General features: G+C 51.8%; 60 protein-coding genes (2 of these 60 cut by a window edge). 36 read left to right on the top strand and 24 right to left on the bottom strand.

The genetic code is table 11. From position 1 onward, the window contains the following. The 3 genes from FE845_RS12190 to FE845_RS12180 form a co-directional block, all read left to right on the top strand. Window positions 1-358, top strand: partial view of a pilin gene (locus tag FE845_RS12190; RefSeq protein ID WP_200364984.1) — the 3' portion only. The gene continues 77 nt to the left of window position 1, outside the view; the window shows 358 of its 435 coding nt (coding positions 78-435); the start codon falls outside the window, past its left edge; the stop codon is at window positions 356-358. A gap of 365 nt (window positions 359-723) precedes the next feature. Further along, window positions 724-987 (top strand): BrnT family toxin, encoded by a 264-nt coding sequence (locus FE845_RS12185; protein ID WP_200364982.1) that lies wholly within the window; start codon window positions 724-726, stop codon window positions 985-987. Next, on the top strand, window positions 971-1,216 hold the full coding sequence (locus tag FE845_RS12180; protein WP_200364980.1) for a BrnA antitoxin family protein: 246 nt from the start codon (window positions 971-973) through the stop codon (window positions 1,214-1,216). The genes FE845_RS12185 and FE845_RS12180 overlap by 17 nt, the downstream gene beginning before the upstream one ends. Before the next feature lie 152 nt (window positions 1,217-1,368). Here FE845_RS12180 and FE845_RS12175 read toward each other — a convergent pair whose 3' ends face one another. Both FE845_RS12175 and FE845_RS12170 read right to left on the bottom strand, forming a co-directional pair. Then, window positions 1,369-1,644 carry a type II toxin-antitoxin system RelE/ParE family toxin gene (locus FE845_RS12175; protein WP_200364978.1) on the bottom strand — a complete coding sequence of 92 codons (276 nt, stop codon included), beginning with the start codon at window positions 1,642-1,644 and terminating at the stop codon, window positions 1,369-1,371. After that, window positions 1,631-1,822, bottom strand: coding sequence for a stability determinant (locus FE845_RS12170; RefSeq protein ID WP_200364976.1), 192 nt, complete (start codon window positions 1,820-1,822; stop codon window positions 1,631-1,633). Before FE845_RS12170 ends, FE845_RS12175 begins: the two co-directional genes overlap by 14 nt. 332 nt (window positions 1,823-2,154) lie before the next feature. On the opposite strand from FE845_RS12170, the gene FE845_RS12165 reads away from it, so the two are divergent. From FE845_RS12165 to FE845_RS12135, 7 genes are all read left to right on the top strand, one after another. Continuing rightward, the gene (locus tag FE845_RS12165) at window positions 2,155-2,454 is read left to right on the top strand and encodes an Rpn family recombination-promoting nuclease/putative transposase (RefSeq protein ID WP_200364974.1); all 300 of its coding nucleotides are present in this window, start codon (window positions 2,155-2,157) and stop codon (window positions 2,452-2,454) included. A gap of 527 nt (window positions 2,455-2,981) precedes the next feature. After that, window positions 2,982-3,221, top strand: coding sequence for a type II toxin-antitoxin system Phd/YefM family antitoxin (locus FE845_RS12160; protein ID WP_200364972.1), 240 nt, complete (start codon window positions 2,982-2,984; stop codon window positions 3,219-3,221). A 1-nt stretch (window position 3,222) separates the two neighbouring features. Continuing rightward, window positions 3,223-3,609: a type II toxin-antitoxin system VapC family toxin gene (locus FE845_RS12155; RefSeq protein ID WP_200364970.1), complete on the top strand. Its 387-nt coding sequence runs from the start codon at window positions 3,223-3,225 to the stop codon at window positions 3,607-3,609. A gap of 401 nt (window positions 3,610-4,010) precedes the next feature. Further along, on the top strand, window positions 4,011-4,154 hold the full coding sequence (locus tag FE845_RS19005; protein WP_200364968.1) for an Rpn family recombination-promoting nuclease/putative transposase: 144 nt from the start codon (window positions 4,011-4,013) through the stop codon (window positions 4,152-4,154). A gap of 10 nt (window positions 4,155-4,164) precedes the next feature. Then, window positions 4,165-4,587 (top strand): hypothetical protein, encoded by a 423-nt coding sequence (locus FE845_RS12145; RefSeq protein ID WP_200364966.1) that lies wholly within the window; start codon window positions 4,165-4,167, stop codon window positions 4,585-4,587. Window positions 4,588-4,604: 17 nt separating this feature from the next. Beyond that, entirely contained in the window at window positions 4,605-5,027 is a 423-nt protein-coding gene (locus FE845_RS12140; protein ID WP_200364964.1) for a hypothetical protein, read from the top strand. Window positions 5,028-5,299: 272 nt separating this feature from the next. Then, window positions 5,300-5,770, top strand: coding sequence for a hypothetical protein (locus tag FE845_RS12135; protein WP_200364962.1), 471 nt, complete (start codon window positions 5,300-5,302; stop codon window positions 5,768-5,770). Window positions 5,771-5,922: 152 nt separating this feature from the next. On the opposite strand, the gene FE845_RS18835 is transcribed toward FE845_RS12135, so the two are convergent. Further along, window positions 5,923-6,057 carry a hypothetical protein gene (locus tag FE845_RS18835; RefSeq protein WP_265092034.1) on the bottom strand — a complete coding sequence of 45 codons (135 nt, stop codon included), beginning with the start codon at window positions 6,055-6,057 and terminating at the stop codon, window positions 5,923-5,925. Between FE845_RS18835 and FE845_RS19000 the strand changes: the two genes are divergently transcribed. The 4 genes from FE845_RS19000 (at window position 6,005) to FE845_RS12115 (ending at window position 7,825) form a co-directional block, all read left to right on the top strand. Next, window positions 6,005-6,415 carry a type II toxin-antitoxin system HicA family toxin gene (locus FE845_RS19000; RefSeq protein ID WP_413785083.1) on the top strand — a complete coding sequence of 137 codons (411 nt, stop codon included), beginning with the start codon at window positions 6,005-6,007 and terminating at the stop codon, window positions 6,413-6,415. The genes FE845_RS18835 and FE845_RS19000 overlap by 53 nt on opposite strands. A gap of 40 nt (window positions 6,416-6,455) precedes the next feature. Beyond that, entirely contained in the window at window positions 6,456-6,881 is a 426-nt protein-coding gene (locus FE845_RS12125; RefSeq protein WP_200364960.1) for a type II toxin-antitoxin system HicB family antitoxin, read from the top strand. Window positions 6,882-7,401: 520 nt separating this feature from the next. Continuing rightward, on the top strand, window positions 7,402-7,545 hold the full coding sequence (locus FE845_RS18995; RefSeq protein WP_200364958.1) for an Rpn family recombination-promoting nuclease/putative transposase: 144 nt from the start codon (window positions 7,402-7,404) through the stop codon (window positions 7,543-7,545). Window positions 7,546-7,555: 10 nt separating this feature from the next. Beyond that, on the top strand, window positions 7,556-7,825 hold the full coding sequence (locus FE845_RS12115; protein ID WP_200364956.1) for a hypothetical protein: 270 nt from the start codon (window positions 7,556-7,558) through the stop codon (window positions 7,823-7,825). A 206-nt stretch (window positions 7,826-8,031) separates the two neighbouring features. On the opposite strand, the gene tviB is transcribed toward FE845_RS12115, so the two are convergent. The 8 genes from tviB to FE845_RS12075 form a co-directional block, all read right to left on the bottom strand. Next, the gene (gene tviB, locus FE845_RS12110) at window positions 8,032-9,294 is read right to left on the bottom strand and encodes a Vi polysaccharide biosynthesis UDP-N-acetylglucosamine C-6 dehydrogenase TviB (protein WP_200364954.1); all 1,263 of its coding nucleotides are present in this window, start codon (window positions 9,292-9,294) and stop codon (window positions 8,032-8,034) included. A gap of 158 nt (window positions 9,295-9,452) precedes the next feature. Beyond that, window positions 9,453-9,794 carry a type II toxin-antitoxin system HicB family antitoxin gene (locus FE845_RS12105; protein ID WP_200364952.1) on the bottom strand — a complete coding sequence of 114 codons (342 nt, stop codon included), beginning with the start codon at window positions 9,792-9,794 and terminating at the stop codon, window positions 9,453-9,455. Window positions 9,795-9,990: 196 nt separating this feature from the next. Next, window positions 9,991-10,233, bottom strand: a complete 243-nt coding sequence (locus FE845_RS12100) for a helix-turn-helix domain-containing protein (protein WP_200364950.1) — start codon at window positions 10,231-10,233, stop codon at window positions 9,991-9,993. Window positions 10,234-10,396: 163 nt separating this feature from the next. Then, entirely contained in the window at window positions 10,397-10,876 is a 480-nt protein-coding gene (locus FE845_RS12095; RefSeq protein ID WP_200364947.1) for a hypothetical protein, read from the bottom strand. A 47-nt stretch (window positions 10,877-10,923) separates the two neighbouring features. Further along, window positions 10,924-11,505, bottom strand: coding sequence for a hypothetical protein (locus FE845_RS12090; protein WP_200364945.1), 582 nt, complete (start codon window positions 11,503-11,505; stop codon window positions 10,924-10,926). Between the two features lie 47 nt (window positions 11,506-11,552). After that, on the bottom strand, window positions 11,553-11,879 hold the full coding sequence (locus FE845_RS12085) for a hypothetical protein (protein WP_200364943.1): 327 nt from the start codon (window positions 11,877-11,879) through the stop codon (window positions 11,553-11,555). Between the two features lie 60 nt (window positions 11,880-11,939). Further along, complete coding sequence (locus FE845_RS12080; RefSeq protein WP_200364941.1) at window positions 11,940-12,635, bottom strand: PspA/IM30 family protein; 696 nt, start codon at window positions 12,633-12,635, stop codon at window positions 11,940-11,942. A gap of 14 nt (window positions 12,636-12,649) precedes the next feature. Next, complete coding sequence (locus FE845_RS12075; protein ID WP_200364939.1) at window positions 12,650-13,054, bottom strand: YjfI family protein; 405 nt, start codon at window positions 13,052-13,054, stop codon at window positions 12,650-12,652. A 205-nt stretch (window positions 13,055-13,259) separates the two neighbouring features. Here FE845_RS12075 and FE845_RS12070 point away from each other — a divergent pair, with 205 nt between their 5' ends. From FE845_RS12070 to FE845_RS11995, 16 genes are all read left to right on the top strand, one after another. Beyond that, a complete protein-coding gene (locus FE845_RS12070; protein ID WP_200364937.1) occupies window positions 13,260-13,886 on the top strand; it encodes a hypothetical protein in 627 nt (208 codons plus the stop codon). A gap of 43 nt (window positions 13,887-13,929) precedes the next feature. Next, window positions 13,930-15,933 (top strand): hypothetical protein, encoded by a 2,004-nt coding sequence (locus FE845_RS12065; RefSeq protein ID WP_200364935.1) that lies wholly within the window; start codon window positions 13,930-13,932, stop codon window positions 15,931-15,933. An 89-nt stretch (window positions 15,934-16,022) separates the two neighbouring features. Then, on the top strand, window positions 16,023-21,299 hold the full coding sequence (locus tag FE845_RS12060) for a DNA repair ATPase (RefSeq protein ID WP_200364933.1): 5,277 nt from the start codon (window positions 16,023-16,025) through the stop codon (window positions 21,297-21,299). Window positions 21,300-21,361: 62 nt separating this feature from the next. After that, window positions 21,362-21,805 (top strand): DUF4124 domain-containing protein, encoded by a 444-nt coding sequence (locus tag FE845_RS12055; RefSeq protein ID WP_200364931.1) that lies wholly within the window; start codon window positions 21,362-21,364, stop codon window positions 21,803-21,805. A gap of 115 nt (window positions 21,806-21,920) precedes the next feature. Continuing rightward, window positions 21,921-23,033, top strand: a complete 1,113-nt coding sequence (locus FE845_RS12050) for an AI-2E family transporter (protein ID WP_200364929.1) — start codon at window positions 21,921-21,923, stop codon at window positions 23,031-23,033. Window positions 23,034-23,186: 153 nt separating this feature from the next. Next, entirely contained in the window at window positions 23,187-24,332 is a 1,146-nt protein-coding gene (locus FE845_RS12045; RefSeq protein ID WP_200364927.1) for a zinc-binding dehydrogenase, read from the top strand. Next, on the top strand, window positions 24,329-25,372 hold the full coding sequence (locus FE845_RS12040; RefSeq protein WP_200364925.1) for a proline racemase family protein: 1,044 nt from the start codon (window positions 24,329-24,331) through the stop codon (window positions 25,370-25,372). The genes FE845_RS12045 and FE845_RS12040 overlap by 4 nt, the downstream gene beginning before the upstream one ends. A 93-nt stretch (window positions 25,373-25,465) precedes the next feature. After that, window positions 25,466-27,115 carry an AMP-binding protein gene (locus tag FE845_RS12035; protein ID WP_200364923.1) on the top strand — a complete coding sequence of 550 codons (1,650 nt, stop codon included), beginning with the start codon at window positions 25,466-25,468 and terminating at the stop codon, window positions 27,113-27,115. Further along, a complete protein-coding gene (locus FE845_RS12030) occupies window positions 27,112-27,537 on the top strand; it encodes a PaaI family thioesterase (protein ID WP_200364921.1) in 426 nt (141 codons plus the stop codon). Before FE845_RS12035 ends, FE845_RS12030 begins: the two co-directional genes overlap by 4 nt. A 78-nt stretch (window positions 27,538-27,615) precedes the next feature. Further along, complete coding sequence (locus FE845_RS12025) at window positions 27,616-28,410, top strand: ABC transporter ATP-binding protein (RefSeq protein WP_200364919.1); 795 nt, start codon at window positions 27,616-27,618, stop codon at window positions 28,408-28,410. Continuing rightward, complete coding sequence (locus tag FE845_RS12020; protein ID WP_200364917.1) at window positions 28,407-29,129, top strand: ABC transporter ATP-binding protein; 723 nt, start codon at window positions 28,407-28,409, stop codon at window positions 29,127-29,129. Before FE845_RS12025 ends, FE845_RS12020 begins: the two co-directional genes overlap by 4 nt. A gap of 81 nt (window positions 29,130-29,210) precedes the next feature. Continuing rightward, window positions 29,211-30,422 carry an ABC transporter substrate-binding protein gene (locus tag FE845_RS12015; protein ID WP_200364915.1) on the top strand — a complete coding sequence of 404 codons (1,212 nt, stop codon included), beginning with the start codon at window positions 29,211-29,213 and terminating at the stop codon, window positions 30,420-30,422. A 100-nt stretch (window positions 30,423-30,522) separates the two neighbouring features. Beyond that, window positions 30,523-31,410, top strand: coding sequence for a branched-chain amino acid ABC transporter permease (locus tag FE845_RS12010; RefSeq protein WP_200364913.1), 888 nt, complete (start codon window positions 30,523-30,525; stop codon window positions 31,408-31,410). A 2-nt stretch (window positions 31,411-31,412) separates the two neighbouring features. Continuing rightward, entirely contained in the window at window positions 31,413-32,408 is a 996-nt protein-coding gene (locus tag FE845_RS12005; RefSeq protein ID WP_200364911.1) for a branched-chain amino acid ABC transporter permease, read from the top strand. Window positions 32,409-32,664: 256 nt separating this feature from the next. Further along, entirely contained in the window at window positions 32,665-32,856 is a 192-nt protein-coding gene (locus FE845_RS12000; RefSeq protein WP_200364909.1) for a CsbD family protein, read from the top strand. A gap of 204 nt (window positions 32,857-33,060) precedes the next feature. Continuing rightward, window positions 33,061-33,582, top strand: a complete 522-nt coding sequence (locus FE845_RS11995) for a hypothetical protein (RefSeq protein WP_200364907.1) — start codon at window positions 33,061-33,063, stop codon at window positions 33,580-33,582. A gap of 61 nt (window positions 33,583-33,643) precedes the next feature. Here FE845_RS11995 and FE845_RS11990 read toward each other — a convergent pair whose 3' ends face one another. Next, complete coding sequence (locus FE845_RS11990) at window positions 33,644-33,922, bottom strand: hypothetical protein (RefSeq protein WP_200364905.1); 279 nt, start codon at window positions 33,920-33,922, stop codon at window positions 33,644-33,646. A 363-nt stretch (window positions 33,923-34,285) separates the two neighbouring features. Here FE845_RS11990 and thpD point away from each other — a divergent pair, with 363 nt between their 5' ends. From thpD to FE845_RS11965, 5 genes are all read left to right on the top strand, one after another. After that, complete coding sequence (thpD, locus tag FE845_RS11985; RefSeq protein ID WP_200364903.1) at window positions 34,286-35,263, top strand: ectoine hydroxylase; 978 nt, start codon at window positions 34,286-34,288, stop codon at window positions 35,261-35,263. Window positions 35,264-35,276: 13 nt separating this feature from the next. Next, a complete protein-coding gene (locus FE845_RS11980) occupies window positions 35,277-35,963 on the top strand; it encodes a hypothetical protein (protein WP_200364901.1) in 687 nt (228 codons plus the stop codon). A 63-nt stretch (window positions 35,964-36,026) separates the two neighbouring features. Beyond that, on the top strand, window positions 36,027-37,058 hold the full coding sequence (locus FE845_RS11975; RefSeq protein ID WP_200364899.1) for a potassium channel family protein: 1,032 nt from the start codon (window positions 36,027-36,029) through the stop codon (window positions 37,056-37,058). A gap of 347 nt (window positions 37,059-37,405) precedes the next feature. Beyond that, the gene (locus FE845_RS11970; RefSeq protein ID WP_320159690.1) at window positions 37,406-38,473 is read left to right on the top strand and encodes an efflux RND transporter periplasmic adaptor subunit; all 1,068 of its coding nucleotides are present in this window, start codon (window positions 37,406-37,408) and stop codon (window positions 38,471-38,473) included. After that, window positions 38,470-41,568, top strand: coding sequence for an efflux RND transporter permease subunit (locus FE845_RS11965; protein ID WP_200364895.1), 3,099 nt, complete (start codon window positions 38,470-38,472; stop codon window positions 41,566-41,568). Before FE845_RS11970 ends, FE845_RS11965 begins: the two co-directional genes overlap by 4 nt. A 9-nt stretch (window positions 41,569-41,577) precedes the next feature. Here FE845_RS11965 and FE845_RS11960 read toward each other — a convergent pair whose 3' ends face one another. The 8 genes from FE845_RS11960 to FE845_RS11925 form a co-directional block, all read right to left on the bottom strand. After that, entirely contained in the window at window positions 41,578-42,405 is an 828-nt protein-coding gene (locus FE845_RS11960) for an ABC transporter permease subunit (protein ID WP_200364893.1), read from the bottom strand. Then, window positions 42,398-43,327 (bottom strand): ABC transporter permease subunit, encoded by a 930-nt coding sequence (locus FE845_RS11955; protein ID WP_200201793.1) that lies wholly within the window; start codon window positions 43,325-43,327, stop codon window positions 42,398-42,400. Before FE845_RS11955 ends, FE845_RS11960 begins: the two co-directional genes overlap by 8 nt. A gap of 4 nt (window positions 43,328-43,331) precedes the next feature. Beyond that, window positions 43,332-44,450 (bottom strand): polyamine ABC transporter ATP-binding protein, encoded by a 1,119-nt coding sequence (gene potA / locus FE845_RS11950; protein ID WP_200364891.1) that lies wholly within the window; start codon window positions 44,448-44,450, stop codon window positions 43,332-43,334. A gap of 4 nt (window positions 44,451-44,454) precedes the next feature. Next, window positions 44,455-45,561: a polyamine ABC transporter substrate-binding protein gene (locus FE845_RS11945; protein ID WP_200364889.1), complete on the bottom strand. Its 1,107-nt coding sequence runs from the start codon at window positions 45,559-45,561 to the stop codon at window positions 44,455-44,457. A gap of 137 nt (window positions 45,562-45,698) precedes the next feature. Further along, window positions 45,699-45,995 carry a hexameric tyrosine-coordinated heme protein gene (locus FE845_RS18990; protein WP_227714304.1) on the bottom strand — a complete coding sequence of 99 codons (297 nt, stop codon included), beginning with the start codon at window positions 45,993-45,995 and terminating at the stop codon, window positions 45,699-45,701. A gap of 57 nt (window positions 45,996-46,052) precedes the next feature. Further along, window positions 46,053-47,678, bottom strand: a complete 1,626-nt coding sequence (locus tag FE845_RS11935; RefSeq protein ID WP_200364884.1) for a phytoene desaturase family protein — start codon at window positions 47,676-47,678, stop codon at window positions 46,053-46,055. 4 nt (window positions 47,679-47,682) lie between these two features. Then, a complete protein-coding gene (locus tag FE845_RS11930) occupies window positions 47,683-48,297 on the bottom strand; it encodes a TetR/AcrR family transcriptional regulator (protein ID WP_200364882.1) in 615 nt (204 codons plus the stop codon). Window positions 48,298-48,479: 182 nt separating this feature from the next. Beyond that, window positions 48,480-50,465 (bottom strand): TonB-dependent receptor plug domain-containing protein, encoded by a 1,986-nt coding sequence (locus tag FE845_RS11925; protein WP_200364880.1) that lies wholly within the window; start codon window positions 50,463-50,465, stop codon window positions 48,480-48,482. Between the two features lie 117 nt (window positions 50,466-50,582). Here FE845_RS11925 and FE845_RS11920 point away from each other — a divergent pair, with 117 nt between their 5' ends. Further along, complete coding sequence (locus tag FE845_RS11920) at window positions 50,583-51,881, top strand: PepSY-associated TM helix domain-containing protein (protein WP_200364878.1); 1,299 nt, start codon at window positions 50,583-50,585, stop codon at window positions 51,879-51,881. A gap of 6 nt (window positions 51,882-51,887) precedes the next feature. On the opposite strand, the gene FE845_RS11915 is transcribed toward FE845_RS11920, so the two are convergent. The 4 genes in view from FE845_RS11915 to FE845_RS11900 are tightly spaced (at most 50 nt apart) and all read right to left on the bottom strand, a layout consistent with a single transcriptional unit that may run on beyond the window. Then, on the bottom strand, window positions 51,888-53,573 hold the full coding sequence (locus tag FE845_RS11915; protein WP_200364876.1) for an AMP-binding protein: 1,686 nt from the start codon (window positions 53,571-53,573) through the stop codon (window positions 51,888-51,890). Between the two features lie 50 nt (window positions 53,574-53,623). Beyond that, window positions 53,624-54,202: a peroxidase-related enzyme gene (locus FE845_RS11910; protein ID WP_200364874.1), complete on the bottom strand. Its 579-nt coding sequence runs from the start codon at window positions 54,200-54,202 to the stop codon at window positions 53,624-53,626. Between the two features lie 9 nt (window positions 54,203-54,211). Further along, complete coding sequence (locus FE845_RS11905) at window positions 54,212-55,111, bottom strand: hydroxymethylglutaryl-CoA lyase (protein ID WP_200364872.1); 900 nt, start codon at window positions 55,109-55,111, stop codon at window positions 54,212-54,214. Continuing rightward, window positions 55,111-56,708, bottom strand: the 3' portion of a protein-coding gene (locus FE845_RS11900; protein WP_200364870.1) for an acetyl/propionyl/methylcrotonyl-CoA carboxylase subunit alpha. It continues 418 nt past the right edge of the window; the window shows 1,598 of its 2,016 coding nt (coding positions 419-2,016); the start codon falls outside the window, past its right edge — the gene reads right to left on this strand; it ends in the stop codon at window positions 55,111-55,113. The genes FE845_RS11905 and FE845_RS11900 overlap by 1 nt, the downstream gene beginning before the upstream one ends.

Genomic DNA, 56,708 nt, shown 5'->3' with positions numbered 1-56,708 from the left:
AATTCCTAGCTACCAAGGCTATGTAGTCAAAACCCAAATAAGCCGTGCAGTTGGTGAGTTGGCTGCATACAAAGCTCCTTTTGAGGAGCGAGCGGGTTCCGACGGAAGTGTGGCAAATAGTGATATCGGTTATACCCCCTCCAACCTCACCACAGGTAGCCAGGCTGTTGATATTGGGGTGCTAAACGCTGACGGTTCCGGTCAGCTTCAGGTGACCATGGGCGGCAAAGCGCACCCAAATTTGACAGGCGTGATTGTGGGCTTAGAACGCAGCCCTGCAGGAGCTTGGGAGTGTGTACTCGATACGAGTGCGGCGACCAACTGGAAAGCTTCTTATTTGCCTTCTGGTTGCAGGTGACAGAGCAGGTCTGGACGCAGTAGGCACGGACAAACATTCTTGGTCCGCAATTCACGGAACAGCGTGTTCAAATCGACATCCACACAGCACTGTATAGCATATTAGAGCCGCAAATCCGCCTCACCCAACGAACAAGCATGGACAGGCACAGCTTAGCCTGACTTGATTCCCTAAGGTCCGATGGTCTTTCTGCTCCGGGCCTTTATGCTTTTAATGCGCCTATTCCAGTGCTGTGGCAGTTCGAGTAGATGATGGCTGAATAGCAGGAGTCTTGATGGACAGGCACGTCTTAGTCTTGGGCACGTCTCAGTCTTGGACGCGTCTTAGTCTTGTGATAAATAGTTTTTGTTACTACAGTATTTCCCATGAAAATCGAATTTGATAACGCCAAGAACGAGCGCAACATAAAATTGAGGGGACTCAGCTTCGAGTTGGCAGCAAAGTTCGATTTCGACGGAGCGATTGAAGTAGAGCAGGTGGTAAGTGGCGAGCAACGCTACTTTGCGCTCGGTCACATAAGCCCCCGCCTTTACGCTCTGGTTTATACGCTACGCACGGACTTTGTTCGTGTAATCAGCCTGCGCAAAGCCAATAAACGCGAGGTGCGACGCTATGAGCAATTCAACTGATCCAGAAATGACAGATAGAGACAATCCAGAGTGGTCTGATGCTATGTTTGCCAAAGCAAAGCGAGGCACGGCAGCCCGACGGGCAGGGCGACCAAAGTCGAAATCCCCCAAACAGTCCACCACGCTGCGAATTGATGAAGACGTTATCGAATTTTTCAAAAGTGGCGGCAGTGGCTGGCAGACCAGAATGAACGAAGCTTTGCGGCAATATGTGTCGGAGCACAGTTGAATAACGATCATGGACAAGAACAACGATCAGAACAACGATCATGGACAGGCACAGCTTTAGCCTGACCTGAAGTAAGCTGGGACAGGCGTTAGTCTGTTAGCTTCTCCCTCGACTGATCCGATGATGCCAGGAGGTATTCTAAGCGGCTGATGTCAGGGATATTCCCGGCGCGCGTGGAGCACGTCCAGGATGGCGATATGATCAGAAGTGATGCGATACACCAGTAGGTAGTTAGGGTGAACCGCAGCCTCTCGCGTACCAAGGACACGTCCGTGGCGGTAGAGAGAGGGGTGCTCAGGTAGCGTTTCAGCGGTCTCCTCGATAGCGTTGACGAGGGCTTCGGCAGCGTAAGGGTTGTGCTCGCTCAGGTAAGTGGCGATTTCCTCAAGCGCATCCAGTGCGTGAGCTCGCCACTCAACCGGTAGCATGTCGGCGCTTTTTGGACTCGATTGTGGCCCGGACACGAGCCATCACTTCGTCATGGGGAACATTGGGGCGTGGATCGTCGAGGCTCTGCTGGATGCGCTCGCGAAACCAGTGGTCGTAGCTGTCGGCTTGCTCCTGTGTTTCAAACTCCGAAACGATAGGATCTAATGGGGTGCTCATTATCATTTCTCCTCAAGTACCCCTAGTTTACTCTGGCAGTGAAGAACGGGCAATCATGGACAGACATAGCATACCTGACCTTGGTTTTCAAAGGCCCGGAGGTTTCTGACCAACGGGCCTTTGGCGTTTCTAAGCGTCTATTCGGCGTTACGTCAGAACAGTACCGACATTCCACCGAGATTTCTGGCAATTAGTAGATTTCAGACGAGCGCAACTGTCGGCGGGAGCGCCAATAAGCTGAGGAGTAGAGAGAAGGGTTGGCAGTTAGGCCGTTCGTCGCTGCCGTTCAGGGTTTCGATAATCCTGATAACTGTCCTGTTAAGCAAGAATGGGTGAGGCAACTCGATTTCTCCACTCTGGAAAAAGTCAGCGGTTCTTATGTCACCGACGAACTTCGTGACAGGGAAGGCGATGTTATCTGGTGTGTGCGCTGGGGAGAGAGCTGGCTTTATGTGTATTTACTGTTGGAATTTCAGTCTACGGTGGATAAATACATGGCTGTCCGGGTTATGAGCTATCTGGGGCTGCTTTATCAGGATTTGATTCGCCAAAAAAATCTGACGCCTAATGGCAAGCTGCCTCCGGTACTGCCTTTGGTTCTATGCAATGGCGAAAAGCGTAGCCTGCCATAAGTGCTGAGGCTTGGAGCTGTATAAATAAACAGTATTTCTTGATTTCTGTAACAGGTTAAGGCGACAATGTCAGCCCAAGAAATCAGCAAGGAGCGTCATCGTGCCAAGGAATTCGGCCAGCCCACCTACGAGTCATGATCAGAACTTCAAAAACCTGATTCTGGACTATCCGGTTCAAGCTATAAATCTGTTCAGCCCTCAAGAATCAGAAGCGATTCTTCCGCGACCAACGAACAACTGGAAATATGGGTGACGGCAATTTTATCTGAAGAAACGTTGGAAGCCTTGCTCGCTTGGGAGAGCTGATTAGAGCTGGCTATAGATCGCCATGGAAACCTCAAAGGCCCGATGGTTTCTCGGTCAGAGTTGAATTCTGATTACGGAAGTGATCGACCCAAACTGAGGTGTCTACCAGAATGTTCATGGTGTGAGGGTGGTTTCGACTTCTGGGCCTTTGCTGTTCTCTGCTAGATTTACACAGTTATCCGATTTAAACTAACTATTGTAAACTAACCTAGGAGGGGTTCATGGAATCCGTAAATATGCATGAAGCGAAAACCCGGCTCTCGCAGTTGGTTGCCCGGGCTGTGAAAGGAGAGGCGTTCATTATTGCAAAAGCGGGTAAGCCAGTTGTGCGTGTTACGGCAATTGAAGCCCCCGAAACCGGGAAGCAGAGGCGGATTGGTTTCATGGCAGGTGAGTTTCAGGTTCCTGATGATTTCGATCGGATGGAGCAAGATGAGATAACCGAAATGTTCGAGGCCTGATGTGAACCTGCTCCTCGACACCCATGTATTGCTTTGGGCAGCGACCGGGCATCGGAGCTTGTCAGCTGAAGCAGTTGGGCTGATTAGCGATCACGCGAACACTTTATATTTCAGCGCGTCTAGTCTTTGGGAAGTTGTTATAAAAAACAATCTGGGCCGACAAGACTTTCAAGTGAGCCCCAGTATATTGAGGCGGGGGCTTATGGATAACGGCTATCTGGAGTTACCTATAACTTCTCGGCATACGTTGGCCGTGAGTTACCTGCCTGATATTCATAAAGATCCATTTGATCGGATTCTGGTTGCCCAGGCAGAATCTGAGGGCTTTCTATTACTCACTGCTGATGAACTGGTGGCCCGCTACCAAGGTTCTGTTCGGCGAGTGTGATGTGTAGAGGTAGGCTTGGACAGGCACCGCTCCGGGCCCAAACTCAGCCGTTCCAGAATCGACAATGCCTTGTCATCAATAGCGGTTTCAAAGAAGAGCTTCCTCGGTATCCAGAGCTTGAGACTTGAACCGGCTTTCCAACCAACTTGACGGGATCAAGTTGGAACAGCCGGATTTGCCCTTCAATCCATCCCCGCCGGTGTTCATAACATCGGCCTGTCGCTTGATCTTTCCCGTATAGACAGGTGCGGCGTACGCAGCGTGAGATCACGTGATGGAGGGGGTATCTGAAACGCAGACTAGTTCTGCTCGGGCTCTGGGCATGGTGAAATCCTTTCTTATGTCACTGACGAACTTCGTGACAGAGAAGCTGATGTTATCTGGCGCTGCTTTATCAGGATTTGATTCGCCAAAAAAGTCTGACGCCTAATGGCAAGCTGCCTCCGGTATTGCCTTTGGTTCTATACAATGGCGAAAAGCGTTGGAAGGCTGCTCAAAATATTAGCCAATTGATCGAAACCATTCCGGGTGCTGCTGCCCGATAGAATGCCGGGCATGGAATTGCCAGAATTCAACAGCCTGCAAGATTTGCACGAGGTACACGATATGTTGTCAGAGCGGATAAAAAAGTGGCCTGACCGCTGGCCGCCAGAGGGCTGCTCGTTTACAGAGACCTATAACATGCTCGTATTGCTGCTGGTCAGTGGACTAGGTGGAGCTTTTTTTCACTACGCTTATCTGCGTGGTGTAGTGCTTGGGTCTGTAAGTAAAAGCTTTTCTGTGTGGGCGCGGTGTGTTGCGGCCAGCGCCCTATTGTTGGCTGTCTCAGCGAGTGTCATTACTCGCTACTTTTACCCGGATGCGCCCTATGCACTTACCATTGCTTTATGGCCGCTATTCATGCTTGCGTTGGAGCCGGGCTATAGGGTTGTTTCCTGCGCTAGAGATGTTGTTTCTCGAGATATCGAGGATAGGTAATGTTTGTTAAGTGTGTCATGAGTAAAAAATGGTGCGACATGAAACGGGTAGGCGCTCTCTTGATTGGAGTGACCGCTTGCTTTAGCTCAATGCTGAAGGCATCCGATTCGGCTTACCCTGTTGATGAAGAGCGGCTTTTAGTTGCCCAAACATTTTTGACGCTGCATTTGTGCTCAAGCTATTCCCAAGAGTATGAGCAGGTCAGCATTGAGGATGACCGTTATAGTCGTGTCGCGTGGATGCTTCACGATTGGGCAATGAGCACTGGCTGGAAAGAGCGCGATTTTTCATCTGTAATGGTCATTGCGCATGAACAGAGGGCACAACTGGATATGCGAACTGGCGAAACAATGGAAAGCTTTAAAGAGCGCCATCAATCCGGTGAGCCCTGTGAAAATGCCGTAAAGCTCGCCGAATCTTATGTGGCAGAAGGGGAGTAGTAGTTGAGGGCGGAGTGTGCAAAGCCTGCCCTGAGTGAGATAGACCCGGTCAGTTGGGCAGCTTGCAGTCGTAGTTATTTCTTATCTCGGCCCCCTCGTAGCTCGCGAAACTATTAGAACTGTCATACCGCAAAAAGGAAGGCCTGACATTTCAGTTGACCTTGAAAATCTGATTTCGACTTGCTCAGGGATATTATGTCGTGCAGCGCGTGCTATGAAAGGGCGACCCGCTCAGCTGGATCGTGATTTGCAGAATGCGCTAGGCAGCTAACATGTATCTTAAGTTTTCTATTGTGATTGTGCTGACTGCCATAGTAGTTGGGTGTGTGACTTCAAAACAGCCAAGTGCTGATGCTTGGGGTGAATACCAGTCTTTTGAAAAAGAGCTTTCAAAAGAAAGTGGAGCGGTGGAGTTGTCGCCCCATCTGTCGGGCCGACTCATGTCTTTCGTCGATCAGGCTGCCAGCGACGAAGAGCGTCGCCAGTTTATGGCTGAGGTTGCTTACCCAGTGTGGGTTGCAAATGAAATGGCCCACTATCAGAAACCAGCAGATAACGGTGGCATCTGCCTAACTGTCAATGGGCTGGCGTCTGACGGCGAGCCTGCGAGCGTCTCCATAAAATATGTTGTGGAAGGGCGTCGCCTAAAGGCCGACGAAGTCCATTATGAGTTAGTGGATGATGAGAGTCAGCTGCGGAAGCATGCCCAGTGTCCGTCTGAATTTAGCTTGGATTACCCTTAGTGGATGGTTGTTATAAGCTGCATAGCTAATGTGGTTTTCCAAAACCTCTGCGGTTTTGATCTCAGGGCTTTTGCGGTCTTTAATGCGTTCATTTAGCAGCTATGGTGAGCCCGGGTATTCAAATCGACATCCACACAGCACTGCATAGCATATTAGAGCCGCAAATCCGCCTCACCCAGCGGCAATAAATCCTTTAGGTCGTATACACCCATCACCAGTACGCGAGCTTTGGCTATGGTGTGCCCGGCTTTGAAGGGTATGAAATTCCATTTGGTGCCAGCTGCCACTGATTATCATAGACAGGCACGTCCCCCGGCGTTTCTGCATAAGCAAGGTAAGGAGTGGTTAAAGGTAATGTTGGAGCAGGGTGCGAATAACCTCTCGGCTTGTATTGGTGGTTATAGTGTTGCCCAATATTGGCGTGTGGGTATAATAACCACTAACGATGGAGAAGGAGCTTGTGTGAACAGTGCTGAAGTGAAAAAGAAGCTCGAAAAAGATGGGTGGGAGTTGGTGCGAATAAATGGGAGCCATCATCACTTCAAGCATCCTGAAAAGCCAGGGTTGGTTACCTTGCCTCACCCCAAGTCGGAATTGGCAAAGGGCACGTTGAAGAGTATTTGGAAGCAGGCTGGCTGGCAATGATGGCTCGAAAGGGCAATTTATCAAACTTGAGGTAATTACTATGCGTTTTCCAGTAGCACTCCATACAGATGATGGAGAGAACTATAGCGTTACTGTGCCTGATATTGCTGGCTGTTTCTCTGCGGGTGCCAGTGAAGACGAGGCGCTGGATAATGCTCGCGAGGCGATTCTTGGGCACCTTGAACTGTTGGCAGAATTCGGTGAGGAGATCCCAGCTGCAAACTCTATTGCTGAGCATCGTGAAAATCCCGATTTTGAGGGTGCGGTGTGGGGTTTTGTTGAGATCGATGTAACACCATTTCTGGGCAAGGCGGAGAAGATTAATATCACAGTGCCCCGCTTGGTTTTGGTTCAGATTGATAGATTTGTGAAGGAGTACCCGAACAAGGCCAAGTCCCGCTCGGCGTTTCTATCTGAGGCCGCTTTGGAAAGAATGCGGAAGTTGCGGGGCGAAGCTCAAGCCTAAAGCGAACGGAGCAAAACAAAGATCATGAAAGATCATGGACAGGCATTGCATAACCTGATCTGATTTTGGAAAGCTCGGTGGATTTTTCTGCCTCGGGGCTTTGTCCTTTCTGACGCGTCTATTCGGCGTTACTGCAAAACCGTGCCAACATGCCACCAGAGATTTCTGGGAATTAGTGGGTTTCAGACGGGCGCAATTCTCGGCTGGAGCGCGATGGCACCATCGCTCCGGATCCAAATTCAGCCGCTTCAAAATTGGCAGTGCCTTCTCATCAATGGCTCCGCGTTGTCACTTCGGCTGATCCGCCCGGTGCAATCTACCAGTTCCAGATGATCTTCAAGGCTAAACAGGATTCCGCGCTGAAAGCCGTTCTGAATCACGCCCTCAAAACTAAAAGAGGGGGTATCTGAAACGCAGACTAGTTCTGCTCGGGCTCTGGGCATCGTGAAATCCTTTCTTATGTCACTGACGAACTTCGTGACAGAGAAGCTGATGTTATCTGGCGCTGCTTTATCAGGATTTGATTCGCCAAAAGAATCTGACGCCTAATGGCAAGCTGCCTCCGGTCTTGCCTTTGGTTCTATACAACGGCGAAAAGCGCTGGCAGGCTGCTCAAAATATTAGCCAATTGATCGAAACCATTCCGGGTGCTGCTGCCCGATAGAATGCCGGGCATGGAATTGCCAGAATTCAACAGCCTGCAAGATTTGCACGAGGTACACGATATGTTGTCAGAGCGGATAAAAAAGTGGCCTGACCGTTGGCTTGCGGAAGGTAGGCGAGAAGGCATGCAGGTAGGCGTTGAAAAGGGTCGGCAGGAAGCCAGACGGGAAATTGCCAGAAACCTGATTGCGAGCACTGATATGAGCGATAGTGCTATTTCTGAGGTATCGTTGTTGCCAGTTGAGGAGGTCGCGAAACTGAGGGTGGAAACTCAGCATTGATTCATGGCTTATGAAATAATCATAAACAGGCACTCATAGCCTGATCTGATTCCAAAGGGCCCGATGGTTTCCACCTCCGGGCCTTTGCCGTTTCCTTACACTAATCTCACGAGCAACAAGAGACGCCGGTGTTATTGCTTCGGAAACTTAACCAAAAACAAGACGATTGGCTGGTTTGCATGGAAGCACTGTATGGAGCACTAGAATTAGAGCCGCAAGTCCGCCTCACCCAACGGTAATAAGCCCTTCAGGTCGTATAACACGCCATCTTGTTTCAGGTAGCCTCGTAGGTCGTCCGCGCTCATTGACGCATACTCGCTGTGCGCAACAGTCAGAATCACGCCGTCGTAAGAACCTTGTTCAGGCTGCTCGGTAAGCCTAATACCATACTCAAGCTCGGCCTCGGTACTGTCGGCCCAGCAGTCTGTGATATCTACCGTGCAACCAAACTCCTGCAGCTCTTTCACAACGTCTATGACTCGGGTATTGCGCAAATCCGGGCAGTTTTCTTTAAACGTAAACCCCATTACCAGTACCCGAGCTTTGGCTATGGTGTGCCCGGCTTTAATCATCGCTTTCACCAATTCAGCGGCCACGTATGCTCCCATGCCATCATTAACTCTTCGGCCTGCAAGGATGATTTCAGGGTGATAGCCGATAGCTTGGGCTTTGTGGGTTAGGTAATACGGGTCTACGCCAATGCAGTGGCCGCCCACTAAGCCGGGTTTGAAGGGTATGAAATTCCATTTGGTGCCAGCGGCTGCCAGAACTTCTTGGGTATCGATGCCTAGCCGGGCAAAGATCATCGCTAGCTCGTTTATCAAAGCAATGTTTAGGTCACGTTGGGTGTTTTCAATCACTTTGGCTGCTTCTGCCACTTTGATGGAGCTGGCTTTATGGGTGCCTGCGGTAATAATGCCCGCGTATAAGGCATCCACTTCATCGGCAATGGCAGGCGTAGAGCCAGAGGTGACCTTCACAATGCTGCTCACTCGGTGTTGCTTGTCTCCCGGATTGACCCGCTCAGGGCTGTAACCGGCGTGAAAATCCGCATTGAATTTCAAGCCAGACACCTTCTCCAATACCGGCACGCAGACTTCCTCGGTAGCGCCGGGGTAAACCGTTGATTCATAAATCACGATGTCGCCGCGCTTGAGTACACTGCCCACGCTCTCACTGGCTGCAATCAGAGGTGTTAGGTCCGGAGTGTTAAAACCATCGATAGGGGTGGGCACGGTTATGATAAAAATAGAGCAGTCGGCTATTGCATCCAGCGAATTAGTGAATGTTAGCTGGGTAGCTGCTGCGAGCTCTTCTGGCGAAACTTCACGAGTTAAGTCCTGACCGTTTTTTAGGTCGGCAATGCGGGTTGTGCTGATGTCGAAGCCAACAACTTGATGCTTTGCGCTAAAGGCCGCTGCCAGAGGAAGACCAACGTAACCCAGGCCTATGATAGCGATTTTTTTCATGGGGTGATCCGGTAGAAAGTGGATGAGAGGCCATGCAGGATTGGGCAGATTATATCTTGAGTGACGTATTGTGGACAGGTGCGGCTTGGGCTGTAACGGTTTTCGTCGATAGTTACGGCGGTGCGCATAGTTTTGCCTAAGCTATGGTTGAGGATGCCCTAAGCATGATGGTCAAGGTACTCACTGATCGCATTCCGGGTAAGGTCGTTCAGGGAAATGCTTTTGCGGCGGGCTGTTATGCTGGCGGCAAGATGCAAATCATGGCCAATTCGAACGTTGAAGGAACCTTTGCAAGGTGATTCCGGCTCGATGTTCAGATCGCTACACGTTTTCAGATAGTCATCTACAGCTTCTTTGAACGCTTTATTAAGCTCTGCCACGGTCCCTGCTTCGTAATTGACCAATGAGCGAATGAACTGGAGTTTCCCGAACAGGCAGTTATCCTCTGTGCTCACTTCGATGGATCCGTAGTAGCCCTTGTGTTCCAACATAGTGCTCATTCGATTAGCCCTCCGGCTTTAAGGTTTTCAATTCTTGCCATGTGAAGGTGCTTCTTCGATTCTGTAATTTCGCCAGTAGCTTTCCGTGCTTCGACATCGTCTTCTCCATATTGCAACTAATATTAGTTGCAATTCTTTGAGTTGTCCATTTCATTGAATTCGAAAGTCAGCCTGAAGTCTGTTCCAGTGTTGCTCTTCAGTCATCCCTCAGCAAACTCTTCCAGGGGCCGTCATTCAAGTCTTTAGTAGCATCTTCTCTGATTGGATCTGATACTTTCTGCTCTAGCACGGCAATCACCGCCCCAAGCTTGTCTTTTGGGATAAGCGTTAGTTCGCTGCTGAGCGCTTGCGCTATGAGTTCCAGAGTGTCCAGTCTGGGATTCCCTTTGGACTCCAGTCGTTGATACTGCTGGCGAGAGATGCCAGCGCGGAACAGCATATCGCTCTGAACGTGCCCAATCTAAAAGTTTGATCTCGAACCGTGAAAAAGCACTCATGCTAGCGCAGCGAGCTGTGTCAGTGTTGGTTTATGATGCTGTGCGCATTATGAAAGAGTGATTGGAGCGAAGGATCAGCAATTCCTGCTGCGAATGAGGCCATGATCAAATTCGTGTCTCATCGGGGCATTTTGCCTGAGCAATAAAGTCCGTTTTTGAGTCAACATAAAGTAAATTCGCGTCGTTCATTTTCAAGCGCCCATCCTCTTCAAGGAGTTCAATTGAGAGGCTTCCAATATCACCGTGAAGAGTTTCGCCGTTTAGAGTAAGACAAGCGCCGGAAGCGATGCTTTTTTCATAATGTTCAAAAGTGACTGAGAAGTAACGAGGGTAGGCAAGCATTTCTTTGATATAGGGCCGATCTTCCTTGCTTGCCTCACGAATATCTTGATAGGCGTGAGCGCTGAAAAAAGGGGCATAATCGGTATCTAGGCCATTTTTCTCCAATGCTACCCGAAAGCGTTCGTAAGTTTTCCACGCATTCTCTTGCTCAGTTGGGTTCGAAGCACATCCTTGAATGAAAAACCCAGAGATCAGGAGGCTTGAAATCGCTAGCGCTGTTGGAGTGGGGTTGATCAGGTGCATTATTCGTAGCCGTCTGGCTATGAGGTGCCTGCAAATGCTATTACAGATCATGAAGGCGGGCTCGGAAACTGGCAGTTTGGTCTGGCAGGCGATTCCGCGCCGTCATCCAGATACTGTGCATGTACTTCGTCTTGCAACCATCTACCGTCTTCTCGGGTAAACTTGACATGCATAGCGAGCATGCCGGAATCTGAAGCCTCTCCAAAGATCATCAGGCATCCATTTTCACCGATACTTGTCGACAAGGGCGCTGCAGGTGGGCTGGCAAATAGTGCAGGGTACTTCAGCACTGGTTGGAAATTATGGAGCGCAATCGGCTGGCCACTATTGTCGAGTGTCCCAAAGAACATTTCTCTTGCCGAGCGACTCCAATGACTAGCAAGATTTTTGAGAGAGGCTGTATCGCGCACAAGCTTAACATACAGTATGTACTCGGCTTCGATACCTGTGCGCCTTTCGTCTACCGAAGTTGCAGTTGTGCAGGCTACAAGTGTAAAAGGAATTATGAGTATTGTGAGTAAGCGCAAGAAAAAAGAACTGGGTAACCTATTCATCTGATCTCCGGCAGGGTGGGTGTTATCGTGGGGAAAAGGCGCTGTCAACAGAGCGTTCAAAGCATGAATCTGCATTGATCACTCTCGATGCCTGATTACGCTTTTAATCACCGAGAGTCTCCCTAAGCCTCAGTCAAATAATTACCAGCAAACACCTGCAAATCTTCCGACACCCGTTGTCGAATCGTCGTTCTGTCGAGCGGATCAAGGCCATACTTCTCGGCGAGCAGTTCAAAGTCTTCGTCTTTTAGCGTAATGGTTAACCGGGGTCTGGCCCGGTTTTTTTGATAGGGCAGTTGCAGCACCTTGCGCACCATATCTGAGGTCGACATATCTTGTAGCGCGGCCGATACGCGAAACGCCCGCTGAATGTCGTTGGAGAGATCGAAGGCCATTTGTACGGCCTGAACAGCTTTCTCTTCCTTTGACCAGTCCGGTGGTGTAGCCATGGGATTAACCTGAGGTTTGCGCCCTAGTACTTCGATATGAAAAGTACGAGGGCGCTAATTTTACTGGGCGGGTTTGTCTTTCAGGCGGGCAAGTACGCTGTCAATTGCATCTTGTTCGCCATCGATGCCAGCCGCTTTCAGCTTTTCGTCCAAGTCAGCGCCAGTCAGTTCTTTTTCGAGGGTAGCGCTGGCGGTTTGCCGGTCTTCTTCCCGGGCTTGCCGCTCACGAATACGCTCAAGGGTTTCCTTGGCGGTGCTCAGTGAGGACTGCTGGCTGTTGATGTTGGTGTCAATCTGGGCGGTGGTGCGTAGCACTCGCTCATTGGTTTTCACCACTTGCAGTTCCCGGCGGTAGTCGGCCAGTTGCTTTTCAGCCCGCTGAACCCGTTCTTTGAGCCCTGCAATCCGTTGCTGCAATATCTCTCGGGTCTGTGTCAGTTCGGATCCACGGCGCTCATGGCCAACAATGCGCTCGGCTACTTCTCTGGCCAGTTCTTCTTGGCCAGCTGTAAGGGCTTTGCGGGCATCTTGTTCGCGTTTGTTGGCGCTGTCTTGCTCAGAGCGGATTTGCCGGGCCAAAGAGGCGGATTCTGCCATTAAGGCGGCGAGCTCCTGTTTGGCTTGCTTCAGTTCTTGCTCAGAGTCCCGCAGTTCTTGTTCCAGAATGCGGTTGCCTTGGCTATCTACAACAGCTTCGCCTAGCTCATTCACGCTGCCGCGCATTGCGGTTAGAATTTTATTCAGTACAGATCTCATGTCTCAGCCCTCACTTAAGCCAGATAGTCTTCAAACGTCTGTAACAAGTCGATGGCATTCTCGGCCAGTGTTACCAGTTCTTGCATGATCTCGGCGGTGCCTGAGGTTGGGCTGAGAGCGCCATACACCACATAGTGATCACCGGTTTTTCCAAGTGAGCTAAGGGGCATGGGTACGCTGAGTCGTAGCATGTTTTCATGAAGTTCGTTTACACGTTGCGGGAGCAGCTCTTGCTCTTCAAAAAGGTAAGCAAGGCACAGAATTTGAGTGTCGGTTACCGTAACGTACACCGGTGTTTCTTCTGCTCCGGAAACCGTTACCTGAAGCACCGGTTCTTCTCCGACTATCGGCATGACGTCGAAGGTTCGGCCGGCATGCGTAGAGTCACCCAGAGTTAGGGTGAGAGTTTGAATATCCACGAATAGCTCCTTCCTGTGGCGTTGAATCGATTCGGCCGATCCGGACGAACCTTGTCCTACTGCTTGACATTTTATGTCAATAATTTGAGTCTATACCTCGCAATTAAACATTTGCAAGAAATAGTTTAATTGCGATATAACGACGGTCTTGGCTGACACAAACTGTCATATTTTGAGTTCACCGGAATGGATAGTCTGGTTGCGTATGGAAACATTCTTAAACACTGCTTTTTCCTTCCCTACAGTGGTTTTCTCCATATTTTTGTGTGTGGCCATCATTTATTGGCTGATCTCCCTTTTTGGAATGGGTGATATCGAGGCAGATGGCGATATTGATGCCAATGGCGATTTCAGCGGCCTGATGGTGACACTTGGGCTTCAGGGCGTGCCTTTGCCTTTGGTGCTCACGCTTTTGTTTTTAACAGGCTGGTTGGCCAGTTACTTCACTGATCTAATTTTCGGAACCTTGATTCCTAGCGGTATGCTGCACTGGCTGTACGGCGCGGCTGTAATCCTTGCCGCATTGATTCTTGGGCTGTTGGCTACTTCGATGTTGGTGCGTCCTCTGCGGCCGCTATTTCGTCGGGCTTTTCTACAGCCGCTACAAAAGCGCATTGTTGGTACGCCTTGTGTGGTGATTTCTTCAACGGTTACTGAGGTTTCAGGCCGTGGTGAAGCCATTCTTGATGGCGCTCACCTTGTTCTTCAAATACGCAGTCATTCACCGCTTTCCCATCGGGAAGGGGCGGTCATTATTGAACACATTCCGGATGAAAACGCTTGGTGGGTTGTTCCGGAGTCCGAATTTTATTCCGGTGATTCTGCCGGATAACCCCGCGCTTATACTCTTTTAACCAGCTTAGGAGAATTGCTAAATGGATTTATCGTGGATGATGCCGGTACTGACGACAGTCGGTGTTCTGGTCTTGCTGATACTGGGTGTGCTTACCCTGTTCAAGGCGTTCTATCGCAAGGTCGATCAGGGGCAGGCTCTGATTGTGAACGATCTTTCTCCTACGCCAAAGGTGTACTTCACGGGCGCCATGGTGTTGCCGGTTATTCACCGCGCCGAGACCATGAAAATCTCGGTTATCACTCTAGAGTTGAACCGCACTGGTAAGGAAGGGTTGATCTGTAAAGACAATCTGCGGGCAGATATCACCGTTGCTTTCTACTTACGTGTCAATGAAACCCCGGAAGATGTATTACGCGTGGCCAAGTCAGTAGGAGTTGGCCGAGCATCTGATCGCGATGCGGTAAATACGCTGTTTAACGCCAAGTTCAGTGAAGCTCTGAAAACGGTTGGTAAAAAACTGGAGTTCATGCAGCTTTTTGAGGAGCGCCAGCATTTCCGTGATTCCATCATTGAAACCATTGGCGAAGATCTTAATGGCTACATTCTTGAAGACGTTGCCATCGATTATCTGGAACAAACGCCGAAAACCTCTTTAGACCCCAACAATATTCTCGATTCCGAGGGTATCAAGCGGATTACTGAAATCACCGCGTTTCACAATGTGGAAACAAACCGCTTAGAGCGCGATCAAGAGCTCGAAATTCAGCGGAAGAATGTATCTGCACGAGAGGCCTCGCTGGAGTTGGAGCGCAGCCAGGCAGACGCAGAAGCCCGCCAACGCCGTGAAATTGAAACCCTGCAAGCTCGTGAAACATCCGAGACCGAGCAGGTGCGTGAACAAGAGCGCGCCCGCGCTGAGTCAGCCCGCATTAAAACCGATGAAGAGCTGGCTATTGCCGATGAAAACAAGCAGCGCCAGATTGAAATGGCCATGAAGGCGCGTGAGCGGGCGGTGCAGATTGAAGAAGTGCGGATTCGTCAGGCCCGTGAGCTGGAAGATGTAAACCGCGAAAGGGCGGTAGAAATCGAACGCATTGGTATGGAAAAGGCGCTTGAAGGCGAGCGCAAGGAAATTGCAGATATAACCAGTCAGCGGATTGCGGTTGAACGCAATGTAGCTGAAGAAGAAGAGAACATTAAGGATGTTCGCAACCGCTCTGAAGCTGAGCGGCTTAAAGTCACCAAAGTGGTTGCGGCTGAAGCCGACGCTGATGAGCTTAAACTGAAGGATGTAAAGGCTGCAGAAGCGGCGTTTGAGCGCTCTAAGCTAGAAGCTGAACAGATTCGCGTAACGGCTCAGGCGGAGTTGGACGCGGCTGAGAAGCAAGCCATTGCGGATGAAAAACGGGCTCGTGGTCGTCAAGCTATGTCTGCCTCCGATGGGCTGGCTGAAGCTCAGGTTAAAGAGGCTCAGGCGTCTGCTATTCGTGCTGACGGTCTGGCCCGCGCAGATGTTAAATCGGCAACAGCGAAGGCTGACGAAGAAGCTGGAATGGCCGAGATTCGGGTGCTGGAGCAGCGTCTTGAAACAGAAGCCATGGGTGAAGAAAAGCTGGGTCTAGCGAAAGCGGATGCCCGAAAGGCCATGGTGCTGGCGGAAGCTGAAGGGCAAGAGCGTATGGGTCATGCTAAGGCAGATGCTCGTGAGGCTATGGCTAAAGCAGAAGCATCCGGTCTGGTGGAGAAGTTGAAGGCCTATAACGGCATGTCTGAAGAGGCTCGTCACTTCGAAGAATTCCGCATGAACTTGGAAGTTCATGAGAAAGAAGTGATGGCAAAGATTGAAGCGCATCAAACCGGTATTCTGGAAAATGGCCGTGTAATGGCGGCGGCATTGAAGGATGCAAAGTTCGAAATGATCGGTGGCGACGGCGGCATTTTCGAAAAGTTTGCTCAGGGCTTGGGTTATGGAAAGAGCGTTCAAGGCGTGCTAGACAAGTCTCCGTCGCTGCAAGCGGCTCTGGCTGGTATAGCTGGGCGCGCAGCTGGTGATAAGCCAAACCATAGCTCTGAAACGGCTTAACACTCCGATACCATCAATGCCTAGTGAGGCATTGATGGTGCTTGTCTTCTTTCAGTTTACCTCTTTCCCTTAGTTCAGGATGATTTGGTATGTCGACGGATCGCACCGGTCTTGAGAGCATTGTTCAGGAAGGCTCTGCCTTTGAAACCATCCAGCGCCGCCTTAAAGAGCAAGGCGAGCAGCTTCGTGAACAGGTTTTAAAGCTTAATCAGGCCCGCGAAGAAATTTTCGGCAGTGCTGGCATGAATGTGCTCGGGCGAGCACGAGTTAGAACTGAAAATAACGCCATCGCCCGGGATGTGGTGCGCCTTGGCGATAAGCTGTTGTTCGGTTTTAACCTGCAGCTTGGGTTGCGAAAAACGATAGAGTTAAACGATGTTTTTTGCCTGTATCACCTAAGTGATAGCGACGATGGTTTCGAAATGACCGAAGCCGCCATAGAAGGCACCTTCCTGACAGATGTACGGTTTGCTACAGATTTTCGCGAATTGCAGCAGTACTACAACACAGCCACTTTGTCTCAGCTAGTTGTTCTTAAAGGCATGTTGCTGATGTCGTTTCGCATCGGCGACAAGCTGAGTGACTTGCGGGTTTTCCGCTGGGAACTCAAGTCCAATGGTGAGGTTAACCGCTACATAGACAACCGGGGAGAGCGAGACCTTACCTTTCCGGATCGGTACAGCTTTCCTTGGAAAACGGTTGGTCGCGACTCTCAGGTACAGGGGCGTTCTCCACACCTGAACATCGCCGATACGCTGTTTGTGGATAACCTCAGGGGCAACATTACCTTCAAGGTAGAGAACAACACAGCGACTGGTGAAGGCATTTATGCAGACCCGGTAGAGTCTGATTCCCAGTCGCTAGATGATGCCACATTCGATTATGCGGATTTGGGCGAGATACTGTTGGTTCGAATTCTGCCATTCAATGAAGAGCAGTGGCGCTATTACCTGTTCAACCGGACACAAAGGAACATTGAGCGGGTTGATAGCATGGCGGGTTCTGTGGCGTCGTTACCGGATAACCACGGGCTTATCTTTCCGTCGGGCTTTTACCTCACTACAGGCGAGCTAAAAACCTTTCAAATTCCCGAAGGGGATTTCCGCCTCAAACGCTCGTTGCGCTCGCCTAACGGTGAGGATGTGCTGTATGTGTTTTTTGAACAGCTCACCGGGCAGGTCATTCTTTTCCGCTATAACTTAATCCGCAAACAGGCGGATGTGCCACTGATAGGGCACGGTTTTGCTCTGTTTGAAAACGGGCATTTGGTGGTTTTCAGTGCCGACAAGGAACCCGCTCTGGTTCACCCTTTGCAGGTTTGGGAAACACCGTTTACCTCAGAGAGTTTTCATGCTAAAGCCAATATTGCCAACGACTCAGAGCTGGCGCGCATTGGCAACCCGGATTTGGTGCGCGGCATTGCCGAGTTGAATACCGTCATTACTCTGGTTGAAGCCAAAGGTGCCAGTGAGCGGCATTTCACGGCGTTGATTCGTACGCTTGATCGTGTTCTCGATCAGTTTTACTGGCTGACAGCAGCGCAAGATGAAGCGCTGTTTGCCGGTTTGCATGAGCAGTTAGGCACTATTCGTAATACTGCCGAGCTGGTACTGGATGAGTACGAAAAAGTTCAGAGTATTCGTGCTCAAACAGAAGCCGCAATCAACGAGGTGGCGGATGTCCAAAGCGCCTTGATGCGGGACTTGAAGCCAGACAGCTGGCAAGCGCCAGATCAGTTCGTGAGCTATTTGGCCCGGCTACGGGAACACCGGGGCCGGGTGCGAACGCTGAACGATCGCCGCTATGCAGATAAGGCCAGCATAGACCGGCTGGAGCAAGAGTTGGCAGAAGCCGAAGAGCGCTTGACTGAGCGCACCTTCCGTTTCCTTGCATCGCCGGAAGCGCTAGAGGGTTACCGCAAAACCCTAACAGAACTACAAACCGATCTGGCTGAGGCTGAGAGCCGCGACGCCTTGAAAGATATTGTGGAGCGGTATCGAGAGTTGACTGCCGGTCTGGATATGATTCAAGGAATGCTCGCTTCTATGGCGGGAAACGATGCAGCACTGGAAACCGCCATTACCGACAACATTTCAGGTATATACGCCAGTATCAATCAGCAGCGTTCGGAAGCGGAAATCCGCCTGAAAGAGCAAGGCAGTGCAGAGGCTAGAGCCCAGTTTGCCGCCCGCATTCGTTTGTTTGAACAGAGTCTGGCGAACGGCGTCAGCTCGCTTTCTGATGTGCGGGAATGCGATGGGTTGATGACTCGCATGCTCGACCAGCTGCAAGAGCTTGAAAGCCAATTTGGCGAATACGATGAATTTCTTGCTGCCGTGCTGGAGCAGCGTGAAAACGCCCACGAAAGTATTGAAGCCCGGCGTCAGCAGCTTCAGGACCAGCGCCAACGCCGGGTAACAACCCTGACGGATGCGGCTGAACGCATACTGAAAAACGTCAATCGTAGAACCGAACGCTTTACCAGTGTGGAAGAGTTGCACGCCTTTTTTGCGTCCGATGCCATGGTTGCGCGCTTGCGTAGCATGGCCGAGGAACTGCGGGAACTGGGCGCGGCTATGGAAGCCGATGATTGTTTGGGGCAGTTAAAAGCCGCTCAAGACACCGCCCTGCGCAGCGTTCGTGACAAAGCCGATATCTTTGAAGAAGGTGGGGCGGTCATACGCCTAGGCAAACACAAGTTCAGCGTGAACCAGCAGGAACTGGATCTCACACTCATCCCCCGGGATGACCATGTGCTGCTGCATTTGACCGGCACCCAGTATTACGAGCGGTTGGATGAGCCTGAGCTGGATCGCCTGCGGAGCTACTGGAATATGAGCCAGCCGTCTGAGTCTGGCAATGTTTACCGGGGGGAATACCTAGCGGCTCTGGTGATTGACGAATTCCGGAAGTCACAGGAGTTACAGGTTAACGTCGCCGATATTGAAGAGCTTACCGGCTATATCCGCACATTTGCATCGCCCCGCTACCGCGAAGGCTATGAAAAGGGTATCCACGACCACGATGCTGCGTTGATTGTTAGCACTCTATGGCCAGCTATTCAAAATGCAGGGTTGCTACGCTTTAGTCCCAAAGCCCGGGCGCTTGCCATGCTGTTCTGGGCCGAGCTGAGCCAGCAGAAGGCTTTCGCACAGCAGTTACGTTCACGTTGTTTGTCGGCGGGCATACTCAGCCGCATGATGCAGTCCGGTGAGTTGCTGCAGGCCTTGGAGCAAGAAGTTGGCCCAAAACTCTTGGAGTATATTGAAACCCACAAACTTATCTTGGCTGAAAAGGGCAGTGCTGAACGCACCTTGTTGAACTCGGCTGCTGAGTATCTGGTTTTACAACTAGCAGAAGAGTCGGAAGCGTTTGAAATCACTCGTTATGCAGGTGAATTGGCGGAAGGCTTTGCGGAAGCTTTGAAACGCGATAGCCAGTTTACCCAATACCAAAACGCTTTGGGTGTGGTTGCCGACCAGCCAGCGGCTCGCTGGAGTATTACCCGTCACTGGCTAAAAGCCTGGATGGATAAAACAAACCAACAACATCTGTTGCATTATCTGCCGGAAGTAGTGGCGGTTCTCAATGCAGGGGAGGTTGTTACTACTAGAATACGCAGCGTGGAGTTGGCGTTTCAGATAGAAGGTTTGCTTGGCCAGCATGCCAACATTAACGAGCGAGCCCTGAGCTTGCAGTTGGATGAATACGAAGAGCGTTTGCGTTATCACCGGCAGGAGATCATTCCCGGTTGGCGACAGTTGCAAGAGGTTCGCCATCGGGTATTAGAAAAATGGCGCGACCAGTTGCGCCTTGAAGAGTACCAGCCCCGGCCACTTTCCTCCTTTGTGCGAAATAAGTTAATCAGCGAAAGCTACCTGCCGATCATTGGTGACAACCTGGCCAAGCAGATGGGCACCGCTGGCGAAGACCGACGCACCGACCAGTCCGGCCTGTTAATGATGATCTCGCCGCCGGGTTACGGTAAAACCACCTTGATGGAATACGTGGCCAACCGGCTGGGCCTGATCTTTATGAAGATCAACTGCCCAAGTCTGGGCCACGATGTCACCTCGCTGGACCCGGAGAAGGCACCGCATTCCACGGCGAAGGCGGAACTGGTCAAGCTGAACCTGGCGCTGGAAATGGGCAACAACGTGATGCTGTATCTGGATGATATCCAGCACACCCATCCTGAATTCCTGCAAAAATTTATCTCTTTGTGTGACGGCACCCGGCGCATTGAAGGCGTATGGCGTGGCCGCACCAGCACTTACGACATGCGAGGGAAGCGTTTCTGCGTGGTTATGGCCGGTAACCCCTACACCGAGAGCGGTGAAGTTTTCAAAGTGCCCGATATGCTGGCAAACCGGGCAGATATTTACAATCTTGGGGATGTGCTTTCGGGCATGGAACATGCGTTTGAGCTGTCCTATATCGAAAACAGCCTCAGCGCCAATCGGGTGCTGGCGCCGCTGGCCACCCGTGGCATGGCGGACTTCTACCGGTTCGCAGATTTGGCAGAAGGCAAGTCGGTTGCGGATTCAGATTTCGAACACGACTACAGCTCAGCAGAACGGGATGAAATTGTCTCGCTGCTGAAAAAGATGATGCGTGTTCGGGAAACTGTGTTGCGAGTTAACCAAGCGTATATTGCCTCCAGTGCTCAGGCTGAAGCTTATCGCACCGAGCCTACCTTCAAGTTGCAAGGCAGTTACCGGAATATGAATAAGCTGGCGGAGAAGCTGTCGCCGGTGATGAGTAATAAAGAACTGGAAGCCCTGATTGACGATCACTACCAAGGCGAATCCCAGTTGCTGACTCAGGGTGCAGAAGAGAATCTGCTTAAACTCAAGCAAATGCGCGGCACCATGACGGAAGCCGAAGCGAGCCGTTGGCAGGCCATTTGTGAAGAGTATCGGCGTCGCCAACAGGCGGGAGGCGATGAGGAAACCGGCGTTAAGGTTGTACGTCAGCTCGGCCTGATTGCCGAGCAAATGCAGCAACTAGGGCAGCAATTGATTGCTGGAATGGCTGGTCAACAAGGCTCTGAGCAGAATTTCAACAAGGCTTTAGGGGAGTTGTCTCGCTCTCTAGAAAATGGGCTAACCGAAGGCTTGCAGTCTGTGCAACTAAGCCCGGCTATAACAGTGAATTTGGAGAGCCCGCCGCAGGTCGGTGAAGCCCTCACGGCCTTTGCGCGGATTTTCGAGGAATCTATTGTTCCGTTAGTAAAACTGATGGACGGCAAGCTGGGCTTGGATTTAAAAACTCAGCGGGAAATGAGCCGTGTGTTAAGAGTGATCGGTGAGTTGCAAGATAAGTTGCTATCTCAGGATTCAGCAAATAACAATACACGGTTATAATCGAAATCACTCTGCTCTGCACACAGCATGTAAACCCAATACCAACACAAGGATCAAAACCAATGAAGGGACTCATAATTTCTATATTATTCTTATCCGCCTCCCTATCTCACGCGGGCACCTACCGCTGGGTTGATGAGAACGGGCAAACGCATTTCGGTGATAGGCCGCCCCAAAACGTTGTGACCAATGAGGTTCGCCTAAAGGCTGCTCCACCATCGGTTGATGCGGAAGCCCTTGCGCGCAAACAGCGCCTGAACGAGTTTCTTCAAAATAGTGAGAAAGAGCGTGAAGCCCGGTCAAAGGTTGTGGCTGAGCAGGAGGCTAAGGCTGCGAAGCAAAAAGCTTACTGTGAGGGTTTGCAAGCCCGGCTGAAGTATCTTGCGAGGGTTTCGGGTATCTATGAGTTGAACAAGGAAGGTGAGCGGGTTTTTGTAACTGACGAAGAGAACGAACGTATTCGCAAAGAGTTCAAAGCGCGCGTACAGAGAGAGTGTGGCGTGTAAGTCTGCTCAGTTTTATTGCCTCTGCCGCCGTGTAGGTGCTTGTGTAATGCGCTAAAGCCTTGCCAGAGGTACACTACTTGGCCTGAATGCTAGCTGATAGGCCTATGGGTACCTTATGGAAAATGAACACGATTCAAGTGAACAGGGCAACGCCAAAGCTAAGAAGACGCTAGCGGACCTCTCCACCCCTATTTATGGCTTGTTTATTCTGGGTGTGCTTTACACCTTGTATCTGGCCCATCAGATTGTCCTGCCGATGATTTTGGCGCTTCTCTTAAGCCTGCTGTTATCGCCTCTTGCTACGCGTATGTGTTCGGGGTTGCGTATGCCTCGGGTAGTGAGTTCGCTGATACTGGTGTTGCTTGTGCTTGCAGGTATCGCCGGTGTGTCGATGGCGGTGGCAACACCTGCGCTTGAGTGGGCGGGCAAGGCTCCAGAGGGAATTTCCCGTTTGCTGGTTGGGGAAAGCGAGCTTAAACGACAGATAAACAAGGTAACTGAGTCAGCCCAGAAGGTGGAAGACTCAGTGAATGAACTCTCGGATACTGGCGGCAAAAAGGCAGCGGTAGAGCCCACAACGGTCGTTCTGCAAACGGACTCCTGGCGCGCCCAGCTTATGAATAAAGCCCGTGACGGGGTTGCGGGTTTAGCGCTGGCTATGGCGCTTACTTACTTTTTGCTGGTTAGCGGCGATAGGTTAGTGCTTAACTTTGTGCGGCAATTGCCACGGAGACACCGTAGAACAGTGTTGCGCATTAGCCGCGATTCCCAACACCAAATCGCTCAGTATCTGGCAGTGCTGGGTATTAGTAATACCTCTGTTGGCGTGGCAACCGGCCTTATGGCTTGGGCTATCGGCTTGCCAGATCCAGCCGTCTGGGGGCTGGTGGCCGGGTTGGCCCGCTTCATTCCTTATCTTGGTGTTATTCTCACCATTTTGCTGTTGGCGGTTGTTTCGGCGGTAAGCTTGGATACGTTATGGATGATGGCCATTGCCCCCGTTGGTTATCTTGCCTTGACCACTATGGTGGGTTTTTTCATCGAGCCTTGGATACACGGGTTTCGTATGTCGATTAACCCGGTGATTATTTTCGTTTCGATCTTTTTCTGGGGGTGGCTCTGGGGGCCTGTCGGCGTGTTGCTTGCGGTGCCACTGATGACTGTTATACAGGTTGTACTCAAGCAAATCCCCAAACTGCGGCCAATTTACAAGGTGATTGCCCAGTAGTTTAGAGGGGGGATCACTCGCGGTTCCCCTTGCGCACCCCCTAGCACTCCCTATCACTCTCTATCACTCTCTATCACTCCCTGACAGTTGCCAATATCTCTCCTACTCTAAGTGGATTGGTTTTGTTTTGCAGGCAGGGAGGATTACTTAGTCATGACTCCAAATACCATGAAGGCCATGGTTCTCACTGGCCATGGCGGCATCGAAAAGCTTGAGTATAAAAGCGTACCCACGCCGTCTCCTGCGGCCGGCGAAGTGTTGGTACAGGTAACCGCTACCGCCAAGAACAATACAGACCGCAAAGCTCGGGAAGGGCTATATCCCACCAAAAAAGGTGAAACCACCTCGTTCCAGATGGGCGGCAAGCCTACGCTTATTTTTCCCCGAATTCAGGGTGCCGATATTGCTGGCCGCGTAGTGGCTGTGGGTGAGGGCGTCGACCCTAGCCGTGTTGGCGAGAGGGGGCTGCTGGATTTCAATATGTATGGCAATGCCCGCCGGGATATCAACTTAACACCCGATTATTATGGCCATGGTGCAGACGGCGGCTACGCCGAGTACGTGGCTGTTCCTTCAGATCAATTCCACGTTGTGCCAAACAAAGATTTGAGCGATGCCCAGTTAGCTGCGATGGGAATGTGTTCCTATCAAACGGCTATGCACATGCTCACCTCTGCCAACGTAGAGGCCGGGGAACGTGTTTTGGTTACCGGTGCAAGCGGCGGTGTTGGTACGGCACTGATCCAGCTTTGCCGCATTCTGGGCGCCGTGCCCTACGCGTTAAGTACGCCGGATAAAACGGCGGCCCTTAAGGCGTTGGGCGCCGAATCTGTATTTGATCGTTCCGAAATGGACAGTTTTGTTGAACGCGTAAAGGCCCAAACAGGCGGTAAACCCTTTGATGCCGTAATGGACTTGGTAGGCGGCGAGATGACCGACCGCTTCATCGACGCCATGATTTTCGATATGAACGCTCGCAGCACTTATCCTCGCCTGAGCATCGCGGGTGCCAGTGGTGGCAACGTCAGTGAAATCTTGTGGACACGAATTTATCTGTATCAGGTGCAGATCTTCGGGGTGTCACACGGTACGCGGGAAGAGGCTGAGCAACTGGTGGATTGGATTCGCGAGGGGCGACTCAAGCCAGTTTTGCACGGTGCTTTTCGGCTCTCGGAATTACACCAAGCAGAGCGCTACTTTATGAATCGTGGCAGCAATTATCTCGGCAAGATTGTGATTGTGCCGGATTCCCAGTGGGAAGAGCACGGCCAACTCTGGTCGTTGGAGAAAGGTGCATGAAGCAGAAATTGACGATTCAGCTAATGGATACCCATGCTGGCGGTGATGTAAGCCGAATTGTGACGGGGGGTATCATCCCCCTTCCGGGCGACAGTGTGCGGGCGCAAATGGAGTACCTTCGCGATCAAGCCGATGGTTTGAGAAAACTGCTGTTGGAAGAACCCTACGGTATTCCGGAGATGTCTGTGGATTTGTTGGTTCCTCCGTCGGACCCGAGCGCTGCAGTCGGATACATCATTATGGAAGTCATGGGTTACCCGATCTATTCCGGCTCTAACACCATCTGTACGGCAACGGCGGTTTTGGAAGCTGGAATCGTGCCTAAAAAGGAGGGCAAGCAGAGCTTTTTACTGGAATCCCCCGCAGGCCTTGTTCGCATAGAAGCGCTGGTGGAAAACGGCGTGGTGGAAGCGATAACCTGCGAAGGCCTGCCAAGCTATATCCATACCCATCAAGCCAGTATCGATGTGCCATCACTTGGCACAGTCACCTACAGCGTGGCCTACAGCGGCGGCTTCTACGCATTGGTGGATGCAAAGTCACTGGGTTTTGATCTTACGCTCGATGAAGAACGTGAACTCGCAGTTGCAGCCCATGCCATTGTTGAAGCGATTCAGGCGGAACGGGGTTTTTCCCATTATACCCTGGGCGACGTGGGGCCATTGCCATTTCTGCATTTTATGGGGCCGGTACACCAAGTGGCAGAGGGCTATTACCGTTCCCGCTCTGCGACCTACGTGCATCCGGGTGTTATCTGCAGAAGTACCACCGGAACCGGCACCTCGGCGCGTCTCGCCCTTATGAATTATGAAGGGCTCATTCGCCCCGGAGACAAACTTGAAACCATCTCGTTGCGTGAGACGGGTTTTATTGGTGAGTTTTCTGGCGTTGAGCAGGCGGGCGAGTATCAGGTTGTGAAAAATAACATCACTGGCAAGGGTTATGTTCTAGCGCGCTCGGATATTGCTGTGAACTGTGATGACTCTTTAGTGGACTGCGATGGGCTTCGTCATGTCCTCGGGAATTACTCGCTTTTTTGAAGTGCATGCGCCTAAAGTTTACCTTTACGTAAAGTGCGGGCTATGGTAAATCTTCATCTATGCATTCAATGATAACAATAGCAGGAGCAGATCATGAGCCTTCCGGAATACGCCGACGTTTATCGCAATTTTGACCCCGCCGCTCTGGAAGCGGAGATCCTAGACGGGAGCCTTGAAAACGGGCTGAACGTTTGCCATGAAATGTGTGATAAGTGGGCTGCCGACCCCCAAAAAGTTGCTCTCTTCTATGAGGCTTTGGATGGCAGCGACGGTACCTTGACGTTCGCAGAGCTGAAAGAGCAGTCTGCACGCTTTGCGAACTATCTTGTCTCTCAGGGCATTGGCAAGGGCGATCGAGTTGCAGGGCTTTTACCGAGAACCCCTGAGCTCCTAATTGTTATTGCCGGTGCGCTGCGTGCAGGTGCTGTTTACCAGCCCCTGTTTACCGCATTCGGCTCTGGCGCTATTGAATACCGTCTTGAGCGTGCGGGCACCAAGTTGGTCGTTACAGATCCCGCCAACTACTCTAAGCTCACTGAAGTGAAGGATTGTCCGCCCGTTATTTGTGTTGATGCGGAGAAAGCCGATGCAGGTGTTCGCGATTTCTACAGCGCACTTAACGAACAAAGCGATGATTTTGAGCCTGTGTTGATCAAAGGCACTGACCCATTCTTGCAGATGTTTACCTCGGGTACGGTCGGCAAGTCTAAAGGCGTTGCTGTGCCAGCTCGCGCGCTATTGGCCTTCTATGTCTATATGAAGTACGCCATCGACCTGCGCGACGACGATGTGTTCTGGAACGTTGCGGATCCTGGCTGGGCTTATGGCCTTTATTACGCGGTGGTGGGGCCGCTGCTGATGGGCCATGCCACCCATTTCAACCCGGGCGCGTTTACCCCCGAATCCACCTACGACATGATCCGCAAGTACAAGATTACCAATCTGGCCGCTGCACCAACGGCCTATCGACTTCTTAAAGCCAACGACCATGTGTTGCCCGAAGGCGAGAACCTTGGCCTGCGTGTTGCCAGCAGTGCAGGTGAGCCTTTGAACCCAGAGGTCGTTAACTGGATTAAGAACCGCCATTATTGCCCGGTTATGGATCATTATGGCCAGACTGAAACCGGCATGACTTGTTGCAACTTCCATGCGCTCAAGCATCCGGTGCGACAGGGTTCAATGGGTTATTCGTCCCCGGGCCACAAAGTGGTTGCTCTGAATGAGAAGAACGAAGAGGTAGGCGAGGGCGAAGTAGGGCAAATCGCTGTCGATGTGAAAGCCTCTCCACTGTTTCACTTCGACGGCTATACCTGGGGCGAAAAAGACCCGTTTGTGAAGGGCTATTACCTTACGGGCGATATGGCGATTTGCCATGGCGATGGCAGCTTCTCATTCAGTGGTCGAGACGATGACATCATTACAACGGCGGGTTACCGGGTTGGCCCGGCGGATGTAGAGAGTACCTTGCTGGAGCACGCCGCGGTTGCAGAGTCTGGAGTGGTCGCAAAGCCCGATGAAAAGCGTGGCTCCATCATAAAAGCCTATGTGGTTATCAAGGGTGACGAGGCACCTGCAGACGAGCAGGTTCTGCGGGATGAGCTTCAGGAGCTTGTGCGTCGTCGCCTTTCCACGCATGCCTTCCCCCGTGAAATTGAATTTGTGGATGAACTCCCGAAAACGCCCAGCGGCAAAATTCAGCGCTTTGTATTGCGTAACAAGGCTCAGGAAGAGTCGGCTTCATGAAGGTCACGTTTGAGGAGCTGAATAGGTTTCTGCAGGACCAATTCCCCCAGGGAGCTGCTTACGGCAGCTTGCAAAAGCTGGGGGATGGTTGGGCCGAGATGACACTGGACGTGGACGACGGGCACCTCAGGCCGGGCGGAACTGTGTCTGGCCCGGTAATGATGGGGCTGGCAGATGTTACCGTTTATGCTGCGTTGCTCAGTAAAATCGGGCTTGTGCCTCTGGCGGTAACCACTAACCTGAACATTAACTTTCTGCGTAAACCGCAAGCGCACACGCCCATCCGTGCGAAAGCGACTATGCTCAAAGTTGGCCGCACAATGGGTGTTGGCGAGGTGTTCGTGTATTCGGAAGGTGTGGATGAACCCGTTGCCCACTCAACCATGACCTATTCCATACCACCTGAAAAATACAAAAATTAGATTGACGTATACGTAAACGTCAATCTAATCTGGTTATAACGCTAAACGTTAAAACAATAACAAAAGGTAAATTGGCTCATGAGTGACCAGTACGTTCTGGAGACCCGAAACCTTGTTAAAGAATTCAAGGGGTTTATAGCGGTCAACGACGTGAATCTTCAGATTCAGCAAGGCCACATTCACGCCCTGATCGGCCCCAATGGTGCTGGCAAAACAACGGTCTTCAACCTGCTAACAAAGTTCCTGATTCCTACCCGTGGCCAAATCCTGTTCAACGGGGAAGACATCACTTCTACAAAATCCGCTCAAATTGCCCGTAAAGGGGTTGTTCGTTCGTTCCAGATTTCAGCGGTGTTTCCGCACATGACAGCGTTGGAGAATATACGGGTTGCTCTGCAGGGCTTCGAGGGTACTTCGTACAGTTTCTGGAAGTCTGGCGCGTCTCTTAACCGGCTCAACGAGCGCAGTATGGAGTTGTTGGAATCTGTAGGCCTTGCCGAGTATGCCAATACCACAACGGTAGAGTTGGCATACGGCCGCAAGCGGGCACTGGAGCTTGCGACCACTCTTGCGATGGAGCCAAAGCTGATGCTGTTGGATGAACCTACGCAGGGCATGGGCGCCGAGGACGTAGACCGGGTGGTTGAATTGGTGCGTAAGGCTGCTAAAGGCCGCACGGTATTGATGGTTGAACACAACCTGAGCGTTGTTAGTAAGCTGTGTGACCGAATTACGGTTCTGGCTCAAGGCTCAGTGCTAACCGAAGGTGATTACGAAACGGTTTCTGCCGACCCCCGTGTACGCGAGGTGTATATGGGAACAGGTGCCAGCGGTGAGCGTGGCGCGGTCGCCGAAGCGGAGGCCAGCCAATGACCACAAATGCGACTCGGAACTACGAGCAACTGAATATATCCGGTCTGCACGCTTATTATGGTGAGTCCCACATTTTGCATGGGGTAGATTTGGTCGTTCACCGTGGAGAGTTGGTTACGCTTCTCGGGCGGAATGGCGCCGGGCGTAGTACTACCCTGAAGGCGATCATGAATATGGTGGGCCGCCGCACCGGCTCCATCATGGTCAACGGAGAGGAAACCATGTCATGCGCTCCGCACCATATCGCCAGAATGGGAGTGGGGTATTGCCCTGAGCATCGCGGTATTTTTGCCTCGCTCAACGTGCATGAGAATCTTACGCTGCCACCGATAGTGCGCAGTGGCGGCATGAGCCTCGAAGAAATTTATTCAATGTTCCCCAACCTTTACGAGCGTCGCTTTAGTCAGGGCACCAAGCTATCCGGTGGTGAGCAGCAAATGCTGGCGCTAGCGCGGATTCTGCGCACCGGTGCCAATATGTTGCTGCTCGACGAGATTACCGAAGGCCTTGCCCCGGTTATTGTGGAAAAACTGGGTCATGTTCTAACCCAGCTCAAGGAGAAAGGGCTGACCATCGTATTGGTGGAGCAAAATTTCCACTTCGCAGCGCCTTTGGCTGATCGACACTACGTTGTTGAGCATGGGCGGATTGTGGAAGAAGTCCGTGCCGATGAACTGAGTGCCAAGCAGTCGGTGCTGGATAGCTATTTGGGGGTGTGATCCTGAATAGGCAAGAACGCAAGACATAACAATACCAACAATAAACATGAACTAATGCAAAACAGTAGCGGAGATACAACAATGACAATGATGAAAAAGCTTCTGACTTCAGCGATTGCCTCAACCCTAATGGCCAGTGGTGCTCAGGCTGCCATTTCAAACGATACCGTTAAGATTGGGTATCTGGCGGATATGTCTGGCACATACCGGGACCTCGCAGGGCCTAACGGTCAGTCTGCTCTTGAAATGGCTATCGCAGACTTTGGCGGAAGCGTGAAGGGCAAGAAAATTGAGATCGTAAGCGCTGATGACCGCAACAGCCCTGACACGTCTTCCAGTACCGTTCGCCGTTGGGTAGAAAACGAGAACGTAGACATGGTCGCAGGTATGGTGGCCTCCTCGGTTTCCATCGCTGTGAGCAAGATTCTGGAGGAAAACGACAAGCTTGGTATTATCTCGGGTTCCGCAGCTTCCAGTATCACAAACGAGCACTGCACCCCCAACCATATCCATTATGTGTATGACACCTATCCTCTGGCGAATGGCACCGCCAGTGCCGTCGTTAAAGAAGGTGGAAAAAGCTGGTATTTGTTGACAGCTGATTACGCTTTTGGCCACTCACTGGAAAGCGACGTAAGGCGCGTTGTGGAGGCTAACGGAGGTGAGGTTGTTGGTGCCATTCGTCACCCGTTCCCGACACAGGATTTCTCTTCTTTCGTGCTACAGGCTCAAGCTTCCGGTGCTGATGTGGTCGGTCTTGCAAACGCAGGCGCAGACACCACCAACGCAATCACTACTGCCAGTGAGTTCGGTGTTACTCAATCGGGCCAGACTCTTGCGGCCCTGCTGTTGTTTTTGACTGACGTTCACGCGCTGGGTGCGCAAACCGCTCAGGGAATCCAGCTAACTACCGGTTGGTACTGGGACATGAATGAAGAGACCCGCGAGTGGTCGGATCGTTTCATGGATAAAACCGGTGTTCGGCCCACTATGGTTCACGCGGGTATCTATTCAAGCACCATACAGTACCTAAAAGCTGTTGAGGCTACAGGCTCTGACGACGCGCAAACGGTGCGCAAGCAGATGATGGACACGCCTATCAACGACATGTTCGCGAAGAACGGCAAGATTCGTATTGATGGCCGCATGGTTCACGATATGTATCTGGCCGAGGTAAAAACACCTGCCGAATCCAAGAATGAGTGGGATCTTTACAAGATACTTCGCACGATTCCAGCGGAAGAGTCTTACCGTCCGCTTTCCGAGAGCAAGTGCAAACTGGTTAATAACTAAAGCGTGCGGCCCCGCGGCGCGCCCTGAAAGGGTGCGCTGCTAAGGCCAAACCGACAACAAGCCAAATACCAACCTCTGTGCTGCCTCTGGAGTTAGCCCAATGTCCATGATTTTCGGCGTTCCTTTAGCTGTGCTTTCTGGCCAGCTACTGATCGGAATCATAAACGGCGCATTTTATGCCCTGTTGAGCCTCGGGCTCGCGGTTATCTTCGGCTTGCTGAAGATTATCAATTTCGCCCATGGTGCCATGTATATGCTTGGCGCCATGGTAACGGTTCTTATGTTCAATGCTTTGGGCGTTAACTACTGGGTGGCGCTCTTTATGGCTCCACTGTTGGTGGGTGCGTTTGGCGTTGTTATTGAGTACTTTCTTCTACGTCGTATTGCTGGTCAGGATCATATTTACAGCCTGCTTTTGACCTTCGGTGTTGCCCTTATTATTCAGGGCGTACTTATTAACTGGTTTGGAGTGTCTGGGCTGCGTTATACCATGCCAGACATGTTCAAAGGCGGGATCAATCTCGGCTTCATGTTCATGCCGTACTATCGTGCATGGGTTATTGTGGCCGCGCTATTGGTGTGCTTTGGCACTTGGTTTGTTATTGAAAAAACCAAGTTGGGCGCCTACTTGCGTGCCGGAACCGAGGACTCCCAGCTAATGCAGGGGTTCGGAATCAACGTACCGCTGCTAATCAGCCTAACCTATGGGTTTGGTGTTGCACTGGCAGCCTTTGCGGGCGTTCTGGCCGCTCCTATCTATTCCGTAACGCCGGTGATGGGCTCCACTACCTTGATTGTGGTGTTTGCGGTGGTAGTAATCGGCGGCATGGGCTCAATTGGCGGAGCCATCATAACGGGCATTCTCATGGGTGTTATTGAGGGCCTTACCAAAACGTTTTATCCGCCAGCTTCATCTGCGGTCATTTTTCTGGTCATGGTTTTGGTACTTATGTTCCGGCCCAGTGGCTTGTTTGGCAAAGAGGCATAATCATGGACCAATCAGCAAAGATTGCCGACATCCATAAGTCGATTGTAAAAGAGCAGGCGGCGCAAGAGCGTAAGCGGCTAATGTTGAATGCGGGCCTGTTGCTTCTTCTGCTTGCGGCTCCGTTTGCAATATACCCGGTCTTCCTAATGAAGATTCTGTGCTTCGCCCTGTTTGCGGTGGCATTTAACCTTCTTTTCGGGTTTACCGGCTTACTTTCATTCGGTCATGCGGCATTTCTCGCTGCTGGCGGATATACCACGGGATATCTGCTCAGCAACTACTCAGGGTTATCCACCGAGCTAGGGATTATTGCGGGCACCCTCGCGGCTACGTTTCTGGGGTTTGGATTTGCGCTCTTGTCTATTCGGCGGCAGGGCATCTACTTTGCCATGGTTACCTTGGCGTTGGCGCAGTTGGTGTTCTTCTTTTTCGTGCAGTCTGAGTTTACGGGCGGAGAAGACGGCATGCACGGCATTCCCAGAGGCCACCTTTTGGGTGTTATCGATCTGGAAAACAACCTGAGTATGTATTATTTCGTGCTGGCGGTGTTCATCGGGTGTTACCTGTTGGTTCAGCGGATTGTTAGCAGTCCTTACGGGCAGGTATTGAAAGCGATCAAGCAGAACGAACCCCGGGCGGTATCACTGGGTTATAACGTTGATCGTTACAAAGTGCTGGCGTTTGTTATCTCAGCCGCTCTGGCGGGGCTGGCGGGTTCCATGAAGTCTGTGGTGTTTCAGTTAGCCTCGTTGAACGATGCGCACTGGCACATGTCCGGCGAGGTCATCCTCATGACTTTGGTTGGGGGCATGGGCACCCTGCTTGGCCCGGTCATCGGCGCAACCTTTGTGGTCAACATTGAGTATCACCTCTCGCAAGGCCCCCTTCGGGACTGGGTTGATCCGATTCTTGGAGGTGTATTCGTTATTACCGTCCTTGCCTTTAGAAGCGGAATTGTCGGCGAAATACAGAAATTTATCCGCAAGAATATCGGGTAATGGGGTTACCGGCAGCTTAACTATTTATAATTTTGAAGTTTGAGTCATATTTTTCAGTATGTTACGGAGGTTTGGGTCAGGGGGTGGCAGTTGTCGGTGTTGTCCGAGGCTCATGCCTGTGGCAAGTTAAAGCTGGATGTAACGCACTATCTGTCTTATGTCTAATTGATATCAGTCTCAATCCAATAACCGGCAGGTTAATAATTCGTTAATTAATTAGTCGAGTTAAAGCCTATATGGGGAAAAGGAGAACGATATGAATAACGATATTGTGGACGGTAAGTGGAAACAGCTTAAAGGTAAAGTGCGCGAAAACTGGGGAAAACTGACCGATGATGATGTTGATAAGATCGGAGGCAAGAGAGAGCACTTTGTCGGTAAGATTCAAGAGAAATATGGTATGAAGAAAGACGAAGCAGAGAAAGAGTGGGATAGGCTCACCAAGTAATTGCCATCGTTTTCTGAGAAAGGTCGGTGATATGTAAATATCACCGACCTTTGTTGTCTTAAGCTCGGTACAACGTTACGCAGAGCATTGAAGAGTCAACTGAATCCTGACCGCTACATGCACAGAGTCTGATTTTGCGTTTTGAGCTTTTGCGTATCTATCCTCATTTGAGAGTGCAATCTGAACCCTATGGGAGATAAGAGCATGTCTGAACATGATGGAACGGTGTTGGGGGAAAGCTACCCCCACAAGATAAGTGCGGAATTTGATAGTCAGGTAGCTGCGGAGCGAGGCGCAGAATCATTGGAAAGTTTAGGTATCCCTCTTGCTCAGATTCGTATCGTTCAACCTAATGATCCCGATATGGCGAAGAAGGTTGAGCCCGAAACACAAGGTGTTGCGCGATCATTAATCAAAGCGCATGTTCGGTTTGGAGTGATAGGGCTAGTGGTTGGTCTCGCTATCGCGGGGCTTTTAGTAACAGTTGGTCCGGCGCTAACTCGTTCAAGCCCCGTAATGACATTCATTGCTGTAAGCTTCTTGTTCGCCGTGTTGGCCCTTTTGCTAGCCGGTGCTGTTGCTCTGCGGCCGGATCATGATGTGTTGATAGAAAAGGCGCGCATGGCAAAAAATGAAGGGCGATGGACAGTGGTGGCGCATTGTGACAGTTTGGAACAACGAAAGTTAGCGCAAACGGCAATGGATGACACTACTCAAACTTTATAATGACATTTCAAGTAGGTTGCGCGGGCGCTCTTTCAATTTATGAAAGAGCGCCCGCGCCTATCTAGCGTGAGATATTTGTGCACACCTCTTCAATATTGGGTACAAGAATAGGAAGTCCCTGGGCGAGATTCAAAGCAATTCGCTTCATTAGTTCCGTCTCAATACGAGCCAAGTCTTCAGATGTGTCGCTTTTTGATTCATATGCCTTTCTGGCGAGTATGACTTGCGCAACAGCTCCTTGTATTTCCTTGTCGTCCGGGTACTTTGCACTCACTTCTTCTGGTGAAAGGCGCAGAAAATCTTTTGCCCAGGACGCCCGGTCAGATTTCTCAGTTCCCATAACTTAATGCTCCCCTCATCGGCTGAAACGCACAAAGTTCTCAGCATGCACATGTTATATGTGATTCGAAGCCCCTATTGGTGGCCACACGACTGTTAAATATAAGTAATTCTTTGCTGAGTGCAAGGAAATAGTCGTGAACTTTGGGAAGGCGGATATCAAATTGGGCGCGCGATATAGGGTGGGAGGGCACACAAATATCTTTTTTGCATTGCCGTGATATGTCACGCGAATTAAATCTCATTAAAATTTCGATTCTGAGGTTGAAGGAGTTTCGAAGCGAACTTAACGTTATTTTCTGCAGCGTAAGGCTTTAAACAGGGTCATTACTTTTGGTGTAACAAACTAAAGTAGGGAGTCTGCATGATGCATAAAACTGATCATTTTCCATCTCGTCTAAAGCAGCCAATTGATCCATTTTTGCGCACGGATCCGGTCGTTCACGCGCGCAACCAGCATCGCTGGGAAGGGCCGCTCGACGAAGTCTCGCTTTCTCGTTACGAGCGGGACGGGTTCCTTTGGTTTGAAGGTTTTTTCAATCAGGAACGGATGCTCCCGTTCTTTGAAGAACTCAAAGAAATGGCGAAAGATGAAAAACTCAATAAATCGGGGCAAGTTATTCATGATCCAAACACGGGTGAGATACGCTCCGTTTTTGGAATGCATGAACTGTCGGAAAACTTCAGTCGTTTAACCCGGGATCCGCGAATACTCGGAATGGTGCGCCAGCTGTTGGGCAGCGAGGTATACATTCATCAGTCACGAATTAACGACAAATATGGCTTTGAGGGTAGTGGCTTCGACTGGCATTCAGATTTTGAAACCTGGCACGCTGAAGATGGAATGCCGAGAATGCGAGCCGTCAGCGCATCCCTCATGCTCACAGATAACAACGAGTTCAATGGTCCCTTAATGCTGATACCTGGCTCGCATCATTATTTCGTGCCTTGTCTGGGTGAAACCCCGGACTACAATTGGCGGGATTCGCTTAAGGCTCAGCAGGTTGGTGTTCCCGACCGGGATAGCTTAGCGAAACTGGCACAGCGGGGTGGTATTGAGGCGCCGAAGGGGCCTGCTGGTTCGTTACTTCTGTTTGAATGCAACACTTTGCACGCATCCAATAAGAACATGTCGCCTTGGCCACGCTCGAATCTTTTCTTTGTTTACAACAGTGTGGAGAACAAGTTGGACGAGCCATACGCTGCGAAGCGTGAACGCCCTGAGCACCTCGCGGCTCGGGAAAACTGTTTGCCTTTGTCCATGTATGATGATTTTCCGGATTTGGCTAACCAAGGTGTGCCGCCGCTGCAAAGCGGAAGGGTTAGTGGAGCAAAAATGTAAATAAGGGGCGACTGTGTATAAGTGGATAGCTGAGCATCACCAAGTACTTTCAGTATGTGCCAGTTTTGGTTCGTTGGTTATATGGCTGGTGTATGCCCAGCTCCTGTATCTGGGATTTCGGCGGCAGCGTAGTCCGCGGTTGATCATCAACCGCGGTCGCAACAAAGACATCAATGCTCTCTGTCTCATCAGTAATATGAGTGCAGAATCTGTGTTTATTGAATACATCATCGCGAAGCTCGAAACGTCTGAAGGCGAGATCACGATGGACGTGACTGACTTCGAACGAGAATACAGCGAGGGTGATGAAGACGATGGACAGCCGCCGCTTGACGTAAGAGAGAATACTAGGCAGGGGCCAATTGAGTCTGGCGGATTTTTACACATTGGCACTTTCTGCGAGCTCATCCAGCGTCTTGCGCGTGATGAAAATATTAAGGTTACCGATGGCATACCTCAAGGCGAGCTTGAATTCACCCGCCTGACTTTGAGTCTGATAGGCATATATGGGCCGGAAAATATGCCCATTGGTGCTGAGCGAAGTTTCGATTTGACTGTTAGCGGGAATCGTTTGGGCCTCAAGCCAGCGTCTTGGGATACAAAGCAGTTGGCGTCCATACGTCAGCGCCGTAAGCTCCGAAAAACTGTTGAAAAACTGAATGCGACGGACTTTTCGTCTTCGTCCTCCTTTCGCCGCTAAGCTGAGGAAGATAATACGGATAACAGCTCTACTGCTGAAAAAGTGAGCAAGACAGGGAGATAGATGATGGCGATTGGCTTAGAAGGCGGTGTGCTAACAGGGGCAGGCATTCTGATTGTGATTAGTGTATGGTTGGACTTTATGACTACCGCGATGACTGCTTCATCGACTGGCATCTTTTCCAGATTTTTCTCTGACGGTTTGCACCAATTCTTTAAGTGGGGCAGCAAGACTTTTCAATCACAAACGTGGAGAGTCGTTGCAGGCCCTTGCATCACCCTCGCGCTCATTTTCCTCTGGTTTGGTTTAAGCTGGTTAGGTTGGTCGCTCATTTATTTGGCTGGTGAGGTCTCAGTGGTGAGTTCCAGCGATCGTCTACCCGCTCACATGTTTGAAACAGTGTACTTTGTGGGCTTCACCCTCACTACATTGGGAACTGGCGATTTTGTTCCCAACGGTACTCTCTGGGAATTGATATCCGTCGTTACCGCTTTTAATGGGCTTGTGTTGGTTACTTTGTCTATTACCTACGCTATACCGGTTATTCAGGCGACCGCAGCTAAGCGAGCGCTTTCAAACCAGTTTGCGGTGTGGGGAAATAATGCAAAGTCGGTGCTCGAACACATGGGAAGTGATAGGAATTACACGTCGCTTCCGGGTTATCTCAAAACAATATCGACCGAAATCCTACTTGTCGCCCAAAACCATCTGGCGTATCCGATTCTGCACTACTTTCATAGCCCTACCGAGAAAGCTTCGTTTGCGTTACAGGTGTCCATTTTGGACGAGGTATTGCGAAATTTACCTGATGAAGCGTTTGAAAAGCAGGCTGAGCTGTACGTTCTCGTTCCAAATTGTACGAGAGCAATCACTGAGTTCCTTACCACGCTCTCCAGCGTCCATATAAAAGCTGCTAACACCGAACCTCCAGCTCTTAGATGCGATAGCGCGAATGTAGCCTATCGATTGGTTGAACAGCACAGCGCAATATCAGTGACCGAAAGGCGCAAGCTCCTTAAAGCACTGGTTGAAGAAAATGGCTGGACATGGCAGAAAGTTGTGGGGTGCCAAAAGCCTGTTGCAACCGCGACTTAGAACTGTCCCAGCCGATTGACTACGCGATGGACTTTCCACTGGAGCTGAGAATTTCTGATCAAGTCGGGAATGCGGGGCTTGTGTCGGTGCCTTCCGACAGTATTGACAGATACGAATTCGTGGCGATTACTTTGAGTTATGACTAACCTATACGCGGATCCTGCACCTAAATTGCGGGGCTTGCTCTACTACCCATCTAGGAATTGATAATGCATAGCGTTTTTTGTTGCTCATCGCCCAGACAATCCCTATGGGGCTTTTTGACTATTTGTACGCTTCTTTTTATAGCTGGCTGTTCAGAGCCTGTTGAGGCTCCAGTAGCGACGCCAGTTTCGGTATCAGTGGTAGTGCTTGAAAGCACTGAGGTGCGCCCTTCGCGGGATTTTGTTGCGAGAACCGCTGCTTCGGCCAAAGCCGATCTCACCCCGCGCATTGAAGCTGAAATCACGGAAATTTTGTTCCGTGAAGGCTCACGGGTGAACCAAGGAGAAACCCTAGTTCGCTTGGAAGCTACTCGCGCCAACGCGGATATCCAACAGACCAGAGCCGAGTTAGCGGCAGCCAAGGCAGAAGTTGATTCCGCCCGCAGAAACCTGAAACGTGGTGAGGATGTTGCTGGGAAAGGTTATTTGTCGGATGCCGACCTAGATAAGTTGAAGGATCGTTTCAGCGCGGCCCAAAGCCGTTTGGAAACCGCAGAAGCTGCGGTTCAAAAAGCCGGACTCAACCTGGAATACACAGAAATCAAAGCGCCGTTCGATGGCTGGATTGGTCGATTAAATTACGATGTTGGAGCAGTTGTGAGCCCAGCAAGTGGACCGATTGCCGAGGTGCTGGTAACGGACCCGATCTACGTTGAGTTCCAGCTTGATGAATCCGACTATGTGGCATTCCGCCGCGCAGGTACTGCCGCAGGCGAGGATATCGCCAACTCGCTTTCACTGCGTCTGACGCTGCCCGATGGTGGCTTTTACAATCAAGACGGTAAAGTGAGCTTTGCAGACGTGCAAACCAATGCCAGTACCGGCACCGTGGATATGCGGGCGGAGTTTCCTAATCCGGATGCAGTTCTGCTTCCCGGGCTATACGTTACGCTCCGAATTGAAGGCCGTGCCGGAGAGGCTCAGGTGCTTGTTCCGCAAGTGGCCATTCAGGAAACCATTGAAGGCAAGTTTGTTTTGGTTGTAAACGATGAGCAGATGGTTTCTCAGCGGTTTATTCAAACCGGGCCGCGTTTGGGTGCCATGCTGGCAACAGAGAGTGGCCTTGAAGCCGGTGAGCGAGTGATTGTTGAGGGCTTACAGAAAGTTCGAACGGGCGTAACCGTCAATCCGGTTGTGAAGCAGATAAACCCTGAAACTGGTGTGCTTACGGATAGCGCAAAGCCGAAGAAAGAAGGTGAGGCTGAGCAATGATCAGCCGCACGTTTATTCATCGGCCCAAGTTTGCCTTTGTTATTTCCATCCTTATCTCCCTCGCCGGTCTGTTGGCGTTGCAGGTGCTCCCGGTGAATATGTACCCGGATATGGCGCCGCCGAAAATCCGTGTGGCTGCGGTGCTCCCCGGGGGTAGTGCGCAAATTGTTGAGGAAGCCGTTATTCGCCCGATAGAGCAGCAGCTCAACGGCGTTGAAGACATGATTTATATTGAATCAACGGCTTCGGACGACGGCACAGCAATGATCACGCTGACCTTTGAGAGCGGCACCGATACCGACATTGCACAGGTAAACGTGCAGAACCGGGTGGCTCTAGCAGAGCCCTTCCTGCCTCAGGAAGTCCGGCGACAAGGGGTTACGGTCAGCAAGCAAACCGGCAACATGCTGATGGGTATTAACCTTGTTTCGGATCGACCGGCTCTGGATGCGGTGTTTTTGAGTAACTATGCCTCAAGCAATTTGGTTGAGGCTTTGGGCCGGGTTCCGGGTGTAGCATCTGCAGAAGTAATGGGCGCGAAAGACTACAGCATGCGCATCTGGCTTGACCCACGTCGTATGCAGTCGTTGGGGGTTACCGTTGCGGAAATTGTTGCCGCCATTCAGGAGCAGAATCAGATTGTGGCCGCAGGCAAACTGGGCCAAGAGCCGGTTCCCGAAGGTCAGCAATTTGTTTACAGCATTCAGAGCAAGGAACGCCTTACAGACCCCGACGAATTTGCCCAGACCATTATTCGCGCAAAAGAGGGTGGTGGGTTTTTACGCCTTAACGACGTGGCGCGTATTGAGCTGGGATCGCGGTCTTACACCTCCACCGCCAAGCTGAATAATCAGGATACGGCGTTTGTGGTGATCTACCAGTTGCCAGATGCCAATGCACTGGAGGTCGCAGGCAGAGTAAAAGAAACCGTTGATGAGTTCGCCAAGAGTTTTCCCGACGGCGTTTCACACAGCGTGCTGTTCGATTCAACTGAGTTTATCAGTCGATCCATCAAAGAGGTGGCCATCACTCTGTTGCAGGCGGTTGCGTTGGTTATTCTGGTGGTGTTCCTGTTTTTGCAGAGCTTTCGCGCGACTCTGGTTCCCGCCATCGCGATTCCTGTCTCCCTTATTGGTACCTTCGCGATTATGGCGGTGATGGGGTATTCCATAAACATCATCACGCTGTTCGGGCTGGTGCTGGCGATTGGTATTGTGGTGGACGATGCCATTGTGGTGGTGGAGAACGTTGAACGTATCCTTGAAGAGGAAAAGCTGCCGATCAAGGAAGCGGTGGAAAAGGCCATGAGCCAGGTCACCGGGCCTATTGTTGCCACCACTTTGGTGTTGCTGGCGGTATTCGTGCCTGTGGCTTTCATGCCGGGTATAACGGGTAAGCTTTATCAGCAGTTCTCCGTCACTATCTCTGTGGCGGTCATTATTTCATCCATCAATGCGCTTACATTGAGCCCTGCGTTGTGTGCGACTTTGCTGGGCCACGGCGGCAAAGCCACTATTGGCTGGATGCAGCCGGTCGAGCGGTTCATTTCTTTCAGCACAAATGGATACTCGGGGCTAGTGTCGAGGCTTCTGCGTAAGGGTGTTCTGGTGGGTATCGCACTTCTTGCCATACTGAGTGTCAGTGCCGGGCTTTTCAAATCTGTGCCTCTGGCGTTTGTGCCACCGGAAGATCAGGGCTTTCTGTTTGTGGATGTGCAGCTTCCAGTTGCAGCATCCCAGCAGCGCACAGATGTGGTACTCGAGAAGATCACCGACGTGGTGCTGGAGGACCCGGCGGTTACAGACTTTATTACGGTTTCCGGGTTTTCACTGATGAGTGGTGCTGGCTCTAACAATGGGCTTGGCCTCGTAGTGCTCAAGGACTGGTCTGAGCGGGAACAGCCAGAGCTTGGTTTAGGCGCAACGATACCGCGCATGTACGGTCGTCTTGCGGCCATACCAGAAGCTCAGGTGATGGTATTCAATGCTCCGCCCATTCCCGGGATTGGTGTTGCTGCCGGTTTTGATTACCGCTTGCAGGACAATTTAGGGCGTGACGTTTCGGAACTTACTCAGGTAATGAACGGACTGATATTCGAGGCAAACCAACGTGAGGAACTCTCACGGGTTTACAGTACCTATCGGGCCAACATTCCCCAGTATCTTCTGGAGGTGGACCGTAATAAGGCGAAAGCTTTGGGCATTCAGCTGTCGGATATTTTTTCCACTCTGCAAGCTCAACTTGGATCATTGTATGTGAATGACTTCACCCGCTTCGGTAAAAACTACCGGGTGCAACTGCAGGCGGAAGGGGAATTCCGGCAGGGGCCGGAGGATTTGTCCTATTACTCTGTTCGCAACCGAGACGGTGATATGGTGCCGCTCTCGACTTTGGCCACGCTGAAACCGGTGTTGGGGCCTTCTAGCATTGCCCACTTCAATCTGAAGCGGTCGGTGACCATTTCCGGCGAGGCAGCACCGGGTTTTGCCAGTGGTGATGCCATCAAAGCCATGGAAGAGCTTTCGCAAAAGCTGCCGCAGGGATACGAATTCAGCTGGTCCGGGCAGAGTTTGCAGGAGATACAGGCTGGCAACCTGGCCATTGTGATCTTCATGCTGGCGATTGTGTTTGTGTATCTGTTTCTGGTGGCACAGTACGAGAGCTGGGCGCTGCCCATCGCGGTTATTGGTGCCGTACCCATTGCCATATTTGGTGCACTGACGGGCCTGTGGCTAACCGGTCTTGCCAACAACATATACGCTCAGGTGGGATTGGTTCTACTGATCGGGCTGTCCACCAAAACCGCTATTCTGATTGTTGAGTTTGCCATGCAACTGCGCAAATCCGGTATGAGCGCTGAAGAAGCGGCGAACAAAGCCGCTGTGTTGCGGTTCAGGGCGGTGCTGATGACCGCCCTGTCGTTTGTGCTGGGTGTTCTTCCACTGGTGTTTGCGACCGGTGCCGGTGCTGGCAGCCGCGTCAGCCTGGGTATTACCGTGCTGAGCGGCATGGTTGCAGCAACCGTATTGGGAACGCTTCTGGTGCCCATCTTCTACAAATGGGTTCAGACGGTTCGGGATCGCAAGGAGGCTTGATTTTCCCGATCAGGAAAGGCGCCCGCTGCGGCGCCTTTTTTCGTTTCTGCGCATCACATACCAAGCGATAAACGCCACTAGCGATACCGTGAGAATAATCAGCGTGGCCAGCGCGTTGATCTTTGGTGATATACCCATGCGTACCGACGAGAACACCACCATGGGCAAGGTGGTGGAACCGGGGCCAGATACGAAGCTGGCAATCACCAGATCGTCCAGCGACAGGGTGAACGCCAGCAACCAGCCGGATACCAGAGCAGGCGCAATTACCGGCAGGGTGACCACAAAGAAGGTCTTCAAGGGTGTGCAGCCCAGATCCATGGCGGCTTCCTCAATGGAATGATCCACTTCTTGTAGCCGCGCACTCACCACCACCGCCACATAGGCGCTGCAAAACGTGGTGTGCGCAATCCAGATGGTCACCATTCCACGATCGGCCGGCCAACCGGTCAGCTCTGCCAGTTGAACAAACAGCAGTAACAGAGACAAACCGGTGATGACTTCCGGCATAACCAGAGGGGCGGTAATCATGCCAGACAGCAGTGTTCGGCCCCGCATGCGTTTGAATCGGGTGATCACAAACGCACAGAGGGTGCCCAGGCACATGGCCATACTGGCGGAGTAGAAGGCGATTTTAAGGCTCATCCACACGGCCGACAGTATCTGCTGGTCTTCAAACAGGGCGCTGTACCAGTGGGTGGAAAAACCGGCCCACACGGATACCAGTCGGGATGCGTTGAACGAATACACGATCAGCACAAACATCGGCAGGTACAAAAACAGCAGGCCCAGAATCAGCATGACTTTTGAGAAGCTGATACCGCGAGCATTAACCATTCTTCGACATCTCCCGACTCTGGAAGCGGTGGAACAATATAATCGGCACCAACAGCAGTGCCAGCATGACAATGGCCAGCGCAGAGGCCACAGGCCAGTCGCGATTGTTGAAGAACTCTTCCCACAATACCTTGCCGATCATCAGCGTATCCGGGCCACCCAGCAGTTCAGGAATCACAAACTCACCGACAGCGGGAATGAATACCAACATGCAGCCCGCCAAAATGCCTGCCTTGGATAAAGGCAGGGTAATAGCCCAGAAGGTCGTAATGCTGCGGCAGCCTAGGTCTGACGCTGCTTCCAGCAGGCGCAGGTCCAGCTTCACCAGGTTGGTGAAAATGGGCAGCACCATAAACGGCAGGTAGGCATAGGTAATGCCCAAAATCACCGCAAAGTTGGTGTTCAGCATTTTCAGCGGTTCGTCGATCAGCCCCAGCCAGAGCAGCAGGCTATTCAGCAGTCCCTGATTACCGAGAATGCCCATCCAGGCGTAAACCCGAATCAGGAACGAGGTCCATGACGGCAGCATCACCAGTAACAGCAACACCAATTGCCAGTGCTTGGGCGCGCGGGCCATAGCGTAAGCCATTGGGTAGCCGATCAGCAGGCAGGCGATGGTGGAGATGAGTGCGGTTTTCACCGAGCCCCAATAAGCTGCAACGTACAGGCTGTCGGACAGCAGGAATAAATAGTTTCCGAAATTCACCACCACCGACAGGGTGTTTTCTGCCAGCCGGAATACCGGCTCGTAAGGCGGTATGGCCATCACGGCCGACGTCAGGCTGATTTTCAGGATCAGCGCGAAAGGGAGCAGGAAAAACAGCAACAGCCACGCGAACGGAATGCCAAACAGCACCCGGCGGTGGAACAGCAATGTACGCACCCGCGCCGTCAAGGGCGCGGGAGTCGGGTTCACGTTCATGGCATTAATTCCAAAGCAGGATGGGGCTGGAGGCTTCCCAGGAAACGAACACTGTATCGCCCCAGGTTGGCCGTTCACCGCGGCGTTCCACGTTCGCCATGGTGGCCTGCACACGCTTGCCGCTGGCCAGCTTCACGTAATAGGAGGTGATGTCGCCCAGATACGCGATGTTCTCCACCGTGCCCTTGCTCCAGTTGAACTCACCTTCAGGCTTGTCTGGCGTCAGGTAGATTTTCTCCGGGCGCAGGGCAATCAGCGTGTTGGTATTTTCTGCCGATGTGGTCACGCCGCGGTCAATGTATACCTGTGAATCCAGCAGGCCGCTGGACAGCAGAATGCTGTCGGAGTTGTCTTCCTCGATGCTGGCCTCAAAGATATTCACCGAGCCAATAAACTCCGCCGTCATGCGGCTGTTCGGGCTTTCGTAAATATCGATAGGTGAGCCCACCTGCGCAATCTGTCCAAAGGACATAATGGCAATGCGGCTGGCCATGGTCATGGCTTCTTCCTGATCGTGGGTCACCATCAGGCAAGTGGCGCCCACTTTTTCCAGAATATCCACCAGCTCAAGCTGCATTTCTGTGCGCAGCTTTTTATCCAGCGCACCCATAGGCTCATCCAGAAGCAACAGCTTCGGGCGTTTTGCCAGTGAGCGAGCCAACGCAACCCGCTGCTGTTGGCCACCGGAAAGCTGTTGGGGCCGACGCTTGGCGTAGGGCTCCATTTTTACCAGCTTGAGCATGGCCGCCACGCGGTCGCGAATCTCCTCCTTTGCCAGCTTGTCCTGTTTCAGACCCATGGCGATGTTCTGCTCCACGGTCATGTGCGGGAACAGTGCGTAGGACTGAAACATCATGTTCGTTGGGCGCAGGTAGGGAGGCAGGGCAGTTATGTCCTGACCATCCAGCACAATACGACCGCTATCTGGTGTCTCAAAGCCAGCCAGCATGCGTAGCAGTGTGGATTTACCAGAGCCCGAACCGCCCAGAAGTGCGAATATCTCGCCCTTGTGGATGTCCAGGCTTACGTCGTCCACCGCCAGTGTGCTGTCAAAGCTTTTGGATACGCCACGAATGCTGAGTAACACCTCCGCTTTCGCGGAGGTGTTGATGCCGTTAACCACGCCCCTAGCGCCCGGACTTAACGCTGGTCCAGGTGCGGGTCATCAGGCGCTGTGTGTCCTGAGGCCGACCTTCCATGATGTAGAGCTTTTTCATCACATCATCCGTAGGGTAGATACTGGTGTCATTAAGGATTTCTGCATCCACAAACTCATCGGCTGCCTTGTTCGGGTTGGCGTACCACACATAGTTGGTCACCTCAGCGATGATCTCTGGCTTCATCAAAAAGTTGACCAGCTTGTGGGCATTCTCAACGTTCGGTGCACCAGCCGGGATGGTCATCATATCGAACCACAACACCGCGCCCTCTTTGGGAATGGTGTAGCGGATTTCGTTGCCGTTTTTGGCTTCGTCGGCACGAGCAGCCGCCTGCAGGATGTCGCCGGAATAGCCGGCAGCCACGCACAGGTCGCCATTAGCCAGGTCGCCAATGTAGCGGGATGAGTGGAAGTAGGTGATGTTCGGCCGCACGGCTTTGATCACGTCGCCACCCTTTTTGATGTCCTCGGCCTTGTTGCTGTTCGGATCCAGGCCCGCATAGGCCATAGCAGCCCGCACCATTTCTTCGCCGGAATCCAGCATGGCAATGCCGCAGCCGCCTTTGGCCAGCTTGGCCGTTACTTCAGGATCAAACACCAGCGCCCAGGAATCGGTGGGTGCAGTATCGCCCAGGATTTTCTGGATGCGGCCAGCGTTATAGCCATAGCCGTTGGTTCCCCACAAATAGGGAATCGAGAACTGGCTGCCCGGGTCCACTTTTTCCAGTTGGGTCATCAGATCCGGGTTCAGGTTGACCATGTTCGGCAGTTTGCCGTGATTCAGTGCCACAAAGGCCTTGGCAGAGATCTGCTTGGCAACGTAGTGGTTTGAAGGCACTACCAGGTCGTAGCCGGAACGGCCAGACAAGAGCGCGGCTTCAAGAACCTCGTTACTGTCGTAAACGTCGTAAACGACCTTTATGCCGGTTTCTTTGGTGAACTTCGCCAGGGTGTTCTCGGCGATGTAGTCAGACCAGTTATACACACGCACTTCTTCTGCAGCGATTGCAGAAGAGACACACACAGACAGAGCAACGGAGGCGGCCAGCGCCTGTGGCTTACACAACTTGAACATTGGATAACGTCCCTCACTGAAAAGGGATGGATACAAAGCGTGCAGGACGCACGCGGTGTTGTGCAGGTCTGCTGAGGGAAGGCCGCGGGTGCGACTCCTTTGAGGCTTGTCCTGGAAAACGGCGGTGGGGCTATAGCTTATGGAACCGACCGAATTCGGGCGATATTTAACACGAGAATGCGTGGCGCGCTACAAATATCTTGTTGGAGTGTGCGGGGGTTGTACCTATGAGAGCTTGCCGGCTTCAGCTTTTTCAGTGTATCCATATCCGGCTGGGTGTATTTCACGCCGCGACGGCTCAGGGTGATGGCAAGCTCATAACCTTGCTGGGAAGTATCGGTAATCAACGAGGTTAGCCAAGTATCAGTTATTTTAAATACCTTTTTGTTTTGGGTTCGCCGAAAGAATAGCAGACGACACACGGTTTTGTGCATCGTCTACATCAAGGCAAACACTTTATACGCTGCTGGTACCGGAAACTCTGAAGCCAATTAGCCTACAAACATCTTCTTCGCAAGCGGGATGCCTTTCAAACCGCTCACAGCAACGGTTGTCAGCAGGCCACCGAGCATGGCGCCCACTACTCCGGCAGTCATGATGTCCTGGCCGGTGAGGTACAGGCCGGGTATGCGGGTCTTGGGCTTTAGCCAGTCCTGTTCGAAGCGATCGGGAGTATGGTCGAGGCCATAGATTTCACCTTCACTGTAGCGGCAGAAATAGTCTGTGGACAGGGGCGTGGATAGCTCGTAGTAATCCACTTTGCCTTCCAGATGCGGGAATTTCTCATAGAGCTTCGCAAGCAGGCGCTGGGCGTACTCTTCCTTCTTGGCTTCATAGTCTTCACCGCGCTTGCCCCAAGGCTTGTTCGCCCACTCCTCGTACCACTTGAAGGGGCCGGGTGCCACAATCTCAATGGTGGCGCGGCCAGGGTAGCGCTCCAGAAAGCTGGGGTCTTTCGCCGAGGGGAACGAAATATAGGTTAGCGAAATATCGCTGTTATCCGGATCTTCCTCGAAGTCTTTCACATGTTTTTCGTAGTCTGTGCCGGGGTAAATCCAATAGTTGGTTTTCGGCAGGCCTAAGTTCTCTGCAGTATCTTCCAGGCCGATGTACAGGCAGTTGCTGGCCATGGAACGCTTAACGGTTTTGAGTTTGTCCTGATAGTAGTCCCATTCAGGCGCGTCTTTTGGCAGCAGTTTGTTGAAGGTGTTGAATACGCCTGCGTTGCTGATGACCAGTGGCGAGCGAATCTCTGCACCGTCGGCCATGCGAACGCCCACGGCTTTGCCTTTCTCGATGAGAATCTCGGTCACATCCGCGTAGGTAAAAACTTCACCGCCGCTTTGCTGAACCACAGGGATAATGGTCTTGGCCATTTCAGAGGCGCCACCAATCGGGTAGTAGCCGCCGTGCAGGTAATGGCGGGCGATGAGTGAGTGCACAATGAAGCTGGATTGGGCTGGTGGCAGGCCGTTGTCGCCCCACTGGCCGGTAAGCACGGCAATCAGCTCCTGATTGCTGGTGATGCCTTCAAGCACTTCGCGGGTAGGCTTGTTAAGGAACTCTGGCGCCTTACGTTTCGCAAGCATGCTTAGCGGTCCAAGAGCCAAGCTTGGCAATACCTTGCTCAGAACAACCGCCGGCATGGCCTTGGATACCTGACGTAGATAACCCAGGTAGGTATCGATGGCCTTTTCTTCTTCCGGGAAAGCTTTCACCAACTCGGCACGGAATTCCTCTGGGCCGGCAACCAGGTCCACATACTTTTCGCCGATGTAGATACGGTCGTAGTTGGCGTCCATTGGCGCCCACTTCAACTGACTGTCAGTGATGTGGTCAAACAACCGCTTGCCCAGTGTGTGGTCTGCGCCCATGTCACCAATGTAGTGCACGCCCACATCCCATTCGTAACCGTTACGGTCGTAGCTGTGGGTGAATCCGCCGGCAGTGTAGTGCTGTTCAAGAACGAGCACTTTTTTACCCATCTTGCTCATGCAGGCCGCGGCGGTCAGGCCGCCGATACCGGAGCCAATAATGATGGCATCGTAGGGGCCGTCCAGACGGTTTTCACGATAACGTTTGCCAACGCGGAGGGTGCTGGGTTTTGGGCTGCTCATGGTATTAGTCCTGTTGTGATTGTTGTTGCTCGTTCGACCGGGAACCATCCAGCAGCAAGCTGAGTACGCCTTCGGTCAACATGGGTTCGGCTTTTGCGCCGGGCAAATGGCCGTCGATGGTGAGTTGCGACAGCCCGTGCACCAGAGACCAGGCGGCGGCTGTCATCAGCGAAACCGGTGAGGGCTTGAGGTAGCCCAGATCGCGGGCACGGGCCACGGTGTTTTCCAGAACCTGAAACGCACCTTTGCCTGCTGCATCCAAACGCGGATGTGCGCCCTTGGGTAACACCCGACCTCCGAACATTAAGCGGTATAGGTTGGGTTCTTCCTGAGCAAAGGCTACGTACACCAACCCAATCTCGATCAATGCCGTGCGCGGTACTTCTTGGTTCACCGCTTGCAGGCGATCACGAAGAGATTCAAAGCCTCCGATGGCGAGCTCGGCCAGCAGTGTTTCGCGGTCTGAGAAGTGCCGATACAGTGCCGGAGCGCTGACACCGAGTTGCTTAGCCAGAGCCCGCAAGCTGATGGCGGTATCCCCATGGGTTCTGAGCGTGTCGAGGGCCAACAAGTGAGCTTGAAGCTGTAGATCCCCGTGATGATAGGCCGGTTTTGCCATGGGTAATTTGAACTCGGTGAATGTTATCGGTGGTAACAATGTTAACTGCGATAACATCATGAAATAGAGCCGTAGTCAAACAGATTTTCTAATGCCCAAAAAAAGCCCCGGTGGCCAATTAAGGCAAGCCGGGGCGGAATAAGGTTGTTATAAGGGTTTAAAAAGTTGTATTCAGATACTGATCAGAATGTGTAGTCGAATCCAACCCAAGCCACGCGACCTAATTTGCCTTCAGTGTTGACGGGCTCGCCTTCAAGCGTACTGCCGAAATCTTTCTCGTCAGTTAGATTCTCAAAGCGCACTCTGGCAGAGGCCTTGTCGGTAATCCGTAAACCAGCGCCGATATCTAATCGCTGATAAGCACTTCTTCTGGTGTCTTCGGAACCGTCTGCGTTTTTGCGGTCAAAAGGCGTGCCGTAAATGCCAGCAGCCCAGAGTGATAGCTGGTTGGTTGCTCGCCAATCAATCTGCAAAGTAAGCTGGTCTGAGGCAACATTTACTCCATTTTCACCGTAGAAAATATTTCCGTTAGCGTCTGTGCCGTCGTCCCGTGTCGCATTCAAGCCGAACAAATGGGTGTAGCTGCTCTCAATGAAAATAGTATCCGTAATTGCTGATCGCACCGTTGCTTCAAGGCCAGCCTGTTCAACGTCAACGTTCTGAATTGCGCCATTGTTGCGCCGAGGCACGTTATCTTGAGTGATAGAGTAGAGGCTGACATCGAGTGTTGTTGTGGCCCAAGCCTGATTGATACCCACTTCATAGCTTAAGGATTCAACAATCTCATCCTGCGCACCTGCGGGGTTTAGGGCGTCGGTGCCAAAATTGCCGTATATGCTGTAAAAACGGGAATAACCCGTGGCCACACTTGCCCTCAACCGAGTTGATTCGGTAATTGAGTGAGCTACCCCGGCCTCCCAACTAAACACGCTATCGTTCGCAAGGTTGTCGGGCTGTTCAACTTTGTCCAAAACGATTTCATTGTTGAACCAGGTGTTGCGCAGCCCGACTGTAAAGATAGTGTTTTCGTTTAGCGTTAATGCATTACGCCATTTGAGAGAGTAGTCGTCGAAGGTGTTGTCCCAGCTGTTGTCTCTCAAGTTATTGGTTCTGGCATATTCTGTGCCTAGGCTTCCGCTATAAGTCAGACTTTTTGAGAGATCGTGCTTGAAGAGAGCGTCCGCAAAAACCGTATCAATTACAATTGCGCGATCGCGGTCACGGGCAGGCCAAAGGCTCGAACTGTCTGACCTGAGGTAGCCGATTTTAAGGTTGGTTTGGTCGTTGAGGTTGTGGGAAAGCGTTCCTGCTAGGAACAGGCTCTCTGAAGAGACCTCATTGGGGGCGTTGTTACGAAACATATCCGTTTTGGAGTCGCTATAAATGCCGGTAAACTCCAGTCGCGATTTATCACTTATATTAATGCCTAGCTTTCCCGCTGTGCTTCCGACTCTTTGCTGGTCTAGATTTGATGGTGGGTTTAAGCCATCAAAGTCGCCGTAAAGGTAGCTTCCAGACAGATAAACATCATAGTTTTCTGTGCTGTCTGCGACTTCACCCTGAAGTATAGATTCTCCTGCGTTGCTGAACTCTGACGATATTGCGCCATGATTATCGTAATTTTGCCCAGATTTAAGACGGGTAACGAAAATGCCGCCTTCTGAGTTATCACCATATTCAACAGCTCTTCCGCCTTTTAAAACGTCAATCCGATCAATCGCAATAGTCGGTATACGAAAGTTGGAATATCCACCACCCTCGGCAGCTTGAAATAGAACACTTGGAAGCCCGTCTATGGATGAGCCAGAACGGAAGTTGCCAAACACGCGAATTTGCGTCGGGCCATCGAAGCGGCCATTGCCAGGTGTGTTGATCAGCCCCGGGGTCGTTAGCCTCAGGGAATCGTTGGTATTCATCGGGTTGAGGTTTTGTAGCGCAGCACCACCTGTTGATGAGCTTGAGCGAGCACTATTTTGTGAGCGATTAACATCCTCTTCAAATGTTTGTGTCGAGTGTTCAGGATTATCAGTAACAAGCAGTTCCGGCAAAGAGTAGATTTCGGCGTGACCGCTGCCTGGTAAGGCTATAGCTCCAACAAAGCAATAAACGCTGAAACTTTTCCGGCAGTTGGGCTGGAACGATAGGGTTGTTCTAATCCGTTTTTGCATGCTCGTGTCTCTGTCCTGTGTTTTATTGCTAAATGCAAGAATCGCGAATACTATAGCCCGAAAAACGTTAATGCAACTTGTTATCATGTAGATTTGCATCTATTGGCTGGAGTGATTTTGGGCGCAAGGCAATGGTTTGATGTTCATAGCTTCACCGGCGTGTTTGCCGGTGTGATGTTGTTCGTTATTTGCTGGAGCGGCACCGTAGCGACGTTGTCGTCAGAAATTGATTGGCTCGTGACCCCAGAGTTGCGCGTACAGCCGTTTGAAGGGGATATAAACTGGGATTTCGTCGTCCGTGCGGTACGTCATGAATTTCCAAATGCGCAGATACAGATACTTCGTATGCCCCAGTACCAAAGGTCTGCTATTGAGGTTGCGATAAAGCGCGACGGCGAACCAAGAACTAATGTCTTTGTCGATCCATCAAATAATGAAATTCTGGGTGTCGGCAGCATGGCAACTGTGCAGCGTTTTTTTCGGAGTTTTCATCGAAGACTGTTTTACCCCAATCCGCTGGGAATCGTGTTTGTATCGCTTTTTGCTCTCGGACTCGCGGTGTCTATTGTCTCTGCGTTGAACTTCTACAAGCGGTGGTGGACAAAGCTCTTTCGATTCAAGCCGGGCAAGAAAAAAGCTTGGGCAACTGAGGTGCATAAAACCGGCGGGCTTTGGGCCTTGCTGTTCGGGGTTCTCATCTCGATAACCGGAGTCTGGTATGGGCTTGAGGCTACCGGTCTGCCGCATTTTTTATTTGGCGCCGAGCAAAGTAGCAGCGCTGGAACTGAGGTAGGGCCGGCACCTGCGCTCACGATCAATGAGCTGACGACGATTGCCCAACGTGCGAGGCCTCAGCTACAAATACGACAGATATTTCCGCCCGGTAGCTTCTTCGGTGAGGACCGATTGCGGGTGGCTGGCAGAGGAGATGATTATTTTCTGAGGGATCACGCAAACTCGGTGACCGTTCATGAAAACGGTACTCTAGTCGCGCAACAGCGTGGCGCGGACCTCGACTCATTTCAGTATTGGGTAAACATGGCTGACCCGCTTCACTTTGGAACGTTTGCGGGTCTGGTCTCAAAAGCCTTTTGGTTTGTATTTGGCTTATTGCTTTGCGGGTTGTGCTTGTCTGGTATTTACCTCCATGGCAAACGACTGTCTCGCCAAGGCGGCTTGCAGGGGCGAGCCTACAAGCGTGGAACATGTGGTGCGCTAATTCTGACGCTTATCTTCATGCTTGGATCAGTGTACCCAGGTGTTTCCGAAATGCTTGGCTACCTGGGTACTCATGATCCGCAGCTGGAAGACGTTCCCATGGCCTATGGTGTTATGACGTTTATCATCGGCTGGGTTTTGATAACCACTTTGTTGATCGCTTTATGTTACAAGTGGATTTTACGGCACCAATGGTAAGGTTTCTTATTTCAACCCCATTTCCTCAATAGAAATCTCCCGCATTTTAAACTTCTGGATCTTGCCCGTTACCGTCATGGGGAACTCGCCCACGAATTTGTAATTCCGCGGGATCTTGAAGTGGGCAATCTTGCCTTTGCAGAAAGCCATCAGGCCATCGGCATCCACAGGCTCTGCATCGGGTCGCAGTTTTACCCAAGCTATCAGTTCCTCACCGTATTTGTCATCGGGTATGCCGGTTACTTGCACTTCCTCGATGGAGGGATGCGTGTAGAGGAATTCCTCGACTTCTTTCGGGTAGATGTTTTCGCCACCGCGAATCACCATGTCCTTGATGCGGCCAACGATCTGGATATAGCCTTCTTCGTCCATAGTGGCCAGATCGCCCGTATGCATCCAGCCAGAGGCGTCGATGGCTTCCCGGGTTTTCTCTTCGTTGTTCCAGTACTTCAGCATTACGCTGTAGCCGCGGGTGCACAGCTCGCCAATCTCGCCACGGGGCAATACGTTACCCGTACCTGGGTCAACAATTTTGGTTTCCAGATGCGGTTGGGTGCGGCCCACGGTCGTAACCTGCTTCTCGAAAGGGTCGAGTGAGCTGGTCTGGGTGGACACCGGGCTGGTTTCAGTCATGCCATAGGCGATCTGAACCTCTTTCATGTTCATCTTGCCATTGACCTTCTTCATCACTTCCGCCGGGCAGATGGATCCGGCCATGATGCCGGTGCGCAAGGTTGAAAGATCGTAGGAATCAAACTCGGGCTCTGCCAGTTCTGCTATGAACATGGTAGGTACGCCGTAGAGTGCCGTCGCCTTCTCCTGATGCACCGCCTGCAGTACCGCTTTGGGCTCAAAGCCTTCACCCGGATAGATCATAGTGGAGCCATGGGTTATGCAGCCCAGATTGCCCATCACCATGCCGAAGCAGTGGTACAGAGGCACGGGGATAACCAGTCGGTCCTTCTCGGTTAGAATCTGGCTTTCACCCACAAAGAATCCGTTGTTCAGGATGTTGTGGTGGGTGAGGGTGGCGCCTTTGGGGTTGCCAGTGGTGCCGGATGTGAACTGTATGTTGATGGGGTCGTCGAACTGGAGCTGACTCTGAACCTTATCGACTTCTTCCTGGCTTACGTCGTTTGCAAAGCCGGTAAATTCACTCCAGCTCCACATGCCGGCGTGGTTTTCTGTGTCCAGATTGATTACCGCACGCAGGTCTGAAACCTTCTGGGCATTGAGCTTGCCCGGAGTGCTGGCTTTCAGCTCGGGCGCCAGATCGTACAGTGTTTTACGGTAATCGGAGGCTTTAAAACTGTCTGCGGTTACCAGCACGCTGATGCCCGCCAGATTCAAGGCGTATTCCAGCTCGTGCAGGCCGTAAGCAGGGTTGATGTTGACCAGAATGGCACCCACTTTTGCGGTTGCAAACTGAGTAACGGTCCACTCGTAACGGTTGGGTGCCCAAATGCCCACGCGGTCGCCGCGTTTAACGCCAATGGCGAGAAAGGCCCGGGCTGCTTCGTTTACCTTGGCAAGGAACTCTTTGTAGGTCCAGCGTATGTCTTGATGCAGGCACACAAGGGCTTCGGTGTCAGGGTATTTAGCGGCGGTACGGTCAAGCATTTCGCCAATGGTCATGCCCAGAAGCGGTGTGGTGGAGGTGCCGCTGCTGTAGCTTGGAAGAGTCTGGTTCATGTTTGCCTCCATTTGTTTTTGTGGTCGAGGTCTGGAAGTTATGGCGCCGGTTACCGGCTCTGTTTGTGGTATTCCGGGTTCGGTCGCATGTCACTGGCAATCGCCACGCGATTCGACATATTGTAAAAGCCGATTACGTTGCTAAGGTCCCAGATTCCGCGGTCACTGAAGCCTGCATTCCGCAGTGCTTGTACTTCGTCCTCGGCCACGGTTGCCGGGGAGCGTGTCAGGTGCGATGCGAAATCCAGCATGGCGCGCTGGCGCTTATCGAGTTTCGCCGAACGGTAATTCATCACCAGATGTTCGCCAAGGGCGGGGTCGCCGCTCAAAACTCTTACTGCTGCGCCGTGTGCTACGAGGCAGTAAAAGCATTTGTTTTCGGATGAAACCACGACCGCAACCATTTCCCTTTCGAGTTTGCTCAGCTCGCTTTCACCCATCATCAGTTCGTTATAGAACCGTGTGAAACCGTCTAGCTGGTTCAGGTTTTGGCTGAACGCGGTGAGCACATTGGGAACCATGCCCAGCTTTTCTTGGCAGATTTCAAAATACTTACGGACATCATCAGGTAGATCGTTCATGTCCGGGATTGGGAGGTCTAGAGCGACAACGTCTTTTTTATTGGTCATGTCAGATCCTTACGGTTTTAGAGCCTGGCCCACTTTTGAGCCGTTATGACGGTTGAGCTGGCTGCTGATCCAATCACCGGTAGCCACTAGTTTATTCAAATCTACACCTGTGCCGATACCAAGTCCCTCAAGCATATAGAGCACATCTTCGGTGGCGACGTTGCCCGAGGCGCCCTTGGCATAAGGGCAGCCGCCAAGGCCTGCAACCGAGGCATCGAGAACCGCCACACCTTCTTCAAGCACTGCATAAAGGTTGGCCAATGCCTGTCCGTAGGTGTCGTGGAAGTGTGCAGCCAAGCGTTCAACGGGTACCTGTTTTGCCACTGCTTCCAGCATACGCTTTGCTTTCAGTGGAGTACCTACACCAATGGTATCGCCCAGCGAAATCTCATAGCAGCCCATGTCGGCCAACGCTTTGGCAACGTTTGCCACTTGTTCAGGCGCAATCTCACCTTCATAGGGACAGCCAAGCACGGTCGATACATAGCCTCTTACCGGAATCTTGTGCTTATTGGCGGCTTCCATCACCGGTAGGAAGCGCTCGAGACTTTCCGCGATAGAGCAGTTGATGTTCTTCTGACTAAAGGATTCAGAGGCCGCACCGAATACCGCTACTTCATCCACGCCCACTGCCAGAGCATTCTCGAAGCCTCTGAGGTTGGGGGTCAAAACCGAATAGCGCACACCGGCTTTACGTTTGATACCTGCCATTACGTCAGCGGCATCACCCATTTGTGGCACCCATTTGGGTGACACGAAACTGGCAGACTCAATATGATTGAGACCGCAATCGGCAAGCCGTTCGATCAGTTGGGTTTTGATGCTTGTGGCAATCACCGGCCCCGATTCGTTTTGCAAACCGTCCCGGGGGCTCATTTCAACCAGCCGCACCTGTTTGGGAAAGGCCATCAGCCAGCCTCCTCATCGCTCTGCTCTGCGTTTGCTTCTGCAATCTCTATGGCAATCAGCTCAGCGCCTTCAGAAACCTGCTCACCTTCATTGAAGAAAATCTCGCTAACAACGCCGTCTGTCGGAGCCTTGATAGCGTGCTCCATTTTCATGGCTTCCATGATCACCAGCGTTTGGCCCGCGGTGACCTTGTCACCTACTTTGGCCTGAACCGCCACGATTGCGCCGTTCATAGGGGCGGTCAGTCCGCCTTCGGGTGCCATATCATCGGACACGTAGCTTTCCCGATAGAGGGTGCATTGGAAAGTGTCGCCTTCGTAAAAGAGTACGAGCTGATTGTTGTGCAGGTTGCCGTGGACGCTGATGCGGTGGCCATTGATGACGGCTTGCAGTGAGTCGTCATCAAGCTTGGCGGTGAGGTTATAAACGCTACTATCTACAGATACCTGATAGTGGTCGTCTTTCTCCAGAATTTTCAGCTCATGTAGGTCGTCGCCCACTTGCAGTTGAAGGGGTTGAGCGTATTCCGAGTTTACACGCCAGCTGTTACGGCGACCGAACGGCGACCAGGGGTCAGTGCTCACAGAGTCTGCGGATTTGCGCTCTTCCAACACAAAACCTGCGGCCAGAACCAGTGCTTTATGAGTGTCGAGTTTTGATTTCGGGAAGAGCAATTCCCGGTGGCTGTCGATAAAACCGGTTGTAAGATCTGCTTCCCGGAATGGCTGGGAGTCGGCCAGCGCATGCAGAAACCGAATATTGGTTTTCACCCCAGCAATCCGGTAATGCTCAAGCGCCTGAACCATGCGGTTGATGGCTTGATCTCGGGTTTCGTCCCACACGATTAGTTTGGCAATCATCGGATCGTAGTGGATGCTGATTTCATCGCCTTCGATAACACCGGTGTCTACCCGCACATGGGCGCTTTCGTCGGGCGTGCTCAGGTAGCGCAGGTTGCCGGTGGCCGGGAGGAAATCTTGATCTGGGTCTTCGGCATAAATGCGGGCTTCCAGAGCATGGCCGCGGGTTTTAACCTGAGCCTGTTCCAGTGGCAGGGGCTCACCCCAGGCGACTTTTAGCTGCCATTCCACTAGATCCTGCCCGGTCACCATTTCGGTTACCGGGTGCTCAACTTGCAGACGGGTGTTCATTTCCATAAAGAAGAACGAGCCGTCCACATCGTAAAGAAACTCTACGGTGCCAGCGCCTACATAATCGATGGCTTGAGCCGCTTTAACAGCCGCCTCGCCCATGGCTTTGCGGGTGTCTTCGCTTAGCCCGGGTGCCGGTGCTTCTTCCAGAACTTTTTGGTGGCGGCGCTGAACCGAGCAGTCACGTTCGGCCAGATATACGCCATTGCCGCTTTGGTCGCAGAACACTTGAATTTCAACGTGGCGCGGCTGGGTAAGATAGCGCTCTATGAGCATATCCGGGTTGCCGAAGGCGTTCTTGGCTTCGCGCTTGGCAGCGGCGAGGGCATCATCAAACTCGCCTATGTTCTCAACCACGCGCATGCCTTTACCACCGCCACCGGCAACGGCTTTTAGCAGTAGCGGGAAGCCGCATTTTTCTGCTTCGGCACGTAGGGTTTCCGGGG

The organism is Marinobacter sp. 1-4A (genome assembly GCF_016597725.1).
Taxonomy (GTDB): domain Bacteria; phylum Pseudomonadota; class Gammaproteobacteria; order Pseudomonadales; family Oleiphilaceae; genus Marinobacter.
This window is presented reverse-complemented; position numbering and strand designations above follow the sequence as displayed.

Bases quoted from the DNA above. Each gene is read 5' to 3' on its own strand.
- FE845_RS12185 (WP_200364982.1), top strand. From the start codon at position 724: ATGAAAATCGAATTTGATAACGCCAAGAACGAGCGCAACATAAAATTG.
- FE845_RS12180 (WP_200364980.1), top strand. From the start codon at position 971: ATGAGCAATTCAACTGATCCAGAAATGACAGATAGAGACAATCCAGAG.
- FE845_RS12175 (WP_200364978.1), bottom strand. From the start codon at position 1,644: ATGCTACCGGTTGAGTGGCGAGCTCACGCACTGGATGCGCTTGAGGAA.
- FE845_RS12170 (WP_200364976.1), bottom strand. From the start codon at position 1,822: ATGAGCACCCCATTAGATCCTATCGTTTCGGAGTTTGAAACACAGGAG.
- FE845_RS12160 (WP_200364972.1), top strand. From the start codon at position 2,982: ATGGAATCCGTAAATATGCATGAAGCGAAAACCCGGCTCTCGCAGTTG.
- FE845_RS12145 (WP_200364966.1), top strand. From the start codon at position 4,165: ATGGAATTGCCAGAATTCAACAGCCTGCAAGATTTGCACGAGGTACAC.
- FE845_RS12140 (WP_200364964.1), top strand. From the start codon at position 4,605: ATGAGTAAAAAATGGTGCGACATGAAACGGGTAGGCGCTCTCTTGATT.
- FE845_RS12135 (WP_200364962.1), top strand. From the start codon at position 5,300: ATGTATCTTAAGTTTTCTATTGTGATTGTGCTGACTGCCATAGTAGTT.
- FE845_RS19000 (WP_413785083.1), top strand. From the start codon at position 6,005: ATGGTGTGCCCGGCTTTGAAGGGTATGAAATTCCATTTGGTGCCAGCT.
- FE845_RS12125 (WP_200364960.1), top strand. From the start codon at position 6,456: ATGCGTTTTCCAGTAGCACTCCATACAGATGATGGAGAGAACTATAGC.
- FE845_RS12115 (WP_200364956.1), top strand. From the start codon at position 7,556: ATGGAATTGCCAGAATTCAACAGCCTGCAAGATTTGCACGAGGTACAC.
- tviB (WP_200364954.1), bottom strand. From the start codon at position 9,294: ATGAAAAAAATCGCTATCATAGGCCTGGGTTACGTTGGTCTTCCTCTG.
- FE845_RS12105 (WP_200364952.1), bottom strand. From the start codon at position 9,794: ATGAGCACTATGTTGGAACACAAGGGCTACTACGGATCCATCGAAGTG.
- FE845_RS12100 (WP_200364950.1), bottom strand. From the start codon at position 10,233: ATGCTGTTCCGCGCTGGCATCTCTCGCCAGCAGTATCAACGACTGGAG.
- FE845_RS12095 (WP_200364947.1), bottom strand. From the start codon at position 10,876: ATGCACCTGATCAACCCCACTCCAACAGCGCTAGCGATTTCAAGCCTC.
- FE845_RS12090 (WP_200364945.1), bottom strand. From the start codon at position 11,505: ATGCAGATTCATGCTTTGAACGCTCTGTTGACAGCGCCTTTTCCCCAC.
- FE845_RS12085 (WP_200364943.1), bottom strand. From the start codon at position 11,879: ATGGCTACACCACCGGACTGGTCAAAGGAAGAGAAAGCTGTTCAGGCC.
- FE845_RS12080 (WP_200364941.1), bottom strand. From the start codon at position 12,635: ATGAGATCTGTACTGAATAAAATTCTAACCGCAATGCGCGGCAGCGTG.
- FE845_RS12070 (WP_200364937.1), top strand. From the start codon at position 13,260: ATGGAAACATTCTTAAACACTGCTTTTTCCTTCCCTACAGTGGTTTTC.
- FE845_RS12065 (WP_200364935.1), top strand. From the start codon at position 13,930: ATGGATTTATCGTGGATGATGCCGGTACTGACGACAGTCGGTGTTCTG.
- FE845_RS12060 (WP_200364933.1), top strand. From the start codon at position 16,023: ATGTCGACGGATCGCACCGGTCTTGAGAGCATTGTTCAGGAAGGCTCT.
- FE845_RS12055 (WP_200364931.1), top strand. From the start codon at position 21,362: ATGAAGGGACTCATAATTTCTATATTATTCTTATCCGCCTCCCTATCT.
- FE845_RS12050 (WP_200364929.1), top strand. From the start codon at position 21,921: ATGGAAAATGAACACGATTCAAGTGAACAGGGCAACGCCAAAGCTAAG.
- FE845_RS12045 (WP_200364927.1), top strand. From the start codon at position 23,187: ATGACTCCAAATACCATGAAGGCCATGGTTCTCACTGGCCATGGCGGC.
- FE845_RS12040 (WP_200364925.1), top strand. From the start codon at position 24,329: ATGAAGCAGAAATTGACGATTCAGCTAATGGATACCCATGCTGGCGGT.
- FE845_RS12035 (WP_200364923.1), top strand. From the start codon at position 25,466: ATGAGCCTTCCGGAATACGCCGACGTTTATCGCAATTTTGACCCCGCC.
- FE845_RS12030 (WP_200364921.1), top strand. From the start codon at position 27,112: ATGAAGGTCACGTTTGAGGAGCTGAATAGGTTTCTGCAGGACCAATTC.
- FE845_RS12025 (WP_200364919.1), top strand. From the start codon at position 27,616: ATGAGTGACCAGTACGTTCTGGAGACCCGAAACCTTGTTAAAGAATTC.
- FE845_RS12020 (WP_200364917.1), top strand. From the start codon at position 28,407: ATGACCACAAATGCGACTCGGAACTACGAGCAACTGAATATATCCGGT.
- FE845_RS12015 (WP_200364915.1), top strand. From the start codon at position 29,211: ATGACAATGATGAAAAAGCTTCTGACTTCAGCGATTGCCTCAACCCTA.
- FE845_RS12010 (WP_200364913.1), top strand. From the start codon at position 30,523: ATGTCCATGATTTTCGGCGTTCCTTTAGCTGTGCTTTCTGGCCAGCTA.
- FE845_RS12005 (WP_200364911.1), top strand. From the start codon at position 31,413: ATGGACCAATCAGCAAAGATTGCCGACATCCATAAGTCGATTGTAAAA.
- FE845_RS12000 (WP_200364909.1), top strand. From the start codon at position 32,665: ATGAATAACGATATTGTGGACGGTAAGTGGAAACAGCTTAAAGGTAAA.
- FE845_RS11995 (WP_200364907.1), top strand. From the start codon at position 33,061: ATGTCTGAACATGATGGAACGGTGTTGGGGGAAAGCTACCCCCACAAG.
- FE845_RS11990 (WP_200364905.1), bottom strand. From the start codon at position 33,922: ATGGGAACTGAGAAATCTGACCGGGCGTCCTGGGCAAAAGATTTTCTG.
- thpD (WP_200364903.1), top strand. From the start codon at position 34,286: ATGATGCATAAAACTGATCATTTTCCATCTCGTCTAAAGCAGCCAATT.
- FE845_RS11975 (WP_200364899.1), top strand. From the start codon at position 36,027: ATGATGGCGATTGGCTTAGAAGGCGGTGTGCTAACAGGGGCAGGCATT.
- FE845_RS11965 (WP_200364895.1), top strand. From the start codon at position 38,470: ATGATCAGCCGCACGTTTATTCATCGGCCCAAGTTTGCCTTTGTTATT.
- FE845_RS11960 (WP_200364893.1), bottom strand. From the start codon at position 42,405: ATGGTTAATGCTCGCGGTATCAGCTTCTCAAAAGTCATGCTGATTCTG.
- FE845_RS11955 (WP_200201793.1), bottom strand. From the start codon at position 43,327: ATGAACGTGAACCCGACTCCCGCGCCCTTGACGGCGCGGGTGCGTACA.
- FE845_RS11945 (WP_200364889.1), bottom strand. From the start codon at position 45,561: ATGTTCAAGTTGTGTAAGCCACAGGCGCTGGCCGCCTCCGTTGCTCTG.
- FE845_RS18990 (WP_227714304.1), bottom strand. From the start codon at position 45,995: ATGCACAAAACCGTGTGTCGTCTGCTATTCTTTCGGCGAACCCAAAAC.
- FE845_RS11935 (WP_200364884.1), bottom strand. From the start codon at position 47,678: ATGAGCAGCCCAAAACCCAGCACCCTCCGCGTTGGCAAACGTTATCGT.
- FE845_RS11930 (WP_200364882.1), bottom strand. From the start codon at position 48,297: ATGGCAAAACCGGCCTATCATCACGGGGATCTACAGCTTCAAGCTCAC.
- FE845_RS11925 (WP_200364880.1), bottom strand. From the start codon at position 50,465: ATGCAAAAACGGATTAGAACAACCCTATCGTTCCAGCCCAACTGCCGG.
- FE845_RS11915 (WP_200364876.1), bottom strand. From the start codon at position 53,573: ATGAACCAGACTCTTCCAAGCTACAGCAGCGGCACCTCCACCACACCG.
- FE845_RS11910 (WP_200364874.1), bottom strand. From the start codon at position 54,202: ATGACCAATAAAAAAGACGTTGTCGCTCTAGACCTCCCAATCCCGGAC.
- FE845_RS11905 (WP_200364872.1), bottom strand. From the start codon at position 55,111: ATGGCCTTTCCCAAACAGGTGCGGCTGGTTGAAATGAGCCCCCGGGAC.